This window comes from Pedobacter cryotolerans (genome assembly GCF_005116475.1).
Taxonomy (GTDB): domain Bacteria; phylum Bacteroidota; class Bacteroidia; order Sphingobacteriales; family Sphingobacteriaceae; genus Pedobacter; species Pedobacter cryotolerans.
In genome coordinates this window covers 634,384-692,054 of sequence record NZ_SWBO01000001.1, presented here as the reverse complement: position 1 = coordinate 692,054, position 57,671 = coordinate 634,384, and the positions used below count along the sequence as shown (strand labels likewise).

The following is a 57,671-nucleotide window of genomic DNA, read 5'->3' as shown; positions in this document are numbered from 1 at the left end:
ACCTTAATTACATTACTCGTGGCCCTTCGGCGTTAACCGAAGAAACGTAAGCGTTACTGTTAATATTTAATTTGGTTAAGTGTTTTTGTTGTGCATCGGTTATTTTTCTGGCAGTTACTTCATCTTTAGCTAAAGCAAAAACAGATGGACCAGAACCAGAAATTCCGAAACCTACTGCGCCGTTTTCCATGGCAAGTTCTCTTAAAGTTTCAAAACCTGGGATTAAAATAGAGCGGGTTGGCTCTACTAAAACATCTTTCATACTTCTGCCAACCAAGTCGATATCATTTAAAAATAATCCACTTACTAAACCTGCTACATTTCCCCATTGGGTAACTGCATCTTTTAATAAAACCTTTGAGCGGATCATTTGTCGAGCATCTTTTGTAGGCACTTCAACATCAGGAAAAACAATAGCTGCAAACAAATTTTCGGGCGTTGGCAAAGCGATGATATCTAATGGATCATAACTGCGTATTAACACAAATCCACCCATTAAAGCTGGTGCAACATTATCTGCATGGCCATAACCACAAGCCAGTTCTTCGCCTTTCATGGCAAAAGGCACTAATTCTTTGGCGGTTAATAAATTACCCATCAATCGGTTAATGGCATACAAACCTGCAACTGTACTTGCTGAGCTAGATCCTAATCCGCTGCCGATTGGCATTTTTTTATGCAGCTCTATTTCTACGCCAACGTCTTCCCTATTTAAATGTTTAAGGTAATGTTGCACACTTGCACTAACTGTATTTTTTGCAGAATCTAATGGCAAACGACCATCATCGCCAGTAATTTTTAACAGACGAACTCCTGGTTCATCAACCAATCGCATCACAACCTCATCGCCAGGTTCGTTAACAGCAAAACCTAAAACATCAAATCCACAAACTACGTTGGCAACGGTGGCAGGAGCGAAAACTTTTATTTCTTTCATTTTATTAGATTTGAGAAGTTAGATGTGAGATTTGAGAACCACATTACCATCTCATCATTTTTTAAACTGTAATATTTCTTTGGTCTTTTAGCTTTAGTCTTTAAGCTTTCTCGCCTCCAACATTAATAATATCTGCAAAAACTCCCGCAGCGGTAACTTCTGCGCCAGCTCCTGGCCCTTTAACTACTAATGGTCTTGCTTTATATCTATCAGTAGTAAAAGAAATAATATTATCGCTACCAGAAAGCATATAGAAAGGATGATTTTCATCTACCATTTGTAGGGTAATTGAAGCTTTGCCATCTTCTAGTTTGCCGATGTACCTCAGTACTTTTTTGCTTGCTTCAGCGTCTTGTTTCAACTTGGTAAAATAATCAGCATTTAGTTCTAATTGTTTGTAAAACTCTTCTACAGTTGGGGCTTGCAAACAAGCATCGGGCAACATATTTTGAATGCTCACATCAGACTCTTCAAAAGCATAACCTGCATCACGAGCCAAGATTAACATTTTGCGCATAAAATCTTTGCCATTCAAATCATCACGAGGATCTGGTTCGGTGTAACCTAAATCTTGCGCCTCTTTTACTACCTCATGAAAAGCAACATCGCCTTTAAAATGATTAAAAATGTATGAGATCGTTCCTGATAAAATTGCTTCAATTCTTGCTACTTTATCTCCACTCATCATTAAATCTTTTAAAGTTCTGATGATTGGCAAACCGGCACCAACATTGGTTTCGTAGTAAAAATCGACCCCAAACTTGCGAGCTGTATTTTTAAAGGTTTCGTATTGCGCAAAACTTGCCGAGTTACCAATTTTATTACAAGTAACAACAGAAATACTAGCTTCAAAAATTCCTTGGTAAAAAGGTACAGGTTGCGGACTAGCCGTGTTATCTACAAACACACAGTTTGGTAAATTCATCGCTTTCATTTGCGCTACAAAATCTTCCAAATCTGCCGCTTCGCCTTGCGCATCTAAAGTTTCTTCCCAATTTTCTAAAGCTATGCCATTGGGCGATAAGAGCATTTTTCGAGTATTGCTGATACCCATTACTTTTACCTGCAAATCGTTGTTTTTAGCCAAAAATGGCATTTGAACCTGCAATTGTTTAAATAAAGTTTTACCGATGTTTCCTGTTCCTAAACAAAAAATATGTAAGGTTTTATTCAAGTCGGTATAAAAAGCATCATGCACTGCGTTAACCGCTTTCGATAAATCTTCTTTAGCAATAATTACCGAGATATTGTATTCTGATGAACCTTGTGCTATGGCGTGTACATTTACACCATTTCTACCTAAAGCATGAAACAATTTTCCAGAAATACCAGGTGTACGTTTCATGTTTTCGCCTACAATAGCCAAAACAGCTAAGCCATTTTCGATTTCTGGTTTTTGTAATTTATTGGCCTGTAATTCTAAATCAAACTCTTTAGATATAAGGTTAACTGCCTTAACTGCATCAGCTGGTTTTACAGCAAATGTAATGCTATGCTCAGATGATGATTGGGTTATCAAAACCACGTTAATTTGCTCACGCGATAATAAAGAGAATAATTTTCCGCTAAAACCTGCCTTACCAACCATGCCACTACCAGCTAAATTGATAATGCTAATTTCATCTATTGAAGAAATTCCTTTGATAGGCAAAGCCGATGGTTTTGCGCCATGACGGATGTAAGTTCCTTCAAAATCGGCATCAAAAGTGTTTTTAATTACAATTGGTATTTGCTTTAAAAAAGCCGGTGTCATTGTTGGTGGATAAATCACTTTAGCACCAAAATATGATAACTCCATTGCCTCAATATAACTCAACTCTTCTAACGGAAAAGCCTTTTTTACAATCCTTGGGTCGGCAGTCATCATACCGTTTACATCAGTCCAAATTTGGATTTCATTGGCATTTAATGCCGAACCTAAAATTGCAGCAGTATAATCACTGCCACCTCTACCCAAAGTGGTTACACGATTGGCTTCGTTACTGGCAATAAAACCAGTTACAAAAAGCATTTTACCTGCATTATTAGCGTAAAAATCTTTAACCAAAAAATCAGTCAGTTGGGTGTTTACCCTAGCCTGCCCAAAATTGCTGTCTGTTTTAATAAATTGGGTAGCGTCGGCAAAAACGGCATCTGTAAATTGTTGTTTTGCAATATGACTTACCATAAAAGTAGAGCAGCGTTCGCCATAACTTAATACCAAATCCTTGGCCTGCAAACTCAGCTCTTTTAAATTGTAAATCGCTTGTAACAGCTCTTCTAACTCGTTGAAATACAATTTCAACTTTGTTAAAACCGGGTTTTGTGCCGAAGCTGGTAACAAAGCTCTAATTACTTCGAAATGGCGCAACTCAATTGCTAAAAGCTCTTCATTATAGTTTTCGCCCAAGGCAGCTTTTTCTGCCATCGATGTAAGCAAATTGGTTACTCCACTCATTGCCGACAAAACCACTACAGGTTTTTCTTGTTGCTGATTTTCCTTTGCCAAGATGCTTAACAAAGCGCTGATACTTTCTACTGAACCAACTGATGTACCGCCAAATTTTAAAATATTCATGTTGTTTGGTTAAAAAAAAAGCGCTCCCGATTTTCTCGGGAGCGCTTTGTATGTTGTGTTTCAATTATACCACTAGCGTTTCCCCATCAGGCTTTGGCCTGTTGTTGATGTAATAATGGTAATAATTGTGTTGTTTAAAATCATTTTCGTTAGTGTATTTTCTACACCGCTAAGTAGGTAATTATTTTTTACAATGTCAAGTATTATTTAAAATTAATTTTAATTTTTTATTAAAACGGTTTAGTCATTGCGATATTTGCAACAGAAAGCCAATTAATTTTTAATAATGATTTGAAAAGGTACTGTAGAACTTATCGGATTGGTTCTGTCCCGCTGTTCCTACAAGCTCCGATGAAGAATCGGAGGCTTTTCGTGCCATCGGGTTTAGCGATGAAAGGTTTGTGCTACTATTGAAGTTTGCTTTACAAATCGCCAAATTAAGAAGTTTTAATCGGTTCGTAGAGACACGAACCAAGGCGCAAAAACAAAAGTCATACTACTGGTCGGTGTCTCACCGACCAGTTTATTTTTTAAATAAAATCAAAGGTTTCGGCAGGTGAGACGCCAGCCGATAGATAAGAATTATTGGTAAGTTGGCGGGTACCTCAACATGAGAACTCTTCCGTTGGCGTCCCCGCCAACGCATCAACCAAATAACATTTACATCATCCATCTGTAACCGAATGATCATAATGAGGGGAATTGAGGGACAATAATTTTTTAGTTTCTTACACAGCTTTTTTTCTCTAAACCTGACAGCAGTGGAAATCCTTTTACCAAATCTCCGCCGCGGCGGAGATTTAGGGGTAAAAGATTGAAACGAATGGCAGGACTATCCATAAATTGAAAAACTGCAATTGCTTTTCAAAATAATCCATCTTACATCCTATCCTGAATGGTCGGGATTTCGGTACGCTCAACATTTTATTTACATTTGTGCTTTATGCAAGGATTAGTCATTAAATCTACAGGAAGCTGGTACCAAGTTTACGCCGAAGATGGCAAAAACTACGATTGCCGCATTAAGGGAAAGTTTAGAATACAGGGTATTCAGACTACAAACCCAATTGCAGTGGGCGATAAAGTAGGTTTTGAGTTAGAGCCAAATGCCGAAACTGGTGTAATAGACACGTTGCAGGATAGAAAAAATTACATCATCCGCAAATCGATTAACTTGAGCAAACAAGCTCAAATTATTGCTGCTAATTTAGATCAAGCTTTTTTGATTGTTACTTTGGCTTCTCCACGTACCTCATTAGGTTTTATCGATCGTTTTTTAGTAACCTCTGAAGCCTACAGCATACCTACTTGTTTAATTTTTAATAAACTCGATTTATTTAGTGCACAAGGTTTAGAAATTTTAGCAGAATACAAATCCATTTACGAGAAAATTGGTTATCCGTGTTATGAAGTTTCGGCACTAAAAGGCACAAATATCGATCAAATAAAAGCTTTGCTAAAAGATCAAACAACTTTATTTTCTGGCCACTCTGGTGTAGGAAAATCGAGTTTAATTAATGCTTTATTGCCAGGTTTTGAGATTAAAACTGGCGAAATATCTGATTGGAGCGACAAAGGGCAACACACCACCACTTTTGCCGAAATGCACACTTTACCTTTTGGAGGCTACTTAATAGACACTCCAGGCATTAGAGAATTAGGCGTTTTTGATATTAAACCCGAAGAATTGAGCCATTATTTTGTAGAGATGCGTGAGCGTTTAAACCAATGCCGTTTTAATAATTGCAGACACGTAAATGAACCGGGTTGTGCAGTTATTAAAGCTGTTGAAGAAGGTGAAATTGAAGTGAGCAGGTATGAAAGTTATTTAAGCATTTTTCATAATAATGATACTAGGGCGTAATGAGAGCAGTTTTACAAAGAGTAACACATGCGAGTTGCAAAGTAGATGAAAAAATTACCGGAGAAATTGGAAATGGATTTTTAGTCCTTTTAGGAATTGAAGACGCCGATACAACTGAAGATTTAGAATGGTTGGCTCAGAAAATTGCCAATATGCGGGTTTTTGGCGATGAAAATGATTTGATGAATAAATCGCTTTCAGATATTGATGGCAACATTTTATTGATTAGTCAATTTACTTTGTTTGCGGCAACCAAAAAGGGAAATAGACCTGGTTTTACCAGAGCTGCAAGACCAGATAGAGCTATTCCTTTATACGAGGCAATGATTAAACAATTATCAGCCTTGCTTAATAAAAAAATACAATGCGGCATTTTTGGCGCTGATATGAAAATTAGCTTGTTAAATGATGGTCCGGTTACGATTGTAATGGATACGAAGGATAAAGACAACCATTAAATAAGTTGAAAGGCTGAAATGTTGTAAAGCTGAAATGTTAGTACCATGCCTCAACAAACTCAAAACACAAAAATTATGACGATTAACGAAGCACAAGTCGCTGTAGACCAATGGATTAAAACTACTGGGGTTCGCTATTTTAACGAGTTAACCAATACTGCAATTTTAATGGAAGAAGTTGGTGAAGTTGCTCGTATCATGTCTCGCAAATATGGCGAGCAATCTTTTAAAAAGAGCGACGAAGAAGTAAATTTAGCTGATGAAATGGCTGATGTAATGTTTGTGTTGATTTGTTTAGCCAATCAAACCGGCATTGACTTAAATGATGCTTTGATTAAAAATTTAGAAAAGAAAAGCATCCGCGATGCGGATAGACATAAAAATAATGATAAATTGAAAAATGATTAACCTCCACGCTGTGATGAAAAATTTATTACCTGTATTATTATTAACCTGTTTCTTGTTTTCTTGTAAAGAGCAGAATGAAGATATTGTTACCGAACCAAACAAAGATGGCTCAATTGAAACCGTTGTAAGTGTAAAACACAAAGATGGATTTGATATATTAACAACAACACATAAAATTTGGGTTAAAAACCAATTAGACAAAACCTTAGTCAAGATAGATACGCTAAAATCGTTGGGTTTAACCACAGTTGAAGGTGAAGATCGGGATGGTTATACCGAAAAGGTGCAAGTAAAAAAAGACTACGAATTTTATATCACAGTTAAATAACATGAAGAAAAGCAAATACATTAGCTTGGTTTTAATTACCGCAGCTTTAGCTTCTTGTGATAAAAAAGAGAAAGAATGGAACGAAGATGAGCCAAAGGTTTACATGCGTTCAGACACTTCTGCCAATTATTCTCGTTCGCACCACGGCATGGGCATTGGCACAGCGTTATTGTGGTATTATGCTTTTAGACCTTATGGCAGATACAATAACGGTGTTTACAGCAGAGCTGGATATTATAGCGGAGGCATAAACCAAAGTGCAAATTATGGTTCCAATGCCAGCAAGTCTGGTATTATTCGAGGTGGTTTTGGCAAAGGCTCAACTGTTTCTTCTTAATGGAAAGAATTAAAATATCGACACGAAATAATTGGCAAGCTGCAGTTGAAAATTTGGGATTTGGTTTTCATTCTACGGATGTGCCCTATTGGGATGAAAGTGTATATTACAAGTTTTCGGAAAGAGAAATCAATAAAATTGAAAAAGCTACTGCTGAGCTGTGGGACATGTGTTTAAACGCAGTTCAATATGTAATTGATAAAAAATTATATGCCAAATTTCATATTCCAGAATGGATTATTCCTGATCTAGAAAAATCGTGGGATAATGATCTACCTTCTATTTACGGAAGATTAGACTTGGCCTATAAAAATGGAGAAATCAAATTATTAGAATTTAATGCCGATACACCAACTTCACTTTATGAAGCTGGAATTGTACAATGGTTTTGGCTGCAAGATTTCGACAAAGAAAAAGACCAATTCAATTCGATACACGAAAAATTGATTGCCTATTGGAGTGAGCTAAAAAAACACCTTCACCAAGGCAAACTTCATTTTACCTGTATTAAAGATAGCCTTGAAGATTTAACAACGGTTGAATATTTAAGAGATTGTGCGATACAAGCTGGTATTGAAACCAAACTTGTTTTTATTGATGACATTGGATGGGATTTTAATGGGCAGTTTTTTGTAGATGCAGATGATGAGCAGATTAGAAACATCTTTAAACTTTACCCTTACGAATGGCTCTTAAATGAGGATTTCGGTAAGAATTTAACTGTAGATTTAACCAACACATTGTGGATTGAACCTTTGTGGAAAATGATTTTATCTAATAAAGCTATTTTACCAATCCTTTGGGAAATTTACCCTCATCATCCTTATTTATTGAAAACTTATTTTGATAAAGGCGATTTAGTTGACTATGCTAAAAAACCAATTTTAAGTAGAGAAGGCTCAAATATTGAACTTTTTAAGGATGGAAGATCTTTAGAAAAAACTGATGGAGAGTACGGAGAAGAGGGCTTTATTTACCAAGATCTGTTTGAATTACCTGATTTTGATGGAAACTATCCTTTAATTGGTAGTTGGATAATTGGACAAATGCCTGCAGGCATTGGAGTTAGAGAAGCTAATCGATTAATTACAGACAACAAAAGCAGGTTTGTACCGCATTTGATTGGGTAAAAAAATCTTCGAGATAAATCGTCATGCTGAATTTATTTCAGCATCTGTATTGCATTTTTTATAGAGCAGAGCCTATCCTATAGCGAGGCTGAAAGCTACGAAGAAAAATAAATTCAGGCTGACGCCATATGGTTTCTTACAAAAACTACAACTCCGCTTTAATCTTAGCAGCTGCTTCAGCCAATTCTTCTTGTGAAGGTGATAATTTCTCCTTGCTAAAATTCATATCTCCCACATTATTCATTGGTATCAAATGAATATGTGCATGAGGTACTTCTAAACCAATTACGGCAACACCAACCTTTTTACAAGGAAAAGCTTTTTTTAAGCCAACAGCAACAATTTTCGCAAATAAAGTTAAGCCGAAATAGCTTTCTTCATCCATATCGAAAATGTAATCAATTTCCTTTTTAGGGATCACCAAAACATGTCCCATCACTAACGGACTTACATCCAAAAAAGCTAAAAATTCGGTAGTTTCTGCTACCACATGCGCTTGGATTTCTCCGCTTACTATTTTCGAAAATACACTCATTTTAGAAGTTTAAAACCCCCTTTAGGGGTTGGGGTTTATCTAGATATCTCTAATATTTCAAATTCCATTTTTCCGGCAGGCACTTGTATTTCCGTTTTATCGCCAACAGATTTGCCTAATAAACCTTGTGCAATAGGCGATTTTACAGATATTTTACCAGTTTTTAAATCTGCTTCAGTTTCTGGCACCAATTGATAAGTCATTGAAGCACCATTTTTAACATTTTTGATTTTAACAATTGATAAGGCTAATACTTTTGTTAAGTCAAGTTTGCTTTCATCAATTAACCTAGCCGTAGATAAGGTGTTTTCCATCTTGGCAATCTTTGCTTCATGCATTCCTTGAGCCTCTTTGGCAGCATCATACTCAGCGTTTTCTGATAAATCCCCTTTGTCCCTTGCTTCTGCAATTTGTTTAGAAATTGCCGCTCTATCTACAGTTTTTAGTTTATGTAATTCCTCTTTTAGTTTATCTAAACCTTCTTGGGTATAATAAGTTACGTCTGACATACTTGGTTATTTTGTTGTAAATCCTCTAAAAAACAAACAAGACTACATCGGCCATTAGCCTACATAGTCTTGCTTCAATCAAAACGAAGATATAAGCCTATTTTTACAAAAGCAAATAATTTAATTTAAAAAGCATAAGGTTACGCGTTTATGGCATAACAATTTGGCTCATGCTTAACCGGAAAATTTAACGAATTAGCAATAAAACACATTTTATTAGCTTCCTCATGTAAGGTATTGGCAAGTTCAATCTGTTCTTTTTTAGAAATCAGCACTTCAGGTTGTAATAAAATTGAAGAAAACTGCCCACTTCCGTCCGTGTTTTCTACCATTGTACCAACTGCATTGTCTTTGTATTCCATCACCACAATTTCATGTTTAGAGCACAAATGCAAATACCAAAGCATGTGGCAAGAAGATACCGATGCCAATAACAAATCTTCGGGATTGTATTTAGTTTTATCACCTAAAAAAATAGAATCAGACGAACCAGAAATCGGTTCTTTATTTGCTATGGAAACTACAAAATCTCTATCGTAAGAACGATAATCCATTGTACCAGAGCCTTTATTGCCCGCCCAAACCAAATTGGTTTTATATTGATGTTCTTTTGCCATACTTTATTAGATTTGAGTATTGAGATGTGAGATTTGAGACACAGCCCATAGTCTAACACTCAAATAGCTTATATTTGTTAGGAGCAATTTAAGAATTATAATTTCATTTCGCCCAGCTTTTCCGCTAAAACTTCAGAAATTTTACGGTATGATTCGAAAGTCCAGCCGCCAACATGAGGTGTTAAAATTACCTTCCCATTAGCTTTTAAATCTTCAAACCAAGTTTGCTCAGCCAATATTGGAAATTTTTCAGCCTCCAAAACATCCAAGCCAGCACCTAAAATTTTACCATTTTTAATGTTTTTTAGCACAGCTGATGTATTTACAATTTCGCCCCTAGCAGTATTGATGAAAAATATGGGTTTTTTAAAATGGAAAAAATATTCATCATCTACCATTTGTTTGGTTTCTTTGGTTAGTGGAATATGTAAACTGAGCACATCGCTGTGTTTTACAATTTCTTCCATACTCACTTCTCTAACAAACTCATTACCAAAGCCAGTTTTATACTTATCGTAAGCAATTACATTTACCTCAAATCCAGCCAATTTACGAGCCATTTGTTGCCCCATAAAACCGTAACCAATTATACCCACGGTTTTGCCTTTCAACTCATAACCGCGGTTACTTTCCCTGTTCCAAACACCATTTCTAATTTCTGCATCCGCATTGCGGAAATTATTCATTAAAGCCAACAATAAACCAATTGCGTGCTCGCCAACTGCATCTCTATTCCCTTCTGGCGCATTAATTAGTTGGATATTTCTTTCATTGGCAATAGCAACATCTATATTATCTAAACCTGCTCCTGCCCTTGCTACAAATTTTAAATTTGGTGCAACATCGAATAGTTCTTGATCAATCCTAAACTTGGTTCGCACTGCGATGCCTACGTAATCTTTAATTATGGCTAAAGTTTCTGCTCGGGTAATTTGTGGTCGGTCATCAACCTCAAAACCTAAAGCTTTTGCTTTTTCTGCAAATGCAAGATGAAGATCGTCTATGATTAATATCTTTTCAGGCATAAATTAAACCTCCACCAATTTTGTTAAATGATTAGTCAACTCAATAAAATCTTCTACACTTAATTGCTCAGCTCGTTTATCAAAAAACAGATGATCATCCATTTTATCTTTAGGAATTGTACCCGATAAAGCATTACGCAAAGTTTTTCGTCTTTGGTTAAAGCCGCCTTTTACCGCACGCCAAAATAATTTTTCATCGCATGGTAAGGTTTCCATTTTATTTCTGCTTAGTCTGATAACTCCAGAGTTTACTTTCGGTGGTGGATTAAAAGTACCTGGTTTTACCGTAAACAAATATTCGATATCGTAATAAGCCTGTATCAACACACTTAAAATACCATATTCTTTGGTACCAGATTTTGATGCACAACGCTCGGCAACTTCTTTCTGAAACATGCCCACCATTTCTACGCAATGATCTTTATGTTCTAAAATTTTAAATAGAATTTGAGATGAAATATTGTAGGGGAAATTTCCAATTACAGCAAATTTGCCTTTAAAAATGGAAGTTAAATCGAGTTTCAAAAAATCGCCACTAATTAATCTTTCTCCCAACTGGGGATATTTTTGAGCCAAAAAAGCAACAGACTCAACATCAATATCAATCAAAAAAGTTTCTAAATTTTCTCTTTCTAAAAGGATATCTGTAAGTATGCCCATTCCTGGTCCAACCTCTAAAACTTGGCGATACTGATCGGTATGGACTAATCCATCTACAATTCGTTCGGCAATTCTTTTATCGGTTAAAAAATGCTGACCTAAATGTTTTTTCGCTTTTACTAAACTCATAATGCCAAAGGTAAGTATTTTTAAGGGTAGAGTTTAGGGGTTAGCGTTTAGCGATTAAGCAGCCAAACCAATCTCATTAGGAAAGCTACCAAGACTCATTTCTCAAATCTCATTTCTCATATCTCACATCTATTCGTTAATTTGCGCTAAATTCTATCAAAAAAGCATGAGCGATAAAATTAAAATAGGCATAAGCGTAGGTGATATTAACGGTATTGGTTTAGAAGTGATTTTGAAAACTTTTATGGAAACCAAAATGCTAGATTATTGTACACCAATTGTTTACGGGCATACAAAAGTAGCTTCTTTTCATAGAAAAGCTTTAAATATCGGCGATTTTATGTTCAATGTAATCACTTCTCCTGCCGATGCAAACCCACGCAAAGTAAACATGATTAACGCTTGGGAAGAAGATGTGAAAATTGAATTAGGGGTTGCCAATGAAACTGGCGGAAAATATGCTTTCCTTTCTTTACAAAAAGCTACCGATGATTTAGTTAATGGCTCCATTGATGCTTTAGTTACCGCTCCAATCAATAAAAACAATATCCAATCAGAAAATTTCAGTTTCCCTGGTCATACAGAATATTTGCAAGAACGTAGTGGCAGTAATGATGTGTTGATGTTTTTGATTAGCGAAACTTTACGTGTTGGTGTAGTTACTGGTCATATTCCTGTTTTAGAGGTGCCAACGGCGATTACCAAAGAGAAAATCGTTAAAAAAATTCAACTCATAAACGAAAGTTTAAAGAAAGATTTCTGGATCGAAAAACCGAAAATTGCAATTTTAGGATTAAATCCTCATGCTAGTGACAATGGTTTGTTAGGCAAAGAAGAAGCTGAAATTATATCGCCAGCCATACAAGAGGCATTTGACAAAGGCATAATTTGTTTTGGCCCTTACCCTGCCGATGGCTTTTTTGGTAATGGCACTTACAAAAAATTCGATGCAGTTTTAGCGATGTACCACGATCAAGGCTTAATCCCTTTTAAAACCATCGCTTTTGATACGGGTATAAATTATACAGCCGGATTAAAATTTGTACGCACTTCGCCAGATCATGGTACTGGTTACGATATTGCAGGTAAAAACTTGGCAGACCCAACATCATTTATGGAAGCTGTTTTTGCAGCAGTTCATATTGTAGAGCATCGCCGTGAGCAAGAAAACCTATTAAAAACACAATTACGCAGCGGCGGAAAGTTAATTGAAACTGCAAGTGATGTAAAAGATGATGCGAATTAAAGGTTAAAGGTTTAGAGGTTAGGGTTTAGGAAAAGGCAATCTTTCTACATACCACAAATATGGTATTTACATTCTCCTAAAAATTTCTCATTTTTAAGAAAACTTAAATACCTAAATCATGAAAAAATCTTTGCTTTTATTTGCTACCCTAATTCTTTCTTCAATTTTTGCAAATCATACCTTCGCTTCTGATGTTTATGCCGAATATAAAATGACTGGCATGGGCAATAAGCCTATTGTTAGCAAAATGTACATCAAAAATGGAGATGTGAGAACTGAAGTAAATATGGATATTGCTGGAACCAAAATGAATACCATTACATTAATGCTTAAAAGTAAGCCTAATGTGGTATTGGTTTTTAACTCATTAAACAAAACTTACACAGAAACAAAGAGTACCTCTGCTACAACAGCTAAAAACCCAGAAATAAAAGTTATGGGGAACGAAAAAGTGGGCAATTACAATTGCACCAGGGTTAAGATGACTGCTGAAGGAAAAACTTGGGATATTTGGTATGCAAAAGATTTACCCGCTACAAATCTTCCCATTACAGGAAACGATGCAATTGTAAATCAGAAAATTATGGCCCAACTTAAAAGCAAAGGCATTACAGGTATGCCTGCTAAAATAGTGCTTTATAAGCCAAATACCACAACCATAATGATGACGATGTTACTCACTAAATATGAACAAAAACCTTTAGCATCATCATTATTTGCTATACCAGCAGGCTATAGTAAAAACAGCATGACTATGGATGTTGATAAAATGAAAAACATGACCGCTCAAGAGCGCAAAGAAATGATCATGAAAATGATGAAAGCACAAACTAAACAATGAGATTACTTCCAATTATACAACCAGCAGAACTTATCAACCTAAACCCTGATGATTATATTTTATTTGATGCAAGTGCTGGTTCAAAAGCTCGATACGATGAAAATCATTTAGCTGGTGCATTTTATATCGACTTAAATACAGACTTAGCCAATATTGGAGATTTCGCCATTGGCGGAAGACATCCATTACCTACTATTGAACAATTTGCCTCAACGTTGGGCAATTTTGGCATTGAACCTCAAAATCATGTAATTATATACGATGATAAAAATGGTAGCAATGCAGCAGCTCGTTTTTGGTGGATGCTTAAAGCCATTGGCCATGAAAAAGTACAAGTTTTAAATGGTGGATTTGATGCCGCCGTTAATGCCGGTTTTGCAACGAATAATGAAATTCCAAAAGCTAATGCTAAAAAATCCTACCCCAATACAGGTTGGCAATTATCACTTGCTGATATAGATGAGGTTGAAATTGCAAGCAAAACTGGCAACCAAACCATTGTTGATGTTAGAGATGCCAAGCGCTTTGCTGGTTTAACCGAACCTATCGATTTAATTGCAGGGCATATTCCGGGAGCGATTAACATTCCATTTACCAATAGCTTAGATGAAAATGGTTCTTTCTTTAACCCTAAAGTATTAAAGAAAGTGTTAGATATGGAATTGGCAGATGCAAATGCAGAAAATCTGATTGTGCATTGCGGCTCGGGTGTAACAGCTTGCCAGTTATTGTTAGCGATGGATTATGCAGGTTTAGCTATTCCGAAGTTGTATGTGGGCTCTTGGAGTGAGTGGAGCAGAAATGATAAAGATATGATTTTGGCAGAGCAATAGCTTTTTAAACCACCTAAGAAACCGAAGAAAACCTAAGCAAGGGTTTGACAAGAATAGAGATACACTTTAAATTAGATTTGAAGCGCAATTGCTGAGCTATAATTAATGGAGGTTCCTGCTTTCGCTCCAATCTTTTTGTGATTGGCGCTGCAAATTTCGTAAGTTTTAAAAACTTACGTAGTTTAAATGGTTCTGCAACAAAAAGTATTTCCCGCTAAAATCAGGGCTATATAACAAACTATCTTGCAACTATGAGAGGTTGCAAAGCCGCAAAAGAACCACTACCTTAATTACCTAAACCTTATTGAAGCGGCATCTTTTTTACCAAAGTCCCCTTTAGGGGATTTAGTGGTAAAGATACAGCGGAAAGAAGGGCTTAATGATGCGAAAAGCACTGACAATGTTTTTCAAATTAATTAAATAAACCAGATTTTAAATCTCTAGTTTAACCGAACAGATTCTTTACAAGTGTCAGAATGATAAATTCGCATTCATTTTTACAAAAAGATTTCATTTTATTAAAATATTTCCTACCTTTGCAGGCTAAAATTTAGTTACAATTGAAGGCATTAAAACAATTTTCAATCCCGTTTACAGGCTTAAAATTGGGCAAACATCAATTCGATTTTGAAATTGATAAAAGCTTTTTTGATGCATTTGAGTACTCTTTGGTTAAAGATGGAGCACTTAAAGCTAAACTAGATTTAGATAAACAGGAGACGATGTTGTTATTGAACTTCCATATTTGGGGAACAATACAATTAAATTGCGATAAATGTTTAGCTGAATTTGGACAACCGATTGAGATTAAAGAAAGGCAGATTGTTAAATTTGCAGAAGATGAGTTAGAGAGCGATGATTTAGAAATCATTGTTTTAAACAGAAAGGAAAGCGAAATTGATGTTTCGGAAATGATTTACGAATTCATTAATGTAGCAATACCTTACATAAATAACTGCGAACAGGCAGGCACCGACCAAAAATGCGACCCAGAAATGCTAGCAACCTTGGAAAAATTGGCTACCGGTAGTGCAGAAAATGAAGAAGAAAAAAATGACGACCCACGTTGGGAAGCATTAAAAAAATTAAAATAAAATAAAACAAATCAGCAATGGCACATCCAAAACGCAAGATTTCTAAACAAAGAAGAGATAAAAGAAGAACTCACTATAAAGCAGTAGCTCCTTCTTTGGCTACATGCCAAACTACTGGTGCGATACATGTTCCTCATACAGCTTACAATGTTGATGGTAACTTGTACTACAACGGTAAATTAGTTATCGAAAACACTTCAATAGGTTAATTTTCTAAGAAAATTTTTGTGTTTATTATTGGTTTAAGTTTAACTTAGATTAATAATTGCGAAGCAATTAAATTAACACAAAAGATTTTTACTATGAAAATAGGTCTCGATATTATGGGCGGAGACTATGCGCCCAAGGCTAACGTCTTGGGTGCAATAGCAGCTCATCAATCCCTAAAAGCTGATGAGCACTTGGTGCTTATTGGTGATACACAGCAGATTAAACCTCTACTTATAGAACAGGGATTCGACCCTGAGCTATTCGAATACGTACATACCGACGAAGTGATTGGTATGGGCGAACATCCTACAAAGGCTATTGTTCAAAAGCCAAATTCAAGCATTGCGGTAGGCTTTCAAATGCTTAAAGAAGGTAAATTAGATTCTTTCGCAAGTGCGGGTAATTCTGGCGCAATGTTAGTTGGCGCTGTTTTTAGCGTTAAAACAATTCCTGGTATTCTTCGTCCTTGTTTAACAAGTATTGTCCCTAAACTTAAAGGCGGTTTAGGCTTAATGCTTGATGTTGGCGCAAATGCTGATTGTAAACCTGAGTTTTTACAGCAGTTTGGTATTTTAGGAAGTTTGTATGCAGAACACGTGATGCAAATTGAAAACCCTAAAGTGGCTTTAATGAATATTGGCGAAGAGGATGAAAAAGGCAATATGCTTTCTTTAGCAGCTTTTCCGTTGATGAAAGAGAGCAATCAGTTTAATTTTGTAGGAAACGTTGAAGGTAGAGACTTATTTAATGATAAAGCCGATGTAATTGTGTGTGATGGTTTTACAGGAAATGTGATGTTAAAATTGGCAGAATCATTTTATGTAATTACCATTAAAAAAGGATTAAAAGACGAATTTTTTGATCGTTTTAATTACGAAAACTATGGTGGTAGCCCTGTTTTAGGTGTAAATGCTCCAGTTTTAATTGGGCATGGTATTTCTAGTCCGTTGGCTATTAAAAATATGATTTTTCAATCGAGGGATATGATTACCTCTAACTTGGTTGGAAAAATACAAGCTGCATTCCAATAATTTAAAAAAAATACAATGAACAAAATTCACGCTGCTATTACAGCTGTTAACGGTTACGTTCCTGATTACATCATGACTAATAAGGAAATGGAAACCCTAGTTGATACATCTGATGAATGGATAACTAGCAGAACTGGCATTAGAGAGCGACGAATATTAAAAGGGGAAGGTTTGGGCACTTCAGATATGGCTGTACACGCTGTAAATGGATTACTAAAAAAACGTGGAATTGATGCGATGGAAATTGATTTGATCATTTTCTGTACAACAACTCCAGATTTCACTTTTCCGGCTACTGCGAATGTTTTAGCAGATAAAATTGGCGCTAGAAATGCTTGGGGTTACGATTTACAAGCAGCTTGTTCTGGTTTTATTTTCGGCTTAAGCACTGGAGCACAATTTATCGAGTCGGGCAAACATAAAAAAGTTTTAGTTGTTGGTGGCGATAAAATGTCATCAATTATCAATTATAAAGATAGAACTACCTGCATTATTTTTGGTGATGGTTGTGGTTGCGCCTTATTAGAACCAAACGAAGAAGGCTTTGGAATTCAAGATTCTATTTTAAGATCTGATGGTTCGGGTAAAGAGTTTTTAGGCATGAAAGCTGGAGGCTCTGTTCTGCCTGCAACTCACGAAACCATTGATGCCAATTTACATGCAGTACACCAAGAAGGGCCAACTGTATTTAAATTTGCCGTTACGAATATGGCAGATGTAGCTGCAGAGATTATGGAACGAAACAACCTAACTGCCAATGATGTAGCCTGGTTAGTTCCACATCAAGCAAATAAGCGCATTATTGATGCAACTGCATCACGCATGGGTGTAGATTCTGATAAAGTAATGATTAATATTGAACGTTACGGAAATACAACAAACGGAACCATTCCACTTTGTTTATGGGAATGGGAAAGTAAAATGAAAAAAGGCGATAATATTATTATAGCCGCATTTGGCGGAGGCTTTACTTGGGGCTCTATTTACTTGAAATGGGCTTATAATAGTTAGTTCAAAGTTGATGGTTAATGGTCTATTGCCTAAGTTATTAGACTAAAATCTATCAACCATAGACTATCAACCTTATTTCCCTTTTAATTTAAAACAAAAAAACTATAACTTAGTTAATTCATAAAGACACCAATTTTTTTAACATAACAACAAAAGAATGGATATCAAACAAATTCAGGAACTCATTAAGTTTGTCTCGCGGTCGGGCGTAAATGAAGTTGCTATTGAGCAAGAAAACTTCAAAATTACCATTAAAACTAACCAAGCACCTGTTTATGTAAATGCAGCATTACCAGCAGCACCGGCTCCACAGCCAGTAACGCCAACGGCTGCAGCAGCACAGCCAACAGTAGAAATCAAATCAACCGCTCCTGCAGCTGAAGATACTTCTAAATACATCACTATAAAATCGCCAATGATTGGTACTTTTTACCGTTCATCTAGCCCTGATAAACCATTATTTGTAAATGTTGGCGATGAGATTGGCGTAGGTAAAGTAATTTGTATTGTAGAGGCAATGAAATTATTTAATGAAATTGAAAGTGAAGTATCAGGCCGTATTGTTAAAGTATTGGTAGATAATGCTTCGCCAATTGAGTACGATCAACCATTATTTTTAGTAGAACCAATTTAAACCCGTCATGCTGAACTTGTTTCAGCATCTTTTGTATAACTGATCATGATCCCGAACTTTCGGGACAGGATGACGAAAACAATATATTATGTTTAAAAAAATATTAATTGCCAACAGGGGTGAAATCGCTTTGCGTATTATACGTACCTGTAAAGAAATGGGCATAAAAACGGTAGCTGTTTACTCAACTGCAGATAGAGAGAGTTTACACGTACGTTTTGCCGATGAGGCTGTTTGTATCGGTCCGCCACCAAGTAAAGATTCCTATTTAAGTATTCCAAATATTATTTCTGCAGCAGAATTAACCAATGCAGATGCCATACACCCAGGTTACGGTTTCCTTTCAGAAAATGCAAAATTTTCTTCGGTTTGCCGCGATTATGGAATTAAATTTATTGGAGCAACACCTGAACAAATTAATGGCATGGGCGATAAAGCCTCTGCAAAAGCAACCATGAAAATTGCAGGTGTACCAACAATTCCAGGTTCTGAAGGTTTATTAACCAGCGTAAAAGAAGGAATTGAAATTGCAAATGACATGGGTTACCCTGTAATTTTAAAAGCTACAGCAGGTGGTGGTGGCCGCGGGATGCGTATCGTTTGGAAAGATGAAGACTTTGAAAATGCTTGGGATAGCGCCCGTCAAGAATCTGGTGCCGCCTTTGGTAATGATGGCCTTTATTTAGAAAAATATATTGAAGATCCTCGTCACATTGAAATCCAAGTAATTGGAGATCAGTTTGGCAAAGCTTGCCATTTATCAGAAAGAGATTGTTCTATTCAACGTCGTCACCAAAAATTAGTTGAAGAAGCTCCATCTCCATTTATGACACCAGAATTGCGTGAAAAAATGGGCGAAGCTGCCATTAAAGGAGCTTTAGCTGTAAATTATGAAGGAGCTGGAACGGTAGAATTTTTAGTAGATAAACACCGCAACTTCTACTTTATGGAAATGAATACCCGTATCCAAGTAGAGCATCCAGTAACGGAAGAAGTAATTAATTTCGATTTAATTAAGGAGCAGATTAAAGTTGCCGCTGGTATTCCAATATCAGGAAACAATTATCTACCAAATATGCATGCGATTGAATGTCGTATCAATGCTGAAGATCCATTTAATAATTTCAGACCATCTCCAGGAAAAATTACAAATTTCCATTCACCAGGCGGACATGGCGTACGTGTAGACACACATGTTTATGCAGGTTATCAAATTCCATCTAACTACGATTCGATGATCGCAAAGCTGATTTGCGTGGCCCAAACTCGTGAAGAAGCTATTTGTACCATGGAACGTGCCTTAAGTGAATTTGTTATTGAAGGTGTTAAAACAACTATTCCTTTTCACCTAAAATTAATGAAAGACCCGAATTTTAGGGCAGGTAATTTTACCACTAAATTCATGGAAACTTTCGAATTTTCAGAATAATATAATCTTTTATTAGATATTAACCGTAAATACCATTCTATATCAAATAGAATGGTATTTTTGTTTACAAATAATTTCAATGAGCGATAACAAGGCAAAGGATCTAATTGATTCGATAAAGAAAAAAGGAAAAAGCTTAGAGGCAGAAATGTCTTTTTTTGACCATTTAGATGTTTTACGTAAGCACTTATTAAGAACTTTAGCTGTTGTAACAGTTTTTGTTTGTGCATCCTTTTATTTTAGTGAATTTATATGGTCTGATATCATCATGGGACCAAAAAAGGCAGATTTCTGGACTTACAGAATGATGTGTAATTTAGTAGAAACACTACCCTCATTAATACCTCAAGAATTTTGTATTAAAGTAATTGATGCAAAGCTGATCAATTTAGAAATGGCTGGTCAGTTTACCCTCTTAATGAACTCAAGTATCACCGCAGGTTTAATTTTAGGCGTGCCGTATCTTCTTTTTGAGATTTGGCTATTTATAAAACCAGCATTGTTAGACACTGAAAAAAAATCGGCTAGTGGATTTGTATTTTTTGCTTCGATGTTATTTTTTGCTGGAGTTTTATTTGGCTACTATATTATTGCGCCACTGTCTATTAACTTCTTATTAACTTTTACTGTAGATCCTAGTATTGCTAATACCATTACAATCGATTCCTATTTATCGCTAATATTAACTTTAGCATTAGGTTCTGGTATTATTTTCCAGCTTCCTGTAGTAATTTATATCCTTAGCAAGTTGGGTATCATGACACCTCAATTTATGAGAAAGAGCAGAAGATATGCCATTGTACTTATCTTAATTGTAGCTTCTGTTGTTACTCCTACTGCAGATCCTTATACAATGCTTATCGTTGCTTTCCCGCTTTTCTTATTGTACGAATTGAGTATCATGATTTCGGCAAATATCCAACGCAAAAAACTAAAAGCTGAAACTGCATTATATAAAAACTAATTAATTGGATTTTGTTAACTTTTTGTGTTAAACGTCTAAAAAGTTAACAAATCCTCTATATGTTTACTACATCGCCCAAATTAAATTTCTTTAACCCTAAGCTTCATCTCGCAACAAAAAATTTACGCATAAGCTGCTTTATTCTACATAAATTTGAAAATGCCTTTAGAAAACAAATTAAAAATCGCCCTTGGCTCTGATCATGCTGGTTTCGATTATAAAGAAATGTTAAAATCTTTTTTAAACGGTTACGAAATTAAAGATTTTGGAACCTATTCTGCAGATTCTGTAGATTATCCAGACTTTGCACATCCTGTTGCAGCAGGAGTAGAAAAAAATGAATTTGATTTTGGAATTCTAGTTTGCGGCAGTGCGAATGGTGTTGCTATTACAGCCAACAAACATCAAGGTACTAGAGCTGCCATTTGCTGGGAAAATGAAATTGCAGCTTTAGCAAGACAACATAACAATGCTAATGTAATTTGCATTCCTGCTAGGTTTGTTTCTACCGATTTGGCAAAAGAAATGGTCACTACTTTTTTAACCACAGCATTTGAAGGTGGACGACACCAAAACAGAGTGAATAAAATGTCTTGCTAAGGATATAAAAAATACACCTATTTATATTCGCATAATGTGAACTAATATTTATTTAAAGCCGTTGTAATAATTTAAATTTGCTTAACGAACTAACAAACACTTAATAAAACTGATGAAAAAAACATTTCTATACACTGGCTTAGCTATATTGCTAAGTGTTGGTGCATCGGCTCAGAAAAACTCTGACGCCATAAAATTTAGCGAAACCATTACTAAAGATAGAGGATTTAGTCACCTATCTGTTTTAGCTTCTGATGAATATGAAGGTAGAGAAACAGGCAAAAAAGGCGCTTGGATGGCTGCTGAATATATCAAAAAACAGTTTAAAAGCTTTGGTTTAAAAGGCCCAGTTAAAGATGGTAAAGATAAATACTTTCAAAATGTTGGGTTAATTACTAATGATGTTGCTGGCGCTTCATTAGCAGTTAATGGCAAAGCTAGAAAGTTAAATGCCGATTTCATGATACCAAGTAATAGTGTAGCCAACGCTCCTATTGCTATTAACGTAAATGAAGTGATTTTTGCTGGTTACGGACTTACCAAAGACGGTTATGATGATTTTGCTGGCATTAATGCAGAGGGCAAAGTAATCATGATTTTTTCTGCTGGAGACCCAACTATTAAAGCAGGCGAGCCTGAGTTAACCGGTAGAGCGGCTATGATGGCCAGACAAAAAATGATGACAACTTTAATGAAAGCTAAACCTAAAGCTATTCTTTTGGTTGATATGAACTTTGATAAAATGCCAGAATATGCTAAAATTGCAGCTGCATCTGGCAGAATCATGTTGAAAAAAGATGCCCCTGCAACCGCAGCTCCTGCCAGACCAACTTTAACAACTTTAACAATTTCTCCAGCAACTGCTAACGAAATTTTAAAAACTAGCAATACAACTGTTGAAGCATTGGCTCAAAAAATTAAAGAAAGCGGTAAACCAGCTTCAATTACTGCAAATACAGCTTTAATGGTTGCAGCTCAGAAAAAAGAAACTACTCACCGTGGCGAAAATGTTTTAGGCTTTTTAGAAGGTTCTGATCCTATACTTAAAAATGAAGTTTTAGTAGTTACAAGTCACTATGACCATATTGGTTTAGTTGCAGACCCTAATGCTACAGATAAAGTTAACAATGGTGCAGATGACGATGGTTCTGGTACTACAGGAGTTTTAATGCTAGCAGAGGCATTCGCTAAGGCTGCAAAAGCTGGTAAAGGCCCAAAAAGAAGTGTTTTATTTATGACCGTTGTTGGAGAAGAAAAAGGCCTATTGGGTTCTGAATGGTATGCAGAGCATCCAATTTTCTCAATTGAGAACACTATCACAAATTTAAATATCGACATGATTGGACGTGGTGATGATGACCGTCCAGGCGATAATAACTTCGTTTATATTATTGGATCTAACATGCTTAGCGATGATTTAGATCGTATTGGAAAAAAAGCAAATGAAGATTATGTAAACATTGTTTTAGACGAAAAATATAACAACCGTACTGATCCAAACCAATTCTATTACCGTTCAGATCACTATAACTTCGCCAAGTTCGGTATTCCTGTAATTTTCTATTTTAATGGTGTACATAAAGATTACCACCAACCAGGAGATGAAGTGAGCAAAATTGATTTCCCTATGTTAGCTAAAAGAGCACAGTTGGTATATTTTACAGCATGGGAATTAGCTAATGGCGCAAATCGTCCAGTTGTGAACAAAAATGAGGATGGTACGCCTAAAACTAATTAGTTTTTAGATATGCGTATTGAGTTGTGAGATAGTAGAATAGATCCATAACGAATGTTTCGATAAAATCCCGATGGCAACATAAGCTATCGGGATTTTTTTTGTCATAAGTTTTTTCATTCTATAACTATGATTTGAAAACTTTGGTCTTTCAGCTTTAGGCTCGTATATTTGAGCATGAGCACTACCGCCGAAGATTTTTTGATAAAAGCTGATGAAAAAGCTTTCGATTTACCTCACCGCAAAACGATTAACCATAATATCGGAAAATATAATGTAGCGGTAGAACGTGGCTTATCAAAATTCGAAAACTTAGATGCTTCGAAGAAAAAAGCGCATGTAATTAAATGGCGTGTGATGGAAAACTTAGATAAGTTTTTACCAGAATTCGAGTCCAATTTTCAGAAAAGAGGTGGAAAAGTGATTTGGGCAAATGATGTAGAAGAAGCACAAAAAGAAATCCTAAACATCATCCAAAAAAACGGAGGCAAAACAGTCATCAAATCAAAATCGATGACTACCGAAGAAATTCATTTAAATGAGTTTTTAGAGAAAAACAATATCCAATCATTAGAAAGTGATTTGGGCGAATACATTGTTCAACTACTTGGGCAAAAACCTTATCACATTGTTACTCCTGCCATGCACCTGAGCAAGGTAGAAATTGCTAAATTATTTAATGAGAGATTTGGAACACCAATTGATGCAACGCCTGAACAGCTCACCCAAAAAGCAAGAGAATTATTACGCGAAAAATATTTAAGCGCTGATATTGGTATTTCTGGCGGTAATTTTTTAGTAGCTGATACTGGTAGTGTAGCTTTGACAGAGAATGAAGGTAATGCTCGTTTATGCACTACATTTCCGAAAATACACATCGCCATTGTTGGCATAGAAAAGGTTATTCCATCTATTGCCGACTTAGATTTATACTGGCCACTTTTAGCTAGCCATGGTACAGGACAAAATTTAACGGTTTACAATACATTGCTTAGCGGACCCAGACAGGCTAACGAAACCGATGGACCAGAGGAAATGTATGTTATCCTTTTAGATAATGGCAGAACAAATCTATTGGCCCAAAAAGAACAACGCCAAGCATTATATTGCATTCGTTGTGGAGCATGTTTAAATGCTTGTCCGGTTTACAAAAACATTGGTGGCCACACTTACGATACCACTTATAGCGGACCAATTGGTTCTATTATTACGCCTCATTTTAAAGGGATGAAGGAATTTAAACATTTAAGCTATGCTTCTAGCCTATGCGGAAAATGTTCTGAAGTTTGTCCGGTTAAAATAGACATTCATAAAATGCTGTTGTTGAACAGAAGAGATGCAGCAGCAAGCCATGAAAATACCAAAATTGAAGAAATTGGATGGGGATTGTGGAAAAAAGGAATGAAAAAACGTTCGATGATGGATATGGTTGGTGGAAAAATGAAAAACTTCTTTTTAAAAACCTTCTTCAAAAAAAGTTGGGGTAAATACCGCGATATGCCAGAAATTGCACAAAAATCTTTCTCAAAACAATGGGAAGATAAACAGAAAAATCCCGAGTCTTAAATAAGTTTGGAGAGTAGCGTTTGGAGTGTTACATTCGAAATAATAAACATTTACAACACCAACCAAATATGCAGTTCGATAGAAAAGATAAAGATGATGCTGAGCTTTTAGCATTGTATAAAACATTACTTTACCCACGTATGGTAGAGGAAAAAATGCTTATTCTTTTACGACAAGGCAGAATTGGCAAATGGTTTTCGGGTATTGGACAAGAAGCCATTGCCGTTGGTAGCACCTTAGCTATGCAGAGCGATGAATACATTTTGCCAATGCACAGAAATTTAGGTGTTTTTACCAGCAGAAACATCCCATTAACAAAGTTGATGGCACAATGGCAAGGTAAAGTAACAGGCTTTACCAAAGGTCGCGACCGTTCTTTTCACTTCGGCACACAAGATTATAAAATTATTGGAATGATTTCGCATCTGGGGCCACAAATGGCATTGGCCGATGGGATAGCATTAGCAGATTTAATTGCCAACAAAAAAAATGCAACCTTAGTTTTTACAGGCGAAGGTGCAACCAGCGAAGGCGATTTTCATGAGGCAATTAATGTGGCAGCAGTATGGAATTTACCAGTAATCTTTTTGATAGAAAACAATGGTTATGGCTTATCTACCCCAACTAACGAACAATATAAATGCAAAAATTTAGTCGATCGGGCGCTTGGTTATGGTATTGAAGGTTTACAGTTAGATGGAAATAATATTTTAGCTGTATACGATAAACTAAGCGAATTGGCTAGCAGCATCCGCGAAAACCCACGCCCAATTTTGGTAGAGTGTTTAACTTTTAGAATGCGTGGCCACGAAGAAGCTTCAGGCACAAAATATGTTCCTCAACATTTGTTTGATGAATGGGTGAAGAAAGATCCCGTTCAGAATTTTGAGAATTATTTGTTGAGCGAAAATGTAATAAATGAAGATACAATTGCAACGATAAAAAGCAAATTTAAAGCTGAAATTGAAGCAGATGTTGAATTTGCTTTTAATGAACCAGAACCTATTGCCAATGATGTAACAGAGTTGGATGATATGTTTTATCCTTACCAACAACAAGTTGTAGCACCTGTAGAGGCAAAAACTGAACTGCGTTATCTCGATGCCATTACCGCTGGTTTAAAAGAAGGCATGCAACGTTACGATAACTTGGTAATTATGGGACAAGACATTGGAGAGTATGGTGGTGCTTTTAAAATAACCGATGGTTTTGTAGCGCAATTTGGTAAAGCGAGAGTTCGCAATACACCTATTTGCGAGTCTGCAATTGTGGGTGCTGGTTTAGGTTTATCTATAAATGGCTACAAAGCAGTTGTAGAAATGCAATTTGCCGATTTTGTAACTTGTGGTTTTAACCAAATTGTAAATAATTTAGCTAAAACACATTACCGCTGGGGCGAGAAAGCAGATGTTGTTGTGCGGATGCCTACGGGTGCAGGCACTGGAGCTGGTCCATTTCACTCGCAAAGTAACGAAGCTTGGTTTACAAAAACCCCAGGCTTAAAGGTAGTATATCCAGCATTCCCACATGATGCGAAAGGTTTGTTAATGGCTGCTATTGAAGATCCTAATCCAGTAATTTATTTTGAGCATAAGTATTTGTACCGCAGCCTTACTGGTTTAGTGCCTGATGGCTACTATACCGTTGAAATCGGCAAAGCAAATATCTTAAAGCAAGGCGAACAATTAACTATCATTACTTATGGTTTAGGCGTACACTGGGCATTAGCATATTTAAACCAACATCCAGAAATTTCTGTTACATTGGTGGATTTAATAAGCTTACAACCGTGGGACAAAGAAACTGTTGCCAATGCAGTAAAAGCAACCGGGCGAGTAATTATTTTGCATGAAGATACCTTGAGCAGTGGTTTTGGTGCTGAGATTGCTGCTTGGATAGCAGAACATTGTTTCGAATATTTGGATGCGCCAGTTTTGCGTTGTGCCAGTTTAGATACCGCCATACCAATGAGCAAGGTTTTAGAAGATAGTTTTTTAGCGAAAAGTAAATTGGGAAAAGCGGTAGAGAAAGTATTGGCTTACTAACCCTTGGCACGATAATAGTCCGTCTGTAAATAAGATACCTAATTTATGGATGCCTTATGAAATTGTATACTTTTTTAATTTTAATCGCTTATTTTAGTACAATTTTAGGCTGTAATCAATTTAAATCCGACCATCCAGAAGCAGCATTAAGTGATGAATTTGCAACAGATTTAACTGCAAAATCTATTATCGAATACAGCAACCAAATAGATCAGAAACAATTAAAATTGAACAAAAAAACCAGCTTGGTTTATATGCTAGGTGATTTATCATTTTATGTAGAAAAATTTACAGAAAATGGTAACACAGTTTTAATTACAGAAAACGCCTACAATGGTGGCGCAAGCCATACTTTAAAAGCCTATTATTTTAGAAACGACAGTTTAGTTTTAGAGAAAGTAAAAAACGAACTATCTAACAATGAAGGAAAAATTATTAAAAATAGCCGAACATTTCTACGTAGCAACACCGTTTTTAAAACTGAAAACAGAACAGCATCTGCCGAGGACGCGATTGAAGCCTTACCTTATGTTGATGTTCCATTAAGTGTGAGCTCAAAAAACGATAAAACTTATCTAGAAACTGTAAAAACCTTGAACGAGGTTTTGGAAGGGAAAGATAGATTTGATATGGTTTTCGAAAATATAACCACTTACCCAGATAGTAGGTATATTATTTTAAGAAGTAAAGTACAAAATAGCTACACAGCAAGCATTTTGGTTCAACAAAAAGATGAATTGGTAGATAGTTTACTAAACAACCCAATAGATTTTAAAGACGTGAAATTAAATCTTAATTGGAAAGTAATTGATAGAGAAGCTGTTTATGTGCCTGTCGCCAATAATACTTCTGCCAAAGGATTAAATAGATAGATATTACCATTATCTAAACACAAACATCTGTAACGCTTTCTAATTCTTTCGCCTTTTTTAAACTTTCTACCATCTTTTAGCGTAAAAACAGCGTTGATAGGAATTTCTTCTATCCGATTAGTGGCTAAATAGGCATCGTACTTTTTTAAAGCTCTTGCTAAAGTTAAATCTGTACAGCTAGATGCTGCTGGATTATTTAAATAATTGGTAATGGTGTGGTGGATATCTTCGGGAAAAATATTTAACTCAAAAAAAGGTTTCATCATCCGCTTAAAATTATTTTTCCACTCTGCGCCGTGAGGTTTTACCTTATTTTTATGATCGTTCCATGTGAGCAAATGTGCAAACTCATGAACGGTGGTTACTAAAAAGGCGTAAGAATTTAAATCGTTGTTAACTGAAATTTTATGCCCATTGCCTTTAAAGGGATGGCGATAATCACCTAGTTTTGTGGCTCTATTTTTTGAAATTTTAAACTCACACTGAAAATAGTCGATCCATTTGGCTATAATTGGAGCGGCTTGTTCAGGTAAATATTGTGCTAAAACTTCGATTTTGTTCACGATACAAATTTAAGGATTTAATTAAGATAATTTACCACATAGAAACATAGTGCTTGCTACTTTTTAACAGGATCCATTTCCACTTTGTAAATCCTGTTTTGGATTGCCAAAGTTTGAAACAACTAATAAAGATTGTGTAGGTTAAAGCTTTTTTTTACTTACAAACTATAGATTAACCACCCCGCTCGCCGCGTCGGGCATCCTACAATCCTTTAGTTAAATACAAACGCTGTCAGTCTGAGCGTAGTCGAAGATCTTTCAATGGTCAAAAAAAAATAATTTGTCCTTCGACTACGCTCAGGATGACAATTACTTTTTATTTTCTCCTTAACTTAAGGACATTGGGCACCCCTCCAAGGGAGCAGAATTCCATCGTGCTAGCGTGAAGGATAGTAGTGAAAATACTTTTTGGCGTTATAGGCGCAGCCTCGCCAAAAAGATTGTAGCGAATAGCCTGACCCTTGCGCAGCTTGGGACACGCCCAAATAAATAATAAATACTGAAATCAACTATGAGATTCCTCCAAGTCGGAATTGCAAGTTTTCGCAATGACGAAAAGAGCTATTACTTCAAAAATTGATACGCAACTAACGCCGCTACATAAGCCATCGCCGTCATGTAAACCAGTTGGATCATTGGCCATTTCCATGATTTAGTTTCACGGTATACCACTGCAACTGTACTCATACATTGCATAGCAAAGGCATAAAACAACATCAAAGAAATACCTGTGGCAAAAGTATAAATTGGCAAACCTGTAACACTATTCTTAGAAGCAATCATTCTTTCTCTAATAGTGCCAGTATCTTCATCTCCGCCATCAACACTGTAAATTGTAGCCATTGTACCTACAAAAGCCTCACGAGCTGCAAAAGAAGTTATTAGAGCAATGCCTATTTTCCAATCGTAACCTAATGGTCTAATGGCAGGTTCTATCGCATGACCAAGTATACCTACGTAAGAGTTTTCGAGTTTCTCGCTACTAATTAAAGAGTTAATGTGATCGGTATTTTGGGTGGTATCAGCCAATGCTGTAGCATATTTTTGATCAATCTTTTCGAAACGATCTCCTGGGCCAAATGATGCCATTACCCAAAGTACAATTGAAATGGCAATAATTACCTTACCAGCTTCAAAAATAAAAGTTTTAGATTTTTCATAAACCGTTAAAGCTACATTCTTCCATCGTGGCATACGGTAAACTGGCAACTCCATAATGAAGTAAGATTTTTCTTTCGCTTTGATCAAAAATTTCATGAGCCATGCTACAATAACAGCAGCTGCAATACCCACCAAATACATAAACATTAAAGCAATAGCTTGTTTATTGATGATACCCCAAACACTTTCTGATGGGATAATAATGGAAATGATTAAAATATAAACGGGAAGTCTTGCTGAGCAACTTACCAGCGGAGTAACCATAATGGTAATCATTCTGTCTTTCCAGCTCTCTATGTTTCTGGCCGCCATTATAGAAGGAACTGCACAAGCCAAACCGCCAATCATAGGTACAACAGATTTACCACTTAAACCAACTTTGCTCATCATTTTATCCATCATAAAAGTAACTCTGGCCATATAACCAGTATCTTCTAAAATGGAGATAAAAGCAAACAGAATAGCGATTTGTGGCACGAAAATTACGATACCACCTAAACCAGCAACTACTCCATCTAACAATAAATCGGTTAATAAACCATCTGGTAAACGCTCATGCCCAACTGTAGTTAACCAGCCAAAAGCACCTTCAATAATATCCATCGGGTAAGATGCCCAAGAGAAAATTGCATTGAAAATAACAAAAAGAATAAGCAAAAATATGGCAAAACCCCAAAATTTATGCGTTAAAATCCGATCTAATTTATCCGTGTTTTTGAACTTACGTTCAGCGCCAGTATCAAAAATAACATCTGTTAATACAGTACTTAAATAGCGGTAACGAGCAACGGTTTCTGCTCCCTGTAATTTAGAAGATTCGAAACCAAATTCTTTTTCAATGGCTTCAATTTCTTGTTGCTCTTGTGGAGTAAAAAAAGTTAAATGCTCGTGCTGATGTAAAACTTGCAAAGCATAATAATCATTATCGATATTTATTTTTTGTTTTACAGCGCTGATTGCTTCTGAAGCAAATAAATTCGCATCTACACCGTTAATTTGTGTGCTAATGTTTGTAGTGTTTGCAAGCGCTTTTTTAAGTGTCTCTAAACCATCATTTTTGCGTGCCGACATGGCTACAACCTGGATACCCAAACGCTTGGCAAGCATATTAACGTTGATATGTATACCCTCTTTACGAGCCATATCTGTCATATTGAGCACTAATAACATCGGTAAACCTAAATCTGCAACTTGCGAGCAAAGCAAAAGGTTACGCCTTAAATTTGTAGCATCGGCAACCAGAACAATTATATCAGGGTAACTTGAATTGCTTTTATCGGCTAGTACCTGAAATACAATGCCCTCATCTTTACTTTTTGGGTATAAACTATAGGTACCGGGAAGATCAATGATTTCTGCTGTTCTGCCTTCAGCAAGTTTACAATAGCCAACTTTTTTGTCGACTGTGATACCTGGGAAGTTTCCTACTTTCTGATTTAATCCTGTTAAGAGATTAAATAAGGTAGATTTTCCGGTATTAGGATTACCAACTAATGCAACTTTAATATCGGCCAAGGTGTTACTGAATTATAATGACAGCTGCTTCGCTTTTACGTAAACAAAGTTGATATCCCGCAACGCGGATGGCTATTGGATCGCCGAGTGGAGCTAAACGCTCTACCTCTACAACTTCACCAGGTAAACAGCCCATTTCCATTAACTTTACAGACATTTCTAAATCTGTAAAAGCAACGATTGTACCTTGTTCTCCTGGGTTTAACTGCGAAAGTTTCATATACTTAAATATGGCGCAATTTAGCCTTTATTTATATTAAATCCAAATAACAAGAGCGCATAATCTCATAAAAAAAGTCGCTAACCAAAAGGCAGCGACTTTATAAATTTTTAAATTAAGGTTACATCATTCCACCCATTCTCATACCTCTTGCTCCTGGGCCACCTTGCTGTTGACCTCTGCCTGCTACACCTGCGATATTACTTAAAGAATAAGTAAATGAGAACATATAGTAACGTTTTAACACGTTAAAGTTCGAATCGGTAATTGAGTTACTACCAGCACTTCTTGAAATACCAGTGTTTTGATTAAATAAATCGTTTACAGCTAACTTGAATGTTCCTCTATTTTTAAAGAATTGACGACTAATATATCCATTTACTAATGTGAAATCGGTATCGTAACCTACACCTCCACCTGTTTGTTTAATATAGCTTAAATCCGCTTGTAAACGAATATTACCTGGGAATAAATAACTTATATCTACATTAGGTGAAAGTCTATAAAACTTAGTATTGTTACCAATAGTGTAAGTTGCTCTAGTCATTGTACCTGAAATACCAGCAACCATATCTAATTTATCTAAGTTAGAAACCAATCTATAACCGTTTGTAAAAATATATTCGTTGGTAATATTTTCTAGGTTAGTTGTAATGTTTGTATTTCTATTATAATTAGCACGACCATCTATGTTTAGCGTTAGCTTATTACCTTTAATAATTGGTAAACCAAGCGTACCAAATACATTAGCATTAATATTTCCATCAACATTTACAAAACTATTAGCAATTTTACCAAAATTTGGATCTGCTTGATCAGTTATTAAAGTCTGACTATTACCGAACCCATTAATAGTTTGCGTAATAAATGCGCCTAAAAACAATTGACGATAGCTTTTAAAATCGAAATTGTTATAGAAAATTCTTAAGTTGTTAGAGAATGATGGTTTTAAATTCGGATTACCTAAAAATATGGTTTGTGTATTGGTATTATCAGGTATTGGCTGAATTTGTGTAATACTTGGTTGATTGGTACGACCATCGTATCTAATGTTTAAACGCTTGGTATTACTGAAATTATACCTGTAATTTGCAGAAGGTGTAAGATTGATAAAGTTTTGTGTAAATACATTATCAGTAGTTAAGTTGGCATTTTCGCGGTGTGTTTGCTGAGCCGCTAAGCCCACATTCCAGTTATATTTCTTTTCATTTTTACTGAAACTGAAACCCAATGCATTAGTCAATGTTTTATTCTCAAACTCATTACTAAAGTCAACATTAACTACATCATATTGTTGTGTGGTGTTGTTAAAATCATATACAAATCTACTTTGATTATCAAAATTAAATCCGTTTTGGTAGTTTAACTCTAAGTTTAATGTTTTAGAAAGTGGCTCGGTAAATACCAATCTGGCACTGTTACTAAAAGAAGTAGAGGTATTATCAATTAATTGATTTAAGTTTCTTTGTGAAACTACATTTGTTGGAGAAGTTAAAGTCTCTGGGTTGATATTGATATTATCGGCATCATTATCATTGTAATTTGTATTCACATTTAATGATAAAGTACGACCTCTACGTTGAAACTTTTTCCTAATCAACATATTGTTGCTCAAAGCCGGAGATTTAGAATTACTATTGAAACTTTGTGAACCCACAGCATCTCCAATTAACGAAATTCTGTTGTAAGTGTTCATGCTTTCAGCGCTGTTATCACTAAAAGAAAAGTTTGGTCTGATTCTAATTGAGGTACTTGAATCTATTTTTGTATCTAAAGTAAAATCTAAACGGTGGTTTAAACGTTCTGTAGTACTTTCTAAATCGCTTCTGTTAGAGTTGGTATTGTTACCCAAAAATGTTTGCGAGAATGAACTGTTGGTATTAAACAACGATGTTTTGTTAAAGAAATAACTACCATTAAACTGTGTACCATTTTTATAAGTATCAGCAAAGTTAATACCTGCAGCATTAGTTGTAGTAATACCTGCTTGTTGACCGTTACCACCACCAAAATTTTGTCCACGACCGCCGCCACCGCCGCCAACTCCACCACCAAAGTTTTGTTTGTTTACATTATTAAACTGACCTAATAATGAGATTTGTTGATTTTCATTAAATCTAGTTACACTTAAATTTACATCGTATCTATCGTTTGAGCCGTAACCAACTGTGTTGTTCCCTACAAAACCTTTATTTTTAACTCCATTTTTAGTAACAATGTTGATGATTTTTTCACGGGTACCATCATCTACACCAGAGAATTTTGCTTGGTCAGACATGTCATCAATGATCTGAATTTTATCAACCATATCAGCAGGTAAATTCCTAGTAGCCAATAATGGATCGCTACCCATAAAATCTTTACCATCAACCCTTACTCTTTTAATGCTCTCACCTTGTGTAGTAACTGTACCATCTTTTGAAACTTCAACGCCAGGTACTTTCTTCAATAAATCTTCTACTACAGAGTTTTCCTTAACCTTAATGGTTTTTGCATCAAACTCTAACGTATCTTTTTTAACTACTACTGGCGGGATTTCGCCTTGTACAATAACAGTATTTAATTGTACACCAGTATTCTCCATTACCAAATCTCCAAAAGCTATGCTTGGTTTGGCTGCTGTTACTTCAAAATCTCTATTAATAGTTTTTAAACCAATGTAAGCAACATATAATTTGTACTTACCTGGCGCTAAACCGCTAACTGTAAAAGTTCCGTTTGCATTGGTATTCGTGCCACCAACTGTAACCGAATCTGATAAACGCTTTACAGCTACTGATGCATAATCAACGGGTGTTTTATCTTTACCATTTAAAACTTTACCAGTGGCCGATCCTCCCGTTTGAGCATTTGCATAATAGCTTATAAAAAGTAAAGCAAAAATTATTGTTTTTTGTAAAATTGTCTTCATTTGTTAATTTATAATTTTGTAAAGTTACCCTATCAGACTACGGTTAACCGCAAAAGTTTGTTAGCACATGATAAAAAATGGGTAACATTTTAAATACAACTAACTTTATCGTTACAGAGTAGTTTTTGAGAAGGAGCGTTAAAAAAATTTGAGGTATAAAACCCTTTGTTAATACACTTTAAAGCGTGATTTTGGCATTTTTGGACAATAGCAAGACGGCTTAAACAATCCGCAAGAACTTAATACTGCTGCCATTAATAAAATTAAAAAGAAATTAAACCTTCTTTTCATTGTAGTTTGATAAATGGAGTAAAGCATAACTAAAAACGCCCATAAAGCAACCCATCATATCGCTAATAAAATCCCACCACTCTGCAGATCGGTAAGTGAAAACTTTCCATTGCAGTATTTCTATTCCGCCACCAATAAATACGCAAATTAAAATAATTTTGAAAATGGTGAGTGAGCGAAAGCTGAAATTATGCTGATAATTGATTTTACCATAAAATAATAAAACAGTTAACACATAGAAAAATCCTAAATGTGCCATTTTATCAAATCCTTTAAAAAAAATGCCCGAACCTTCATCGCCTTCAGGCATTTTTATATTGCAAAGCACTAAAGTTATAACCGCCCATAAAATAGACCAGCGTTGCGACTTTAGTGCTTCATATATTTTCATCAATTAAGCGCCAACTAAAGCTTTATAATCATCAGCGCTTAATAAAGCATCAACTTGAGCAGCGTCGCTTAAAGTAACTTTCACCATCCAGCCTTCGCCATAAGGATCAGAATTTACCAATTCAGGGTTGTCATTTAATGCAGTATTAACTTCCAAAACAGTTGCTGTAACTGGCATAAATAAATCAGAAACTGTTTTTACTGCTTCTACTGTTCCAAATTCTTTTTCTTGCTCTACTTCTTCACCAACGGTATTGATATCTAAATAAACAATATCGCCTAATTCACGCTGAGCGAAATCGGTAATACCGATATAAGCTTCGTTTCCTTCTACTCTAACCCATTCGTGGTCTTTTGTGTACTTTAATTCTGATGGAAAATTCATTGTATTATATTTTAAAAATCTTTTTTAGTAAATATTTAATGAACAAAGATAATTATTAAACTGCGCTATCGCAATTACTAATTCAGTGTCATCCTTAAACTAAAACCAAAATTGCTAAAAGAGGTGTTAAATGATTGCGAGGTATAAGGTTTGGTAATATTCGAATCGTAAAATAGCCTCACATTAAAACGTTGATTAAGCACATAATCTACAGTTGGCCTCAACGAGATATTTTTAGCACCCGATGAAACTTCTGCTTCCTCAATATCTGCTCTGTAAATTACCGTTTTGTTATCTCTAACAGAAACATCCAATTTGAAATCCATGTTGTTGTCTAATTTTAGATTACTGAACCATCCAAATGGCAAACGGAATTTTGTAGTTCGGTAACCTAAACCAAAAACCAAGTTATTTTCTGATAATTGAGCGAGCTGACTATTGGCTAAACTTAAAGCCATAATTCTGGTTTTATTTATCTCGAAGTTAGCCGTAAGGTTGTTTTTTAATCTGGTGTCAATTCCTATTAATGGGGCAAATTGTTCTGAAATATTTGCTTGACCAAATTGATAAAATGGTAAAAAATTCTGATTTACATCCCTACTTGATACAGCGCCATTATTCTCTTGATATTTGATTAAACTATTAAAACCATTTACACTATACGTAGAACGATAGCCGTGTCTTAAACTCAATTCAGAAAGCCGATCTGCTATAAAAGGGATTTTAGATAAACCTCCATAAGTAATTCTCCAATTCGGAAGCGGTATTTTTGGCAAGTTATTTAAGCTAGATGAATTTGCCTTTTTACCTGTGTATGCTGCTAAAAAAGAAGAGATGATTACATCTTGCGAACGCTTATCATATCCATCGGCGAAACCATTTGCATTACCCGATGAATTTGGATTTTGAGCACCCAATCTATTTGAAATAGTTTGTCTATTCGCCATAAACTCGTTAAATAATGAAGAAACCGTACTTCCATTTTTGTCTTTAAATGCAGTTCTTAAACTAATGATAGACACGCTGTAATCACCAGTAGTTGTTGGACTTAAATTTCTGAATGTACTGATGCTGTTATCGTACCTGAAATTAGTAGCGTAATTTAAGGTTTGATTTCTAACCGCACTCAAAGTAATTTTAAAATCTCGTAAAGGTTCAATTGTTCCTGTCAACTGAAAATCTTCTCTTAAAGTATTAATGTACAACTGTGTTTGCAATTCATCAGTAGTTAACCAACCACTCCCAAAAGCTAAATCTCTAATATCTCGCTGGCTACCAAAAACAAAGCCCAAACCAGGTGCCCCGGTAACATCATCAACCCCAAAATATTTTGTACGTGGTAAATATCCTGGCAAGAATGTTCCTTTGGTTTGAGTAAATGCAACATTAACATTTTTTACACTTGTTAACAGCCCCAAAAGCATATCAGAAAAAGTTGTGGTAGAATCGGTTCTGTTTAAACTTTTACGAATAAAACCAAATTTATTGTAAAGCTTAGTTAACGATAATGTAGGATTTACTTGTATAGTTCTGGAGTTTTGAATGGTGTTACCCAAATTAATATTCGGATCTCTTAAGGTAGAAAGCGGTTCGGTTTGCCAGTTAAAGTTAGTACCATAAATTGTTGCTACTGTTAACCAATCCATACCCGGTATTTTTCCAATTGGCAAATTATATCTTACATTTAAATTGTGGTTGTAGTCTGTAGTTCTACCTAATGTTTTTAAATTCTGCCAAAGTGTATCTCTTTTTAAACCTTCAATTCTGCCATCTGGCTCATCTATAATCGAGAAGTTTGTAGCATCAAAATCTAAACTTAATGAGTTGGTTAAATCCCATGCGATACCATAAACTCTTGATACCAAAAAGTTTTTATTGAAAGTGGTATTAATCGGAAGAAAATTATTGGGATCATTATTTCTCAATGTATTTTCTGCATAAAAACGATCTACATCTAGTCTGAAATTAATGGCACTTGGCATTAAGGTAATGTTAAAATCCTTTAACAATTTAAGGCTATTAGATTTAATAATCTTATCAAAAGGCATATAGTTTTTAGGCGTTCGGGCGTAATTGTAAGCTATAGAACCACGGTAATTACGCTGGATGCTTCGCTCATTTATAAAATCGCGATGCGCAAATTTAGTTTGTGCGTAAGAAACATTAAAGTTTTCTATATCCCATAACTGTACCTTTTTTTCTAGGTTAGTTCGCTCTTTACGAACGTTGGTAAAGTTAATGCTGTTTCTGGTTGTGTAATCTTGTGCAAAGTTTAATATCGAATCTCTTTGCGCTTTAGATGCGGATGCTAATGCAGTTTTTAATTCGATATCTGGTGTACGCGGATCAAATTGTGGGGTAGCTACCTGTTTAGAATAACTCACATACATCGGGATTTTAATGCCTGATTTTTGAGGTAAAAACTTCCCTAATTCAATGCTTGATGACACATCGATAAATTCATTGTCAGCACGGTTACGCTCACTAACTCTTTTCTCTAAAGAACCAAAACCGATGGTAGATTTACTGCCTGATATATTCAAATCGGCAAAATCGGCTAATTTTGCATTCATTCTTGCCGTTGCCGCCCAACCACCACGTTCATCAAACTCTGTTAAACGTAACTCATTAAACCACACCATTGCACTTTTATCTAATCCATCATCTCCGGCTGGTGATGCAGGATTACGCAATGGATTTTTAACACCCAACATGTAAACCCTAACTTTACTCATGTCTGGCTGTCCTTTTACTACAATCGTATTTCTACCATCGCTATAAGTAAAAGGAACATTAATTGGCCAAGGCAAACCGCCGCTAGTACGTGCCTGATTTCTGGCAGTTTTAGCCCTTTGAAAAAGCTCCAACTCTATATCCATTTTATTTTCGTCTGGCCAAATTGCTGCCGGATCGCTTGTAAATGGTTGTGTGACTTTTAAGGGCTGGTTGTATTCGTAATAGTTATCTAAATTATCCGTTCCTATTCTTAAAAAGGCTTGCAAATCATAATCATCTAATGGATCATTGTTTGGCAAATCCTCTAAATGGACAAACATTTCTAAACGTTTGTAAGATCTAAAATCGTTTATTGCTGTTTTAAAGGCAGCTCTTCCATATCCATCTCTTAAACCTTTAACAATAACCGATAATGATTGCTCATTTTGGCGGGTATCTCCTCTAAAATTACTGAAATCTCTTTCTCTGATAATACCTGGTGGCACAACATAAGGAATTGGAGAACGCTTTCCGTTTTCTTCGATATTTACAGTTGCTACTTCTATAGTTGAATTATCTGGCGTAGCCGGAATTAAAGATTGATCTGCAATTACATTAATCGATTCATTTTTAGCGTTAAACTGTCGCCAATCTCCTCTTACAAATTGCACTTTCGCAAACCTTAAAATTGCAGTATCAGCAAAATTTGTCATGAACATTCTTACAAATCTTATCGATTTAAAATCTTGAATACCACCAACCTTTTGCTGGTATTGCGCTAACGGAATACGAATTTGATACCAAGTTGCATTTTGGGTTTGTCCATTTGCTAGTTTAACTGGAGTTACCACTTTATCAGTTACAAAGTTTTGTCCAACAATTAAATCTGATGGCCTCATCGATATTTTATACTGAAAATATTCATCAGACTGAGTCATGTTGTTATCTCTGTTGATATCCTCGCCATCTGGCAAAGCGGTTGATGCAGAATTTTGTAAACCCAACTCATCTAATGATTGTTGCGAAGTTTTAGAGTTTCCCTCTGGCCCATTAAAGTTTTTGTAGCGCTCTAAAATCCCTGCATTTGAAATATCTAAATTGCCACCCCTAAAGTAAGAATAGTCATCAGACGATGGATCGTTACCGAAAGCCAAAGCCGCATCTGGATTTAATTGCGTTGTAATTTGACTGATTAATGCTGCAAACTTGGCTTTTTCGTTGGCGTTAGACAAACCATCTAAACCCACATCCTGTGCTCTTCTTGCCGCAGGATCATTGTCGAAAGCTTGTATTACTGGCTGTAATTTAGTTACCCTACCCCAACTTGTTTCATCGTATTTGCTTGGATCTTCATTTGCCGGCAAGCCATTTTCCAGAGATTTTCTTCCATCACGCAAAATATCTTCTGAAATATTACCGATGTTAAAATATAAATCTCCCCCTTGCGAAGCTGGTTTATACATAAATGGATCCATCATCCACAACTCAATATATTCAATATTATTAGCCTCAAAATCATTTACATCAACCCTTCTAGAAATACCTCCCCAACGCGAACGTGGATTGTTTAAAAAGCCATTACTCGAAAAACCTGTTGTTGCATAATTATAAGGACCACGAAGCATGGGATAATAGGCCAAATTTAAAGTCGGCAAGTTAATTTGCTGACCAGTGGCAATTTCCTTAAAAGGAAAAACCTCTTGTTCTAAAATTTCTCTCACATAGTGATTAGAAAGTTCGTTTCTGTTATTCCTTAAACTAGATGGTAAATCTGTTGAGGTTTGGTTATAAAATATTGGATCGATGTTGTAAAAAGCCAGTTTAGCTCTGTTGTATCCGTAGGCTAAATCATCTATTAATTGCGATTCGGTAAAAAACTGCGGCGTGTTTGAAATTTGCCAAGGCACTGCACTTTTTAAATCGATTATAGAACGAGATGCTTCAAAATCATCTAAATAACTTGCTCCACCTTTATCAACACCAGAATTTATTGCGCTCGGATGGCCTGGTACTAACTTCGCATACTCTCCTGCAAAAGTAATACTTGAAGGTGCTTTGGTTGAGATAAACGGAATTTTGTCAACCAATTTTGTCAAAAATCTGGATGGCGAGCTGTAATTTGCATCGAAACCAAAAATGGTATTAGAAATGGGTTCTTCACGATAGTTTACTTTTTGGGTAAGAGGTTTCTCAGATAAATTCATGAAAGTACCCCCCAAAGTTAATTTGGGATTTACCCGATAATCGAACCTTGCACCAAAAAGAGACCTTTGTTGTAAGCCAAATAATTCGTTATTTTCAGTGGTAATTCTAATCGGCTGACCAGAAATTAGCACTGCGGTATTTACAATCTTTACTCTTCCTCCTTGGTAATCTACGGTATAATCAGCCCCTTCTTGCAAAGGAATTGTGCCTGCAAAAACTTTAACCGAACCTTCGGTTACGTTGATAGAATTTAGTGAAAATTCTGAAGCAATTTCTGATTGATAAGCTCCCTTAATAATGTATAAATCCTTTTTAGCAAAAAGCTGTTGAGCGACTACCTTGGTAGAATCATATAACTCTGGATAGGTATATTTATCTGCCAATGGCTGTTCTCCCGGCAGGCTAAATTTATCGGCCAAATCTTTCCCAAAAGGCTCAATTAACGGAAAAATAACTCTTCCATTTAATGGATCAATAGTTACGTAGCCATTATTGGTATTATTAAGAATGGCACTTGCATTTGAGCTATTTAAAGTATTTGAGTTGGGCAAGCTGCTTTGGTATTGTTGCTGCGTATTTACAAATGGTTTATTTTCTGCCTCAAAATCAAAAATCCCATCTGGTTTTTTCTCTTTCTGCTGATTGAGTTGATCTAAATTGGTTAAGGATATAAATTGCTTAAGTGCGGTTCTAGATCCTTCTCTAAGCAAGGGTGTTTCTACTCCAGTTTTATCATCAATTCTAAAAATATCTAACTTAAAATTTTGCGGACTAATTTGATAACCGCCAATAGCGTAAATATTTTTCATCATCAAATCCCAAGTTGGCAAATTGGTTTTAATGGTTTCGTTTTTTAATAATTTTGTATAAAGTACGTTTGGCACAGCCTGATCAAATGCAACATCTGTAGAAAACTCTCCAACTTGATACTCTACACCATTAAACGTATAACGATAAGCAACTGTTAAAATTTCATCAGCATTTAAGGCGTTATTTAAAGAAATATAACCCAATTGTGGCTGAAAGGTATACTCTCTTTCTGTAAGTTTTCTGGCGTAAGTTAGCTTGGCAAAATTATCTGTAGATCCGTTGGCAGCAAAATAAGAAATAACGCCATTGCTATTGGTTTGGCGAGCATTTGCTGGTAAGTTTGCCAGTAAATTATTAGACTGATTGGGAAAAGTTGGATTGGTAAAACCAGATGGAAGTACCGAACCACCACCTGTTACTTGTGCAGTATTATAAGGTTGATTTTCACCTAAATCTAAAAATCCCAACACATCTCTTGAATCTTGAGTATTACCTGTTTTGTTGGTAATCCAAACTTCAATTTTTGTTACTAAAATACCCGAAAGTATAGTTGGAGGATTTGATAAAGCCCTGTTGTAATTATCTCTAAAATACTTAGCTAAAAAATAGTGTTTATTGGCCTCATAATCGCTACCAATAACCCTGTATTCATTTTGTTGAGCACCATTATTTATTTGAAGCTCTCTTGATTGAGATTTTTGCTGACTAAAAACGGTAGAAACAGCTAACTTACCAAACTGCATTTGCGTTTTTATACCAAACAGCGCTTGTGTACCGTTTATTAACGTACTATTTAAAGGCAAACTAACGTTACCTGCCTCAATTTTTTTAATGATATCGTCTTTACCGCCAGTATAATCTAACTTGATCTGGTTTTCGAAATCAAACTGAGCCTCGGTATTGTAGTTCATTTTAATTTTTAAATTGTTACCAATATTACCAGTAACATCCATTTGGATGCGCTGGTTAAAATCAAAATTGCTTTGAACACGTTGGCGTTCGTTAAAAAGCGGATTTTCATTTTTATTGATACGCCCTAAAAACGTAAGCTCAGCATCGCCCCTTGGCTGTATATCAATGGTTGTACCGCCAAATATTTTCTCAAAAACTCTACTGTTAATTTTTACTGGCGGAATAATTCCAGTTTGCCTAACCTCATTAATTTCTGCGTTAGAGAGTGTACGCCAATTTTCGCGTTTTACTTCGCTATTTACTAACCTTAAATATTGCTCTATGGTTAAATATTGCGGTGCAGAAAATAGTCGATCGCCAATACGCTCGGTAATAATGTAGCGCCTGTTTTGGGCATCGTACTCTACAACACGTTTTACATTATCTGGTAAACCTAAAAACGGATTTGAGTTTGTTCTTAAACCCAAGCCCTGTTTTTCACGAATATTAAAAGAATTTTTAAGCGTATCTACTCCTGCTTTTGTTGGAGTTACCTGAGCAAAGGTTTCGCGACCAACAAAAATAAACAGTAGAAGTACAACTAACGTAAATTTATTTCTCAATCGCGAATTTTATAAGTTTTTTAAAGCCACTTTTATCATTTGCTCAACCGTTAAATCTTGGTCGGCCTTTTTTATAGCATTATCCAATGCCTTATCTGCAATTTGTTTGCCAAAGCCTAACATAATCAACGCAGATAACGCTTCATCACGGGTAGTATTGTGTAAAGGCATAGAAATCAGTGAATCTGGGCCTTCCTTTTTAAGTTTATCTTGTAACTCTAAAACGATACGTTGGGCAGATTTTACCCCAATTCCCTTAATCTGCTGTATTAATGCCACATCTGCTTGTATAATGGCATTCTGTATTTCTACTGGCGTAATGGATGAAAGCATCATTCTACAGGTTGTTGGTCCGATACCAGAAACCGAAATTAAATGTAGAAACAACCTTCTTTCGCCTTCATCAGCAAAGCCATAAAGTGTATGTGCATCTTCTTTTACATGGAGCCATGTATAAATTTTGCATCGCTCTGCATTACCAATAGCAGAATAGGTGTTTAGCGATATATTGATGTGATAACCCACACCTCCAGCCTCTACTACTACATAAGTTGGACACTTAAAGGTCAGTTTCCCATCAATATACGCAAACATTATTTTTATTTTTTAACTAATTTATTTAAAATACCTTTTCTTTTTGGGTTAGCGGCCTCTTCTTTACCCTGCACATCCAACACTGCAATAGTAACCATATTTACAATCTCTCTCACCGAACTTCCTAATTGAACAATATGAACAGGTTTTTTTAATCCTAACAAAATTGGACCTACTGCTTCTGCACCACCCAATTCTTGTAATAATTTATAAGCAATGTTACCTGATTCTAAGTTAGGGAAAACAAGTGTGTTTGCAGGCGCATCTACTAAACTACTAAAAGGAAAGTTCTCTTTCAAAAGCGAATTATTCATGGCAAAGTTTCCTTGCATATCGCCATCCACTACAATTTGAGGATGTTGATCGTGTAAGATTTTTACCGCTTTTCTTACTTTTTCTGGCACAATACCTTCGTTTGAACCAAAGTTACTGTAAGACAATAAAGCTATACGTGGTTGTATGTTAAATTTCCTTACCGATTTTTCTAGCAACAAGGTTAAGTCTACCAATTCTTCGGCAGTTGGGTCTACGTTTACCGTAGTATCTCCAAAAAACACTGGTCCTTTTTGGGTCATCATCATGTACATACCTGCCACACGATTAACACCTGCTTCAGTTCCAATTACTTGTAAAGCTGGTTTTATGGTAGAAACATAGTTTTTTGTTAAGCCTGAAATCATGGCATCGGCTTCGCCAAACTCAACCATAGAAGCGCCAAAATAATTACGATCACGCATTAATTTTTGTGCTTCGAATAAAGTAATACCTCTGCGTTGTCTTTTTTGGAATAAAGCATCAGCATATTTTTTCATTCTTGCTGGCTCTAAAGCAGTTTCAATAATTTCAACTCCTTCTAACTCTAAACCATTTTCTTCAATAATTTGCTGAATGATTTCTTTATTTCCTAATAAAATTGGAATGGCGATATTATCATCCTTAACTATTTGCGCTGCTTTTAAAATTTTATAGTTATCAGCCTCTGCAAAAACTACACGTTTTGGTGCCGATTTAGCTTTGTTAGTTAAAGCACGCATAATCGAATCGTCCATACCTAAACGGCGTTTCAATTCTTCTGCGTAAGCATCCCAATCGGTAATTACTTTACGGGCAACACCACTTTCAATCGCTGCTTTTGCAACTGCCATAGAAACGTTGGTCATTAAACGAAAATCCATTGGCTTCGGAATAATGTATTCTTTACCAAATTTGATATTACGTTCGTTATAAGCCATATTTACAGCTTCAGGAACAGATTTCCGAGCCAATTCTGCAATCGCTTTAACAGCGGCAATCTTCATTGCTTCGTTAATACTTGTTGCTCTAACATCTAAAGCACCTCTAAAAATATACGGAAATCCTAAAACGTTATTCACTTGGTTAGGATAATCTGAACGGCCAGTTGCCATAATCAAATCCTTACGTGAGCTAATTGCCAAATCATAAGCAATTTCCGGGTTTGGATTAGCCATGGCAAAAACAATTGGGTTTTTAGCCATAGATTTTAACATCTCTACGGTAACGCAATCTGCAGATGATAAACCGATAAACACATCTGCATCTTTTAAGGCTTCTGCTAAAGTATCTAAATTACGTGTAGTAGCAAATTCTCTCTTTATAGCATCTAAATTATCTCTATCATGACGAATTACGCCACTTCTATCACACATTACAATATTCTCTTTTTTAGCTCCTAGCGAAACATATAAACGAGAACAAGAAATTGCAGCCGCACCAGCGCCATTAACTACAATTTTAACTTTATCTATTTTTTTCTTTTGTAAATCGCAAGCGTTTAACAACGCCGCAGCCGATATAATTGCCGTACCATGTTGGTCATCATGCATTACCGGAATATTCATTTCCTCTTTTAAACGACGCTCAATTTCAAAACACTCTGGCGCTTTAATATCTTCTAAGTTTACGCCACCAAAAGTTGGTTCTAAAGCCTTAACAATTTTTACAAAATCATCAACATTTTTAGTGTCAAGTTCTAAGTCAAAAACATCTATATCAGCAAATATTTTAAACAACAAGCCTTTGCCTTCCATTACTGGTTTCCCAGCCTCCGGACCAATATCTCCCAAGCCTAAAACAGCTGTACCATTACTAATTACAGCTACCAAATTGCCTTTTGCAGTATATTTATATACATCTTCAACATTTTCGGCAATTTTTAAACAAGGCTCAGCAACACCTGGTGAATAGGCCAAAGTTAAATCTCTTTGCGATGAATATGGTTTAGTAGGTACAACCTGAATTTTTCCTGGTCGCCCTTGCGAATGATAATCTAAAGCGTCTTGTTTTCTATTCGTTTTACTCATAAAATACTTATTGGTAAGGGGCAAAGTTACGACTTTTAACGAGTAATTATATTTAAAGAATTAGAAAAGCAATTCCATATTTTAAACATCTCATCATAGAAATATAAGCAAAGAAAATAATAGCTGTTTAAACACTTAGCTATAAAAAGATATTCCTTTTATTCAGTGTTTATTTTAATAATTAGAAAGTGAAAGCAAGTAAATCTTCGGAAAATTTAGCCCTGCTATCGCTGCAATCTTTTACCCCTAAATCCCAGCCGTGGCTGGGACTTTGGTAAAAGTATTTACGCTAAATCAGGCTTAAGAACAAAGCAATTGTAGCAATTAACTAAGCGTTAGACTAAAGTCTTTCGTATCGAACGCAGCGCAGCGAGAGCCTGCCCCGATTTTATTTCGGGGAGATATCTCTTTCCAATCTTTACTGCTCTAACATAAGATTCTGCCAAAAAAACTTAGAGATTCCTCCTCGTAAAAAACTCGTTCGGAATGACGCTTCAAGATAGTTGGTTACTTGCTTGCCTAAGTATTAGCTAACCCTTAATCTTTAAAACCATACCTGGCTGTATGGTTGCTTTAGACAAATTATTGGCTTTTTTAATGTTAGCAACAGTAGCTCCATCAAATTTTTCAGCTATGCTAGAAAGTGTATCTCCCACTTTAACTTTATACATCACAAAATCTGGTTTTTCAATTGGTTTGCTACTTAACTTAACTTTGCTACCTTGTATTTTAAGATTTTGTCCGGGTATAACTGTACTACTTTTTAAATTATTCCAAACTTTCAAATCCTGAACTTCTATTTTATAAAGATTTGCAATCTGGCTTAAATTTTGACCCGTTTTTACTTTATGTGTGGTAGCTAAGATTTGCGTAACAGGTCTTTTTCTAACTGCGGCAAGCTTTCTTAAATCCCTCACATCATCGGTTGATGCTAAGATGATATTTTTTTCTACCACTGCGTCATTGTTAAGCACATTATACAATTGCGTATAATCCATTTGTGCAACTTGAGGTAAAATAATTCGCTTAGGCGTAAGTTCGGTTCCGTTTACAATACGTTTTTTATACGATGGATTTAAAACCGCTAAAGTTTCCTCCTCATAATTGATCGCTTTGGCTACATCGGCCAATGCCACAAAATGATTAACTTGAACTGTATCTGTTTTAAAATTAATTACTGCGTTTTTGGTAGCAATACCATGTTGTTCTGGATAATTCATCAAATAAACAGCGGCAATAAAAGCTGGCACATAATCTCTAGTTTCTTTTGGTAAAAACTTACGGATTTCCCAAAAATCTCGTGAACCTGCTTTTGTGATAGCTCTTGTTACATTGCCTTTGCCACAATTATAAGCGGCTATGGCCAAAAGCCAATCACCCAATTCTTCGTAAGCATCTCTAAAGTAAGCCGCCGCAGCATAACTAGCTTGTATCGGATCTTTACGTTCATCCTCAAAATTATCCATATTTAAGCCATAGGCTTTTGCAGTACCAAACATAAATTGCCACATACCGGTTGCACCAACTTTAGAAATGGCATGAGGATTCATAGAAGATTCTATAATCGGCAAATATTTAATTTCTTCGGGAATGTTGTAGGCCTTTAAAGCTTTTTCGAAAATCGGAAAATAATATCCCGATAGGCCCAACATTTGGCCCATTCTATTTTTCTGCTTACCTAAAGCATCAATAAAATTTTGAACATACTCATTGTAGCTTAACGGAACAGTTTTTTGAATAGAATCTAGCCTAAGTTGATGCAGAAAATTTTGATTGTAAAATAAAACAGGTGATGCAACTGGAACCTGAATGCTATCTGGAGTTGAATTTTGTACAATTCGCTTTAACAATGTATCTACCTGTGCTGTTTTTGTAACCACCTGTGCGGCTGCAGTTAAAAAAGCAAGAAAACTTAATGTGGTTAGTATTATTCTTCTCATAGGCTGTTTGTATTTCGTCAATTCGATTGCGGTGCGAAGAGATGAAAAAGATTTCTCGTCGCTTCCGATGTAAAATCGGAACAAGTGCGCTCTGTCGAAATGACGTAAACTTTTATTCCTTTAAAAAACGATCTGATAAATTGAGCAAACCTTCTTCATTAAAATGTTTGGTCATTAATTGAACACTTAACGGTAAACCGCTTGCATTATTGCCCAAAGGTAATGCAACTGCCGGTATACCAGCCAATGAGGCCAAAACGGTATAAATATCTGCCATGTACATTACCAACGGATCTTGCATATTTTCGCCAATTTTAAACGCTGGTGTTGGCGTAACTGGGCTCAAGAGAAAATCATAATCATTAAATAAATTTTCTATTTTTTCCCTGATCAACCTTCTTACCTGTTGAGCTTTCTGGTAGTAGGCATCATAATATCCGGCACTTAGAACAAAAGTACCTAATAAAATTCTACGCTTTACTTCCTCGCCAAAACCTTCGGCTCTAGATGTTTTATACAATTTATTTAAGCTTTCTGCTTGTGTGTTTCTGTATCCATAATGCACACCATCGTACCTTGATAAATTTGATGAAGCCTCTGCTGTGGTTAACACATAATAAGCTGGCACCAAATAAGCTAACATATCAAAAGAAACATATTCAATTTGATGACCTTGCGCTTTAAACTTTTCAATTGCTTTTAAAATAGCTGCTTTTATCTCAGGATCTAGCGCTTCGTTATCAATGGTTTCTTTTAAAACGGCTATTTTTTTATTTCCGCTTTGCGCTAAATTTTGTGAGTAGTTTGGTACGGGTAATGTAGAAACGGTGCTATCTGCATCATCTTTACCAGCAAGAACTTCTAACAATAAGGCTGCATCACTAACCGAAGAAGTGATTGTTCCTACTTGATCAAATGAAGAAGCATAAGCTATTACACCGTATCTAGAAATACGACCATAAGTTGGTTTAAAACCAATATTACCACAAAAAGCTGCTGGCTGACGAACTGAACCACCTGTGTCTGTACCTAACGCAGCTAAACACATATCTGCTTGTACTGCTACTGCAGAACCACCGGATGAACCACCAGCTACTCTCTCTTGATCTGCGGCATTTTTTACTACGCCATAATATGAGGTTTCATTAGATCCTCCCATTGCAAATTCATCGCAATTTAAGCGACCAATGATGATGGCGTCTTGTTCAATTAAACGCTCAACAACTGTTGATGAATAAGGCGAAACAAAACCTTCGAGCATTTTTGAGGAAGCAGAAACCTGATGGTCTTTGTAGCAAATGTTATCTTTTATACCGATAACCATGCCTGCAAGTTTACCTGCAGTGCCATTTGTTAACTTTTGTTGCACAACATTGGCTTGATTTGTTGCAGAATCAAAAAACACCTCATTAAAAGCATTGAGGTGTTGATTTTGCTTAATCTGCTCAAAATAGTAGGACAATAAATCTTTTAAGTTAAGCTGATTTTGCGTAAGTAGTCCTTGTATCTCTGTTAAAGAGGTATATTTCTTCAAAATTGGAGATTTTTTTGTACGAATTAAGGTTTAGTTTGGTTAGGATTATTGGTTGTTGTGTTTTCACCATCAACTCCATCTTTTCCTTCTTTAAACTCTTTCATTCCTCTACCTAAACCACGCATTAATTCAGGAATTTTTTTACCGCCAAAAAGTAACAATAACACTACTACAATTAGTGTAATTTCCATTGGGCCAATAGCGGCTAAAATTGTTGGTTGTACCATGATTATTTATTTAAAATATTTTAACAAATGTTAAGAATGAGTTTCATTGCTCTTGTTCTCAACTTTAATTTTTTCTTCTTCTTGGGGTTTTGATGTTTGATCTTGCTCTAAATCTATTTGATCAATTGGTGCAGAATAAGGATCAACAACTGCTACTTCCTCTTCAACTGGATGATGACGCAAAGCATGGTTTTCATCTTCTTTTTTCAATTCCTCTTCATTAGTTACGGAATTAATGTTGCGATGGATTTCTCTTTTAACCCCTTCTGATGCATCTTTAAATTCTCTGATCCCTTTTCCTAAACCTCTTGCTAATTCGGGTAATTTTTTACCACCAAACAACAAAAGAACGGCTACTAAGATCATCATCATCTCTCCGCCACCCATGTTCAAGAAGTCTAATAGTGTACTCTGATACATTTTAAATCGATTTTATACAAATATACGTAATAATATAGCTTTAGGTTTATCTTGCTACCCAACTTTCTGGATTTAATGGCACTCCGCTTCTACTAATCTGAAAACTAACTTCTGGCATACCATCATTTATAGCTGCTGTACCAATGGTTTGTCTAGTACTTACAGCTTGTCCTGATGATACACTAACGCTTTTTAAGTTTTGATAAATTGTGATATATTCTCCATGCCTAATTAACACATAATATTTACCAAACATATCTCCAACGCGACTTACCGTTCCATTAAAAACCGCTCTTACACTTGCTCCTTCAGCAGTCTGATAAGTAATTCCATCATTATGCCCTTTGGCAGTACCAACAGAATACGGCCCAAACCTACTTGTAATTACACCACTAGCCACAGGCCAAGGTAAGTTACCTTTATTACTTTCGAAAGCATCTGAAAGTTTAGCGTTCTCAGGACTATTTCGTAAAATCTGACTTGTAGTTTTAGGTTTTGCAGTCACTGTTGCTGGTGGTTCTTTACCTTCAGCTTTTGCTTTAGCGGCTGCTAATCTTTCAGCTTCTTTAATCCTCGCTTCTTCTTTTCTTTTTTCTTCGGCAATAATACGAGCAATTTCAGCCCTCATTTGGCGGTCAATAGCAACTTGTTGTTGCCTATTTTTTTGAATGTCTTGTTTATATTTTCTTTCGTCGCGAGTTAAACTGGTTAAAACTTTGGCCTGCTCGTTTTTCTTGCGATCTAACCTGCTTTTTTCACCTTCTTGTTGTTTAAGCAAATTAAGCTTGTTCTTCAAATCTCTATCCAATACAGAAATCTGATTATTTAAATCTTTTTCTGTTCCTTGTATGTAAGCAGCCTGCTTTTTACGATATTGACCAAACTGCTGTAAATATTTAATTCTTTTATAGGCTTGGTTAAAATCCTTCGCTGCAAAAATAAACATCATTTTATCATAAGAGTTTTGGTTACGCTGCGCAAACCTAATCATACCTGCATATTCTTTCTTCAAATCACTTAAACGAGATTGAAGATTATGAACTTTACCCGTATTTTCTGTAATTTGATTATCTAAACTCCTCATTTCTGAGTTAATGGTAGATATTTTATCTTGCATTAAACGTACCTGAGCTTTTATGGTATTAATTTGCCCCAAAGTAAGTTTTTTGCCGCTTGCCGTTTTGTTAAGGTTTTTTTGAGCAAGCTCTATTTGACGCTCTATGGCTTCTTTTTTTTGCTTTAACGCTTTAAGTTGTTTACTGTCTTGTTGTGCAAAAGCAGTGTTAGCTAAGGCTATAAATAGCAGTGAAAGAAATAGTTTGTTTAACTTCATTTACGTCAAAAATATAAAAATTAGTTTACTCGCTCAAAATTTTTAGGTATTGAGAACGGAAACGTTAAAGGAACATTTGTATCAATTTTATTAAACTCTATAGCTATATTGATTTTTTTTGCTCCTGCCATAGAGTTCAATTTTAGATTAGATGGAAATAAAGCATTGTTTATCTGAGTGTGATCTCCGTACACTACTTTTAATGCCTGACCACTTTTAGCATCATTTAAATTTACTTCTGCAGGTTTTAATAAAGTATTAAATAAAACTTTGTAAACTAAATCGCTAGCACTTCCGCTCAAAGCCCATACACCACCTTCTTGATCTAAATTAGATTTTTCTGTCATAAATTCATCAATAGTGTTACCAGATAGTATAGCTTGCAATAAACCAAAATTTACTTGTTTATTGGTAAAGCCATAAATGTAACTAAATGGTTTTTGAACAAATGTTTTTTGCAAATTATTCCTCATCAATAAACTATCTGGAGTAATTACTGCTCTAACACCTTCTATACCAGCTAAACCTGTAACACTTACCCAAATTTTCTTATCCTTTTCTATCCTAATGTTCATGGTAACATTATTTACATCGCCATCTACATCTAAACTAGTTTTACCTTTAAGCGAAAGTGTGTTGAAAGCTAAATCTTTACCTTTTAGTAACGCCAAATTCTCCTTTTTCTTATCTGCACCAACTTCAACTTTTTCTGTGCTTACAGTAGGGGTGGCAACAATTACCTTTTTAGGTTTACAACTAACAGCGATGATAGTTAATGAAGCTAAAATCAGGCTATTTAAAATATTTCTTTTCATTGATTTTCTTAATTAATTTTTCGGATCCATTTCCGGCTTGTTTGGCTTTTTGCCATTGCACAACAGCATTTTCCTTTTCTCCCTTAAAAAAAAGTATATCGCCGTAATGCTCCAAATAAACAGGATTTGACGCCTCATTGTTTTGCAAGGCTAGTTCTATATGTTTTAAAGCTAAATCGTACTTACCTTGTTTTAGCAAAACCATTGCATAAGTATCTAAAACAGAGGCATTTTTTGGTAAAGCTTTTGCTGCCTTTTCGGCCAGCATTTCTGCCTTTGGCAAGTTTTGATTTCTTAAGGCCAAATAATAGGCATAATTGCTTAAGGTTAAATAATTGTTTGGCGCCAATGTAATTGCCTTTTCAAATGCGGCATCGGCTTCCTTTAGTTTCTCTTGATCAATTAATACCTCGGCTTGCAAAGCAAAAATCATTGCTTTCAGATTGTCATCATCAGCATCTAAAAGCAAAGCTGATTTAATTTCAAGACCAGCTTCTGCGTTTTGTCCATTTCTGTGTAAAGCAAAAGCCCTGTAATAATATAATACGGCTTGGTTAGGATAAATGGTTAGTGCATCTTCACCAGTTTTAATAGCTTCATTATATTGTCCCAATAAAGTTTGTACGGCCAAAAGTTTCTCTAATGCTAAATAATTTTGCTCTTCTAATTTTAATACGGCGGCATATTGCTCTTTTGCGCTGCTATAGTTGCCTTGTTGATATAATACATCGCCATACATCAGCAACAATTTAGCAGTATTAGGCTGTGCTTTTATGGCAATCTCTATTAAATCTGTAGCATCTTTGGCAACCAATTGATTATTAAAGCGAGGCAACATAGCTGCAATAATTTTAAGCTTATTGGCAACAGGCATTTCAGCATGTGCAAAAGCAGATTTTAATGGAACAATTGCTAATTCATTTTTCCGTTGAGATTGATAAACATCGGCCAATGCCAAATCGATCTCAAAGTTATTGGGTTCTATAACTTTAGCCTTTTGTAACAGTTGTAATGCTTCTTCTGGTTTATTTTTTTCTAATAAAACACCACTTAAATAAAGGTAATTTTTAACATCGGTGGGGTTCTCGGCGATTAATTTCTCTACAGCATTATCGTTTTTTGCGCCTTTATCCTGTAAGGTAATGCGCTGTTTAGCCATTATTAATTCTTTTGAGCTACCAAATTTTTGCTCTAATAAGTCATAAGCTGCTTTAGCTTCATCAACCTTACCCGAAATAAATAGGGCATTTGCTTTGTCGAAATAAAAATCCTCAGTTTCTGGAGACAATGCTATTAGTTGATTAAATACACTTACCAGTGCATCCATATTTCCATTACGCTTATAAATTTCTGCGTTGAGGCGTAAGTACCAAATATTTTGAGATTTTAAAGCAATCGCTTTTTTAATATTTATTTCGGCATCTAACCATTTATTCTGCCGATAATTCATAGAAGCCAACTCGAAATAAGCGGCATCATTTTTTGGATCGAGCGCAATAATTTTGTTAAAGCTAACACTGGCTTTTACATAATTTTCGGCCATTTTATCCTTCAATCCAGTAAAAAACAATTCCTTAACTACATTTTCTTCCCTTGCATTAGAAACAGGCATCTCTTGCGCAAAACTCTTTATGCTTAACAAACAGAAAAGGAAAAATAGTAGTTTAAAGTTCATGCTTTTATTAAAATTTTGAAGGAATGAATTTTGAATGACTGAATAATAAGCGATCTTAATATCCATTCATTCTCTCATTCCCTCATTCAATCATTCTTTCCTTCTATCATTATTTGCCAGTGTGCCCATAGCCACCTGCTCCACGAGCAGTATCACTTAATTCATCAACACTATCCCAGCTAATCGTTTCGTGTTTTGCAATTACCATTTGTGCAATTCGATCTCCATCATTAATTACAAATTCGGTATCAGATAAATTTACCAATAATACCTTAATCTCCCCTCTATAATCGGCATCAATTGTGCCTGGAGAATTAACAATACCAATCCCATGCTTAAATGCCAATCCACTACGCGGTCTAATTTGTGCTTCGTAACCAATTGGTAACTCGATATGCAAACCAGTTGGAACCAATAAACGTTGCAATGGTTTAATTGTTATTTGCTCTGGCGTAAAAGCTCTTAAATCCATACCCGCTGCATGAGCAGTTTCGTAAGCTGGTAAAGGATGCGTAGAATGGTTGATGATTTTGATATTCATTTTAGATATGAGTATTGTGATGTGAGATTTGAGAAATTTATCGTTTTAGCATTTTCCTTAAATCATTTTTTTCAAAATAAGCAACTCCAGCAACAAAAGCAATTAACAAGGCATTACCGATGTAGATATTTCGATTAAAGAGAAAAAATGAAGAGAAAACAATCGCTGTAGAAATGATTAAATAAATCGATATTTTTTTTAGGTTATAAGGTATTGGGTAATGTTTTTGACCTAAAACATATGATAATACCATCATTACAAAATAGGCTAGCATACTTACCCAAGCCGAGCCCATATAACTGTACTTAGGAATTAAAACTAAGTTTAAAACAATTGTAATTACAGCTCCTGTTACCGAAATATACAAGCCAAATTTGGTTTGATCTGATAAGCGATACCAAATAGATAAATTCATATAAATGCCCAAACAAACATACCCTAATAGTAAATAAGGCACTGCTGGTAAGCCCACCCAATATTCTTCTTTTTGGATAAAATATTTTAACAATTCGATATTGGCAATTATGCCAACAAAAAGAATAGCCAAAGCAATTACAAAGTACTTTAAAATTGTGGCGTAAGTTTGTTTTGCATTTTCTTGTTTCGCATGGCTGAAGAAAAACGGTTCGGCACCCAATCTAAATGCGGTTATAAAAATGCTCAAGAAAATTGCGATTTTACAAACTGCCCCATAAATACCTACTTCTCCATCTGCAATATCATCTGGTAATAACTTTTTGAGTACAATTTTATCTAAATTCTCATTAATGATAAAAGATAAATTAGCAACTAAAATTGGCCAACTGTAGCCAAACATATTTTTGAATAGCTTGCTGTCAAATTTTAGCTGCAGTTTTAAAAACTCTGGCAATAGATAAATAAATGTAGCAACACTAGCAATTAGGTTTGATAAAAAAACATAACCAATCCACTGGAAGCGGTACCATGACGAAAACCATGAAGCGCCTAACCAATCGTTTTTAATGATAGCTGGAACAACATAAATAAATAGCAGATTAAAGCCAACAAAACATCCAATATTTAAAAATTTGGCTACACTATATTTAAATGGTCTACCATCGGCACGCAGTTTTGCAAAAGGAATTACACAAATTGCATCAATGTATAAAATCCATAAAAAGAAGCTTACATATTGTTTATAATCGGCTATTTCAGAAACATCTGTAGCTAAATAAGTTGCAATGGATGTAGAAAAAATCAACCCTGTTGCCAAAAACAAAGTTGAGACAAAGGCGATGCACAAAAATGAGTTGTTGTAAACCTCTTGCTTTTTATCTTCAAATTTATTGAGGTATCTAAAATAAGTACTTTCCATACCAAATGCCAAAACTGCATTGATCAGTGAAGCATTGGCATACATATTCGTAAATATACCATACACCCCTTTTTGGTAAACCGAAGTATAAATTGGGGTTAAAATAAAATTGAATAGCCTAGAAAATACGGTGCTTAAACCATATACTGCCGTTTGCCCCAGAAATTTTTTATATACAGACATTCTTAGATTTGAGTATTGAGATGTGAGATGTGAGATCAATCCCAACAATCAAACAATCAAACAATTTATAAGCTACCAAAGTAAGTTCTTTTTTACCACTTCAAAGTTGCGATAATTTTTAAACTCTCCATCTTCAACTTCAACACTTTCTACTTTAGATTTATCAGGACCTTCATTGCACCATTCCAAAAACATTTCTAAAGTTGTTGCATCTGCCTCTGCTTCTATGTAAACTGAACCATCTTTTTCATTTTTCACTAAGCCTTTAACCCCCATTTGGTCAGCTACTGCTTTAGTGCTTGCCCTAAAAAAAACACCTTGAACCTTCCCTATTACTTTTATATTGATGTGTTTCATTGCTTAACTTCTTGTTGTGGCTGTTTAACATGCACTTGCTTACCTTTATTTTTAAGCAACACAATTGCTAAAATCACTAAAATTACGGTTACAACGGCTAATATTCTTTTAAAAAGCATAATTAAAACTCCAATTTTTCTAAATTTTTCTTCTCCTGCAAAAATTCATTCCAAATATCGTTCAAAATTTCTGCAGCAGGTTTTATTTTATTCAGCATAGCTGATACTTGACCAATTTCTAATTCACCTTGTATCATATCACCTTCAAACATACCCAATTTTGCTCTTGCTCTACCTAACAATTGGACTAATTTTTCGGCATTAGCCCCTTCAGCCTCAGCTTGTGCTACTGCATCTGCAAACTCATTTTTTAATAAACGAACTGGCACTAACTTTTTCATGCGCAATTTGGTATCGCCTTCGGCGGAAGTAATGATTTTTGCTTTGAAATTAGGATGAGCTGATGATTCTTCAGCCACTGCGAAGGCAGAACCAACTTGTACAGCATCGGCACCTAAAGCAAAGGCGGCCAACATTGATTTTCCGCTTGCAATTCCGCCAGCGGCAATAACTGGGATTTTTACTACAGCTCTAATCATCGGAATTAAACATAAAGTGGTAGTTTCTTCTCTTCCATTATGCCCGCCTGCTTCAAAACCTTCGGCTACCAAAGCATCAATACCACAATCTTGCGCTTTTAAAGCAAATTTCGTATTCGCAATAACATGAACTACAATCATTCCATGTTCTTTTAAAAATGAAGTCCATGTAGCAGGATTGCCAGCCGAAGTAAAAACGATTTTCACCTTTTCTTCAACCAGAATATCAATAATTTCTTTCACATTTGGATATAGCAAAGGAACATTAACTGCAAATGGTTTTGAAGTAGTTTGTTTACATTTTTGGATATGTGTTCGCAAAACTTCAGGGTACATGGAACCAGCGCCAATAATTCCCAATCCACCTGCATTAGAAACTGCAGCAGCTAAGCGCCAACCGCTACACCAAACCATACCGGCTTGGATAATAGGGTATTGAATATTGAAAAGTTTACAGATTAAGTTTTTTATAACCATAAAGGTTCATTTTGCCAATTTATTTTTAATCCTAATGCATTGGAATCTACACTTGGGTATTTCTCCAAAAGTTCAACCAATTGAGTTCTAAAATTATTTTGAGGTTGAATGATATTTAAAAGATATCTAATACAACATAAATGTATATATAACATATGCATATCTTTAGCCTCAGGAACTTGTTCAATCCATAAGCAAGGAGGATTCGGTAAAAGCTTTGGTCTTCCTGGCAAATTTTTATTCCATAGCCTACTATGATGTGCACAATAGTTTCTTATTTGTGCCAATGATTGCAACCAACTAGGCAGAAAAGTATGATTAACTAGACCTAATTCTTTAGCAATAATATCTTTAGATTTTATATCGTTTTTTAAGTTGCCATAGATTTTTGATAATGAACCAAAACTAGTTAGCTCTAATGTTTTCCAAGATGGAGGAAAACGCAAATCATCTTTATGTTTTGTTTTATGCGATTTTATAAAAACATCTTTAGAACGAGTTATTTCTTCCTCAATTACTGCTAGAGTTTTTATTGCTTCAGGAACATTTATAAAAATTTCTAAATTTTGGAACCACCATGCCCCAAACTCGTGAGATAAGTGATATATTAGTTTAGTACGTAAACTAATTTCTATTTTTTCTATGGCATCAAAAATAACAACTCGAAGTTCCCTATCAAAATTATAGAGCGCAATTACATCTTCAAACTTACTATTATCCTTAAAAATATGCAGATCTTTTGGCTCTTTTTGCATTGGCCACCAATATCCAGCCAAGCGATAATAGCTAATATGGGATAAAAAATGTTTGGCTAAACCAGCATTTGAAATAAATAAACCTCTTTGTTGAAGTTGATTGATTTGCTCTTCTATAGTAAATGGAATTTTATTGTACATAGAATAAATAAAAAGCCTATTAAAGCAAAAGACACGCCCTGGGACGCTGTTCTTATGGGTAGCGTGGCGTGTACTGTTACTGCAAATATAGATAATTCAAAGAATGAAAGCAAATCACAACTATAATTTATTTGTTTAT

At 35.4% G+C, this 57,671-nt stretch carries 50 protein-coding genes; 21 read left to right on the top strand and 29 right to left on the bottom strand.

Going from position 1 to position 57,671, the window contains the following annotated elements; translation table 11 throughout:
• Positions 1 to 7: 7 nt before the first annotated feature.
• The gene (locus tag FA045_RS03100) at positions 8 to 937 is read right to left on the bottom strand and encodes a homoserine kinase (RefSeq protein WP_136874326.1); all 930 of its coding nucleotides are present in this window, start codon (positions 935 to 937) and stop codon (positions 8 to 10) included.
• Between the two features lie 100 nt (positions 938 to 1,037).
• A complete protein-coding gene (gene thrA, locus FA045_RS03095) occupies positions 1,038 to 3,494 on the bottom strand; it encodes a bifunctional aspartate kinase/homoserine dehydrogenase I (protein WP_136874324.1) in 2,457 nt (818 codons plus the stop codon).
• Between the two features lie 943 nt (positions 3,495 to 4,437).
• Between thrA and rsgA the strand changes: the two genes are divergently transcribed.
• The 6 genes from rsgA to FA045_RS03065 all read left to right on the top strand — a co-directional run bounded on the left by rsgA (position 4,438) and on the right by FA045_RS03065 (position 8,019).
• Positions 4,438 to 5,358 (top strand): ribosome small subunit-dependent GTPase A, encoded by a 921-nt coding sequence (rsgA, locus tag FA045_RS03090; protein WP_136874322.1) that lies wholly within the window; start codon positions 4,438 to 4,440, stop codon positions 5,356 to 5,358.
• On the top strand, positions 5,358 to 5,816 hold the full coding sequence (gene dtd / locus FA045_RS03085) for a D-aminoacyl-tRNA deacylase (protein ID WP_136874320.1): 459 nt from the start codon (positions 5,358 to 5,360) through the stop codon (positions 5,814 to 5,816). The genes rsgA and dtd overlap by 1 nt, the downstream gene beginning before the upstream one ends.
• Positions 5,817 to 5,891: 75 nt before the next feature.
• Positions 5,892 to 6,224: a nucleotide pyrophosphohydrolase gene (locus FA045_RS03080; RefSeq protein WP_136874318.1), complete on the top strand. Its 333-nt coding sequence runs from the start codon at positions 5,892 to 5,894 to the stop codon at positions 6,222 to 6,224.
• 13 nt (positions 6,225 to 6,237) lie between these two features.
• Positions 6,238 to 6,552: a hypothetical protein gene (locus FA045_RS03075; protein ID WP_136874316.1), complete on the top strand. Its 315-nt coding sequence runs from the start codon at positions 6,238 to 6,240 to the stop codon at positions 6,550 to 6,552.
• Between the two features lies 1 nt (position 6,553).
• Positions 6,554 to 6,889 (top strand): hypothetical protein, encoded by a 336-nt coding sequence (locus FA045_RS03070; RefSeq protein WP_136874313.1) that lies wholly within the window; start codon positions 6,554 to 6,556, stop codon positions 6,887 to 6,889.
• Positions 6,889 to 8,019 (top strand): glutathionylspermidine synthase family protein, encoded by a 1,131-nt coding sequence (locus FA045_RS03065; RefSeq protein WP_136874311.1) that lies wholly within the window; start codon positions 6,889 to 6,891, stop codon positions 8,017 to 8,019. The genes FA045_RS03070 and FA045_RS03065 overlap by 1 nt, the downstream gene beginning before the upstream one ends.
• Before the next feature lie 145 nt (positions 8,020 to 8,164).
• On the opposite strand, the gene FA045_RS03060 is transcribed toward FA045_RS03065, so the two are convergent.
• The 5 genes from FA045_RS03060 to rsmA all read right to left on the bottom strand — a co-directional run bounded on the left by FA045_RS03060 (position 8,165) and on the right by rsmA (position 11,494).
• Positions 8,165 to 8,554 (bottom strand): HIT family protein, encoded by a 390-nt coding sequence (locus tag FA045_RS03060; RefSeq protein WP_136874309.1) that lies wholly within the window; start codon positions 8,552 to 8,554, stop codon positions 8,165 to 8,167.
• A gap of 35 nt (positions 8,555 to 8,589) precedes the next feature.
• Entirely contained in the window at positions 8,590 to 9,063 is a 474-nt protein-coding gene (greA, locus tag FA045_RS03055; protein WP_136874307.1) for a transcription elongation factor GreA, read from the bottom strand.
• Between the two features lie 140 nt (positions 9,064 to 9,203).
• Positions 9,204 to 9,680 carry an OsmC family protein gene (locus tag FA045_RS03050; protein WP_136874305.1) on the bottom strand — a complete coding sequence of 159 codons (477 nt, stop codon included), beginning with the start codon at positions 9,678 to 9,680 and terminating at the stop codon, positions 9,204 to 9,206.
• Positions 9,681 to 9,775: 95 nt separating this feature from the next.
• Positions 9,776 to 10,705: an NAD(P)-dependent oxidoreductase gene (locus FA045_RS03045; protein ID WP_136874303.1), complete on the bottom strand. Its 930-nt coding sequence runs from the start codon at positions 10,703 to 10,705 to the stop codon at positions 9,776 to 9,778.
• A 3-nt stretch (positions 10,706 to 10,708) separates the two neighbouring features.
• On the bottom strand, positions 10,709 to 11,494 hold the full coding sequence (gene rsmA, locus FA045_RS03040) for a 16S rRNA (adenine(1518)-N(6)/adenine(1519)-N(6))-dimethyltransferase RsmA (protein WP_136874301.1): 786 nt from the start codon (positions 11,492 to 11,494) through the stop codon (positions 10,709 to 10,711).
• 166 nt (positions 11,495 to 11,660) lie between these two features.
• On the opposite strand from rsmA, the gene pdxA reads away from it, so the two are divergent.
• From pdxA to FA045_RS02965, 15 genes are all read left to right on the top strand, one after another.
• On the top strand, positions 11,661 to 12,740 hold the full coding sequence (pdxA, locus tag FA045_RS03035) for a 4-hydroxythreonine-4-phosphate dehydrogenase PdxA (RefSeq protein WP_136874299.1): 1,080 nt from the start codon (positions 11,661 to 11,663) through the stop codon (positions 12,738 to 12,740).
• 118 nt (positions 12,741 to 12,858) lie between these two features.
• Positions 12,859 to 13,581 carry a DUF4412 domain-containing protein gene (locus tag FA045_RS03030; protein WP_136874297.1) on the top strand — a complete coding sequence of 241 codons (723 nt, stop codon included), beginning with the start codon at positions 12,859 to 12,861 and terminating at the stop codon, positions 13,579 to 13,581.
• Entirely contained in the window at positions 13,578 to 14,414 is an 837-nt protein-coding gene (locus tag FA045_RS03025) for a sulfurtransferase (RefSeq protein ID WP_136874295.1), read from the top strand. The genes FA045_RS03030 and FA045_RS03025 overlap by 4 nt, the downstream gene beginning before the upstream one ends.
• Before the next feature lie 560 nt (positions 14,415 to 14,974).
• Positions 14,975 to 15,508, top strand: a complete 534-nt coding sequence (locus tag FA045_RS03020; RefSeq protein WP_136874293.1) for a YceD family protein — start codon at positions 14,975 to 14,977, stop codon at positions 15,506 to 15,508.
• Positions 15,509 to 15,525: 17 nt separating this feature from the next.
• Positions 15,526 to 15,717 (top strand): 50S ribosomal protein L32, encoded by a 192-nt coding sequence (rpmF, locus tag FA045_RS03015; protein ID WP_131552139.1) that lies wholly within the window; start codon positions 15,526 to 15,528, stop codon positions 15,715 to 15,717.
• A 93-nt stretch (positions 15,718 to 15,810) separates the two neighbouring features.
• Positions 15,811 to 16,749: a phosphate acyltransferase PlsX gene (gene plsX, locus FA045_RS03010; RefSeq protein ID WP_136874291.1), complete on the top strand. Its 939-nt coding sequence runs from the start codon at positions 15,811 to 15,813 to the stop codon at positions 16,747 to 16,749.
• Between the two features lie 15 nt (positions 16,750 to 16,764).
• Positions 16,765 to 17,760: a beta-ketoacyl-ACP synthase III gene (locus tag FA045_RS03005; protein WP_136874289.1), complete on the top strand. Its 996-nt coding sequence runs from the start codon at positions 16,765 to 16,767 to the stop codon at positions 17,758 to 17,760.
• A gap of 157 nt (positions 17,761 to 17,917) precedes the next feature.
• Positions 17,918 to 18,394 (top strand): acetyl-CoA carboxylase biotin carboxyl carrier protein, encoded by a 477-nt coding sequence (accB, locus tag FA045_RS03000; RefSeq protein ID WP_136874287.1) that lies wholly within the window; start codon positions 17,918 to 17,920, stop codon positions 18,392 to 18,394.
• An 88-nt stretch (positions 18,395 to 18,482) separates the two neighbouring features.
• The gene (gene accC / locus FA045_RS02995) at positions 18,483 to 19,823 is read left to right on the top strand and encodes an acetyl-CoA carboxylase biotin carboxylase subunit (RefSeq protein WP_136874285.1); all 1,341 of its coding nucleotides are present in this window, start codon (positions 18,483 to 18,485) and stop codon (positions 19,821 to 19,823) included.
• 79 nt (positions 19,824 to 19,902) lie between these two features.
• Positions 19,903 to 20,787, top strand: a complete 885-nt coding sequence (tatC, locus tag FA045_RS02990; protein WP_136874282.1) for a twin-arginine translocase subunit TatC — start codon at positions 19,903 to 19,905, stop codon at positions 20,785 to 20,787.
• Positions 20,788 to 20,946: 159 nt separating this feature from the next.
• On the top strand, positions 20,947 to 21,387 hold the full coding sequence (gene rpiB / locus FA045_RS02985) for a ribose 5-phosphate isomerase B (RefSeq protein ID WP_136874280.1): 441 nt from the start codon (positions 20,947 to 20,949) through the stop codon (positions 21,385 to 21,387).
• Positions 21,388 to 21,499: 112 nt separating this feature from the next.
• Positions 21,500 to 23,125, top strand: coding sequence for a M28 family peptidase (locus FA045_RS02980; protein WP_136874278.1), 1,626 nt, complete (start codon positions 21,500 to 21,502; stop codon positions 23,123 to 23,125).
• 174 nt (positions 23,126 to 23,299) lie between these two features.
• Positions 23,300 to 24,688: a LutB/LldF family L-lactate oxidation iron-sulfur protein gene (locus tag FA045_RS02975; protein WP_136874276.1), complete on the top strand. Its 1,389-nt coding sequence runs from the start codon at positions 23,300 to 23,302 to the stop codon at positions 24,686 to 24,688.
• A gap of 68 nt (positions 24,689 to 24,756) precedes the next feature.
• Complete coding sequence (locus FA045_RS02970; protein ID WP_136874274.1) at positions 24,757 to 26,733, top strand: alpha-ketoacid dehydrogenase subunit alpha/beta; 1,977 nt, start codon at positions 24,757 to 24,759, stop codon at positions 26,731 to 26,733.
• Between the two features lie 56 nt (positions 26,734 to 26,789).
• The gene (locus tag FA045_RS02965; protein WP_136874272.1) at positions 26,790 to 27,605 is read left to right on the top strand and encodes a hypothetical protein; all 816 of its coding nucleotides are present in this window, start codon (positions 26,790 to 26,792) and stop codon (positions 27,603 to 27,605) included.
• Here FA045_RS02965 and FA045_RS02960 read toward each other — a convergent pair.
• The 22 genes from FA045_RS02960 to FA045_RS02860 form a co-directional block, all read right to left on the bottom strand.
• Positions 27,557 to 28,168: a SprT-like domain-containing protein gene (locus FA045_RS02960; RefSeq protein WP_205943083.1), complete on the bottom strand. Its 612-nt coding sequence runs from the start codon at positions 28,166 to 28,168 to the stop codon at positions 27,557 to 27,559. The genes FA045_RS02965 and FA045_RS02960 overlap by 49 nt on opposite strands.
• Before the next feature lie 564 nt (positions 28,169 to 28,732).
• Positions 28,733 to 30,835 carry a ferrous iron transport protein B gene (gene feoB, locus FA045_RS02955; RefSeq protein WP_136874418.1) on the bottom strand — a complete coding sequence of 701 codons (2,103 nt, stop codon included), beginning with the start codon at positions 30,833 to 30,835 and terminating at the stop codon, positions 28,733 to 28,735.
• A 13-nt stretch (positions 30,836 to 30,848) separates the two neighbouring features.
• A complete protein-coding gene (locus tag FA045_RS02950; protein ID WP_136874268.1) occupies positions 30,849 to 31,064 on the bottom strand; it encodes a FeoA family protein in 216 nt (71 codons plus the stop codon).
• Positions 31,065 to 31,185: 121 nt separating this feature from the next.
• Positions 31,186 to 33,975 (bottom strand): outer membrane beta-barrel family protein, encoded by a 2,790-nt coding sequence (locus FA045_RS02945; RefSeq protein ID WP_136874266.1) that lies wholly within the window; start codon positions 33,973 to 33,975, stop codon positions 31,186 to 31,188.
• A gap of 274 nt (positions 33,976 to 34,249) precedes the next feature.
• Positions 34,250 to 34,657 carry a VanZ family protein gene (locus FA045_RS02940; protein WP_136874264.1) on the bottom strand — a complete coding sequence of 136 codons (408 nt, stop codon included), beginning with the start codon at positions 34,655 to 34,657 and terminating at the stop codon, positions 34,250 to 34,252.
• Positions 34,658 to 34,660: 3 nt separating this feature from the next.
• Positions 34,661 to 35,041, bottom strand: a complete 381-nt coding sequence (gcvH, locus tag FA045_RS02935; protein WP_136874262.1) for a glycine cleavage system protein GcvH — start codon at positions 35,039 to 35,041, stop codon at positions 34,661 to 34,663.
• Between the two features lie 77 nt (positions 35,042 to 35,118).
• A complete protein-coding gene (gene sov, locus FA045_RS02930) occupies positions 35,119 to 42,285 on the bottom strand; it encodes a T9SS outer membrane translocon Sov/SprA (RefSeq protein ID WP_136874260.1) in 7,167 nt (2,388 codons plus the stop codon).
• A gap of 9 nt (positions 42,286 to 42,294) precedes the next feature.
• Positions 42,295 to 42,879 carry a Holliday junction branch migration protein RuvA gene (gene ruvA / locus FA045_RS02925; protein ID WP_136874257.1) on the bottom strand — a complete coding sequence of 195 codons (585 nt, stop codon included), beginning with the start codon at positions 42,877 to 42,879 and terminating at the stop codon, positions 42,295 to 42,297.
• Positions 42,880 to 42,884: 5 nt separating this feature from the next.
• On the bottom strand, positions 42,885 to 45,200 hold the full coding sequence (locus FA045_RS02920) for an NADP-dependent malic enzyme (protein WP_136874255.1): 2,316 nt from the start codon (positions 45,198 to 45,200) through the stop codon (positions 42,885 to 42,887).
• Between the two features lie 530 nt (positions 45,201 to 45,730).
• Positions 45,731 to 47,140, bottom strand: coding sequence for a lytic transglycosylase domain-containing protein (locus FA045_RS02915; RefSeq protein ID WP_136874253.1), 1,410 nt, complete (start codon positions 47,138 to 47,140; stop codon positions 45,731 to 45,733).
• 112 nt (positions 47,141 to 47,252) lie between these two features.
• Positions 47,253 to 48,674, bottom strand: a complete 1,422-nt coding sequence (gene gatA, locus FA045_RS02910) for an Asp-tRNA(Asn)/Glu-tRNA(Gln) amidotransferase subunit GatA (protein ID WP_136874251.1) — start codon at positions 48,672 to 48,674, stop codon at positions 47,253 to 47,255.
• A 23-nt stretch (positions 48,675 to 48,697) separates the two neighbouring features.
• Positions 48,698 to 48,901 carry a Sec-independent protein translocase subunit TatA/TatB gene (locus FA045_RS02905; RefSeq protein ID WP_136874250.1) on the bottom strand — a complete coding sequence of 68 codons (204 nt, stop codon included), beginning with the start codon at positions 48,899 to 48,901 and terminating at the stop codon, positions 48,698 to 48,700.
• 30 nt (positions 48,902 to 48,931) lie between these two features.
• Positions 48,932 to 49,321, bottom strand: coding sequence for a Sec-independent protein translocase subunit TatA/TatB (locus FA045_RS02900; RefSeq protein WP_136874248.1), 390 nt, complete (start codon positions 49,319 to 49,321; stop codon positions 48,932 to 48,934).
• 46 nt (positions 49,322 to 49,367) lie between these two features.
• Positions 49,368 to 50,654 carry a murein hydrolase activator EnvC family protein gene (locus FA045_RS02895; RefSeq protein WP_136874246.1) on the bottom strand — a complete coding sequence of 429 codons (1,287 nt, stop codon included), beginning with the start codon at positions 50,652 to 50,654 and terminating at the stop codon, positions 49,368 to 49,370.
• A gap of 20 nt (positions 50,655 to 50,674) precedes the next feature.
• Positions 50,675 to 51,469 (bottom strand): DUF4292 domain-containing protein, encoded by a 795-nt coding sequence (locus FA045_RS02890; protein WP_136874244.1) that lies wholly within the window; start codon positions 51,467 to 51,469, stop codon positions 50,675 to 50,677.
• Positions 51,447 to 53,144: a tetratricopeptide repeat protein gene (locus FA045_RS02885; RefSeq protein ID WP_169305007.1), complete on the bottom strand. Its 1,698-nt coding sequence runs from the start codon at positions 53,142 to 53,144 to the stop codon at positions 51,447 to 51,449. The genes FA045_RS02890 and FA045_RS02885 overlap by 23 nt, the downstream gene beginning before the upstream one ends.
• Positions 53,145 to 53,253: 109 nt before the next feature.
• On the bottom strand, positions 53,254 to 53,685 hold the full coding sequence (gene dut, locus FA045_RS02880; protein WP_136874240.1) for a dUTP diphosphatase: 432 nt from the start codon (positions 53,683 to 53,685) through the stop codon (positions 53,254 to 53,256).
• Positions 53,686 to 53,722: 37 nt separating this feature from the next.
• The gene (locus FA045_RS02875; RefSeq protein ID WP_136874237.1) at positions 53,723 to 55,204 is read right to left on the bottom strand and encodes a lipopolysaccharide biosynthesis protein; all 1,482 of its coding nucleotides are present in this window, start codon (positions 55,202 to 55,204) and stop codon (positions 53,723 to 53,725) included.
• Between the two features lie 72 nt (positions 55,205 to 55,276).
• Complete coding sequence (locus tag FA045_RS02870) at positions 55,277 to 55,561, bottom strand: acylphosphatase (protein ID WP_136874235.1); 285 nt, start codon at positions 55,559 to 55,561, stop codon at positions 55,277 to 55,279.
• Positions 55,558 to 55,680, bottom strand: a complete 123-nt coding sequence (locus tag FA045_RS19120) for a hypothetical protein (RefSeq protein WP_262709598.1) — start codon at positions 55,678 to 55,680, stop codon at positions 55,558 to 55,560. Before FA045_RS19120 ends, FA045_RS02870 begins: the two co-directional genes overlap by 4 nt.
• A gap of 2 nt (positions 55,681 to 55,682) precedes the next feature.
• On the bottom strand, positions 55,683 to 56,636 hold the full coding sequence (locus tag FA045_RS02865) for an NAD(P)H-dependent flavin oxidoreductase (RefSeq protein ID WP_136874233.1): 954 nt from the start codon (positions 56,634 to 56,636) through the stop codon (positions 55,683 to 55,685).
• Positions 56,627 to 57,532 (bottom strand): Abi family protein, encoded by a 906-nt coding sequence (locus FA045_RS02860; RefSeq protein WP_136874231.1) that lies wholly within the window; start codon positions 57,530 to 57,532, stop codon positions 56,627 to 56,629. The genes FA045_RS02865 and FA045_RS02860 overlap by 10 nt, the downstream gene beginning before the upstream one ends.
• Between the last annotated feature and the right edge of the window lie 139 nt (positions 57,533 to 57,671).

Bases quoted from the DNA above. Each gene is read 5' to 3' on its own strand.
- gcvH (WP_136874262.1), bottom strand. From the start codon at position 35,041: ATGAATTTTCCATCAGAATTAAAGTACACAAAAGACCACGAATGGGTT.
- FA045_RS03030 (WP_136874297.1), top strand. From the start codon at position 12,859: ATGAAAAAATCTTTGCTTTTATTTGCTACCCTAATTCTTTCTTCAATT.
- FA045_RS02890 (WP_136874244.1), bottom strand. From the start codon at position 51,469: ATGAAAAGAAATATTTTAAATAGCCTGATTTTAGCTTCATTAACTATC.
- FA045_RS02965 (WP_136874272.1), top strand. From the start codon at position 26,790: ATGAAATTGTATACTTTTTTAATTTTAATCGCTTATTTTAGTACAATT.
- dtd (WP_136874320.1), top strand. From the start codon at position 5,358: ATGAGAGCAGTTTTACAAAGAGTAACACATGCGAGTTGCAAAGTAGAT.
- FA045_RS02920 (WP_136874255.1), bottom strand. From the start codon at position 45,200: ATGAGTAAAACGAATAGAAAACAAGACGCTTTAGATTATCATTCGCAA.
- FA045_RS03005 (WP_136874289.1), top strand. From the start codon at position 16,765: ATGAACAAAATTCACGCTGCTATTACAGCTGTTAACGGTTACGTTCCT.
- FA045_RS03080 (WP_136874318.1), top strand. From the start codon at position 5,892: ATGACGATTAACGAAGCACAAGTCGCTGTAGACCAATGGATTAAAACT.
- FA045_RS03045 (WP_136874303.1), bottom strand. From the start codon at position 10,705: ATGCCTGAAAAGATATTAATCATAGACGATCTTCATCTTGCATTTGCA.
- tatC (WP_136874282.1), top strand. From the start codon at position 19,903: ATGAGCGATAACAAGGCAAAGGATCTAATTGATTCGATAAAGAAAAAA.
- FA045_RS02945 (WP_136874266.1), bottom strand. From the start codon at position 33,975: ATGAAGACAATTTTACAAAAAACAATAATTTTTGCTTTACTTTTTATA.
- FA045_RS03065 (WP_136874311.1), top strand. From the start codon at position 6,889: ATGGAAAGAATTAAAATATCGACACGAAATAATTGGCAAGCTGCAGTT.
- FA045_RS02865 (WP_136874233.1), bottom strand. From the start codon at position 56,636: ATGGTTATAAAAAACTTAATCTGTAAACTTTTCAATATTCAATACCCT.
- FA045_RS03050 (WP_136874305.1), bottom strand. From the start codon at position 9,680: ATGGCAAAAGAACATCAATATAAAACCAATTTGGTTTGGGCGGGCAAT.
- FA045_RS03070 (WP_136874313.1), top strand. From the start codon at position 6,554: ATGAAGAAAAGCAAATACATTAGCTTGGTTTTAATTACCGCAGCTTTA.
- rsmA (WP_136874301.1), bottom strand. From the start codon at position 11,494: ATGAGTTTAGTAAAAGCGAAAAAACATTTAGGTCAGCATTTTTTAACC.
- FA045_RS02980 (WP_136874278.1), top strand. From the start codon at position 21,500: ATGAAAAAAACATTTCTATACACTGGCTTAGCTATATTGCTAAGTGTT.
- FA045_RS02895 (WP_136874246.1), bottom strand. From the start codon at position 50,654: ATGAAGTTAAACAAACTATTTCTTTCACTGCTATTTATAGCCTTAGCT.
- FA045_RS02950 (WP_136874268.1), bottom strand. From the start codon at position 31,064: ATGAAACTTTCGCAGTTAAACCCAGGAGAACAAGGTACAATCGTTGCT.
- FA045_RS02875 (WP_136874237.1), bottom strand. From the start codon at position 55,204: ATGTCTGTATATAAAAAATTTCTGGGGCAAACGGCAGTATATGGTTTA.
- dut (WP_136874240.1), bottom strand. From the start codon at position 53,685: ATGAATATCAAAATCATCAACCATTCTACGCATCCTTTACCAGCTTAC.
- FA045_RS19120 (WP_262709598.1), bottom strand. From the start codon at position 55,680: ATGCTTTTTAAAAGAATATTAGCCGTTGTAACCGTAATTTTAGTGATT.
- FA045_RS03100 (WP_136874326.1), bottom strand. From the start codon at position 937: ATGAAAGAAATAAAAGTTTTCGCTCCTGCCACCGTTGCCAACGTAGTT.
- FA045_RS02975 (WP_136874276.1), top strand. From the start codon at position 23,300: ATGAGCACTACCGCCGAAGATTTTTTGATAAAAGCTGATGAAAAAGCT.
- FA045_RS02860 (WP_136874231.1), bottom strand. From the start codon at position 57,532: ATGTACAATAAAATTCCATTTACTATAGAAGAGCAAATCAATCAACTT.
- rpmF (WP_131552139.1), top strand. From the start codon at position 15,526: ATGGCACATCCAAAACGCAAGATTTCTAAACAAAGAAGAGATAAAAGA.
- FA045_RS03060 (WP_136874309.1), bottom strand. From the start codon at position 8,554: ATGAGTGTATTTTCGAAAATAGTAAGCGGAGAAATCCAAGCGCATGTG.
- FA045_RS02900 (WP_136874248.1), bottom strand. From the start codon at position 49,321: ATGTATCAGAGTACACTATTAGACTTCTTGAACATGGGTGGCGGAGAG.
- FA045_RS02970 (WP_136874274.1), top strand. From the start codon at position 24,757: ATGCAGTTCGATAGAAAAGATAAAGATGATGCTGAGCTTTTAGCATTG.
- FA045_RS02940 (WP_136874264.1), bottom strand. From the start codon at position 34,657: ATGAAAATATATGAAGCACTAAAGTCGCAACGCTGGTCTATTTTATGG.
- FA045_RS02915 (WP_136874253.1), bottom strand. From the start codon at position 47,140: ATGAGAAGAATAATACTAACCACATTAAGTTTTCTTGCTTTTTTAACT.
- FA045_RS03075 (WP_136874316.1), top strand. From the start codon at position 6,238: ATGAAAAATTTATTACCTGTATTATTATTAACCTGTTTCTTGTTTTCT.
- rsgA (WP_136874322.1), top strand. From the start codon at position 4,438: ATGCAAGGATTAGTCATTAAATCTACAGGAAGCTGGTACCAAGTTTAC.
- rpiB (WP_136874280.1), top strand. From the start codon at position 20,947: ATGCCTTTAGAAAACAAATTAAAAATCGCCCTTGGCTCTGATCATGCT.
- accC (WP_136874285.1), top strand. From the start codon at position 18,483: ATGTTTAAAAAAATATTAATTGCCAACAGGGGTGAAATCGCTTTGCGT.
- FA045_RS02870 (WP_136874235.1), bottom strand. From the start codon at position 55,561: ATGAAACACATCAATATAAAAGTAATAGGGAAGGTTCAAGGTGTTTTT.
- accB (WP_136874287.1), top strand. From the start codon at position 17,918: ATGGATATCAAACAAATTCAGGAACTCATTAAGTTTGTCTCGCGGTCG.
- FA045_RS02905 (WP_136874250.1), bottom strand. From the start codon at position 48,901: ATGGTACAACCAACAATTTTAGCCGCTATTGGCCCAATGGAAATTACA.
- greA (WP_136874307.1), bottom strand. From the start codon at position 9,063: ATGTCAGACGTAACTTATTATACCCAAGAAGGTTTAGATAAACTAAAA.
- FA045_RS02885 (WP_169305007.1), bottom strand. From the start codon at position 53,144: ATGAACTTTAAACTACTATTTTTCCTTTTCTGTTTGTTAAGCATAAAG.
- plsX (WP_136874291.1), top strand. From the start codon at position 15,811: ATGAAAATAGGTCTCGATATTATGGGCGGAGACTATGCGCCCAAGGCT.
- FA045_RS03025 (WP_136874295.1), top strand. From the start codon at position 13,578: ATGAGATTACTTCCAATTATACAACCAGCAGAACTTATCAACCTAAAC.
- thrA (WP_136874324.1), bottom strand. From the start codon at position 3,494: ATGAATATTTTAAAATTTGGCGGTACATCAGTTGGTTCAGTAGAAAGT.
- ruvA (WP_136874257.1), bottom strand. From the start codon at position 42,879: ATGTTTGCGTATATTGATGGGAAACTGACCTTTAAGTGTCCAACTTAT.
- pdxA (WP_136874299.1), top strand. From the start codon at position 11,661: ATGAGCGATAAAATTAAAATAGGCATAAGCGTAGGTGATATTAACGGT.